Origin of the sequence: Parapusillimonas sp. JC17, from assembly GCF_052180245.1 — a bacterium.
Lineage (GTDB): Bacteria > Pseudomonadota > Gammaproteobacteria > Burkholderiales > Burkholderiaceae_B > Parapusillimonas.
The window spans coordinates 57,672-113,689 of record NZ_CP197474.1; the positions used below are offsets into that span (position 1 = coordinate 57,672).

A 56,018-nucleotide genomic window follows, 5' to 3' on the forward strand; every position below is an offset into this window, starting at 1 on the left:
CGATCCGGGGGCATGGGTATTGGATTGCAGCAACCTGGCAATGGCTTCGATGACCGAATCCGCCGGTGTCGGCGCGGGCCGTTGCGGCAGCTTCCGGACGCCGCCGGACGTGCTCGGGCCCCAGGCCGCGTCGGCCGGAAGAATGAGCGAGGCGATGCGGGCCGGAGTGCCGGAGGCGGCCTGGACGGCGGCCGCCGTGTCGTCCGGCGCGGTCATGGACGATGCGCAGGTACGCACCCAGTGCGATACGGGACGGGCAATGCCTTCGATGTCCGAGGTCAGCGGGGCGTCATTGGCGATGTGGTCATGCGCATGCTGCCCGATGATGTTCACGATGCCCGACTGGGCGCGTTTGGCGTTGTGCAGGTTGGCAAGCCCGTTGCCAAGGCCTGGCCCCAGGTGCAACAGCGTGGCGGCCGGTTTCTGAGCCATCCGGAAATACCCGTCTGCTGCACCGGTTACCACGCCCTCGAACAGGCCCAGCACGCAGCGCATCTGCGGCACCCGGTCAAGCGCCGAGACAAAGTGCATTTCCGACGTTCCAGGGTTGGCGAAACATACCGAGACTTCGTTGTTGAGCAGGGTATGCACCATGGATTCCGAACCGTTCATTCCTATGTTCCTTTATTGATGGTCATGCCGTGAAGCAGTGTGTCTTGCGCGGGGTCATGGTGTTTATTTGGCAGCATTTGCTTGACAGTGCCCATCCGGCGCAAATAACATACTATCCACATAGTATTCATCATGAAAAGGGAAGTCAAGATGTATTTGGAAGAATTGGTGAGCCGAGTCAGTGGGTACATCAGGGCCAATCCGAACGAGCGCGATTGCTGGCAGAAGGGCCCGGCGCTCACGGGCTTGCTGGTCTGGGATATGGAGGAATACCGGCCGGTGGCCAAAAAATGGATAGACCGCGCCGTGGCCACGCAGAAGTCCGACGGCAACCTCAGCTACGGCGATTGGCACACGTCCAGCGGGGGGCACATCCGCTCTTTCACGCCGCTTGCAAGCGAGACTTCCGCTGTCGGCGCGCCGATGCTCGATCTGTATGCGCGCAACGGCGACTGCCGCTACCTCGACAGCGCGGCCAGGCAGTACCAGGCGTTGCTCGACGCCCCCCGGACGTCCGAAGGAGGCATCTGGTCCAGGGGCGAGGGCCCCGAGCTCTGGATCGATTTCACCTATCTGATGTGTCCGTTCATGGCCAAGTACGGCAAGCTGGCCGGGGACCAGGGCGCGACGGACGAAGCGTTCAAGCAGTTCGAGGTGCATGTGCGCAGGCTCGTGGACGCCGAGTTCAAGCTGGCGCGACACGCCTGGTGCGAAAAACCCAATCATTTCCCGCAATCCACATTCTGGGCGCGTGGCAATGGCTGGCTGCTGGCGTGCTGCGCCGAGTTGCTGCGCATTGCACCGGACCACGCGGGGGCGGCCTTCGTGCGCAAGACCTACGCCGATACCCTGGGCGCCATGTCGGCCATGCAGGACGCGTCGGGATACTTCTTTCATGTCCTGGACGACCCGCTTTCCAATCTGGAGGCATCCTCGACCCTCATGTACGCCTATGCCGCGGAAGAAGCGGTGCAGCTGGGCATACAGGTGCAGGGCTATACGCATGCCGAGTTGCGCGACAAGGCGTTGCGCGCGTTCAAGGTGGTGGCGGGCGGCGTGGAGAATTCGGGCAAGGTGCCCGGCGTGGCCATGGTGCCCGGCGGCCCAGGCGTGCCGTTCGACTGGACCTTGTTCGGGCAGGGATTCTTCCTGCTGGCGGCCTACGTGCTTCGTCCCCACTTGACCGACCTGGAGGCCTGAACATGAGCGCTACGAAACCAGAAAGCAAAAACGCCGGGGCGCGCCGGCCTCTCGAAGGGATACGAGTCATCGATATGTCACGGCTCGCACCCGGCCCGTACTGCAGCATGCTGCTGGCGGATCTTGGTGCGGAGGTGATCGTGGTGGGCGGCGGCCGGGCCGGCAACCCCATCGCCACGTTTTCGCGTGGGAAGCATTTCATCAAGCTGGACCTCAAGGCGCCGGAGGGCCGCGAGGCGCTGCAGCGCTTGTGCCGCACCGCAGACGTATTTCTCGAAAGCTTCCGCCCGGGCGTGTCGGCGCGATTGGGCGCGGGGTATGAAACACTCAAGGAAATCAACCCTCGCCTCATCTATTGTTCCTTGACGGGATACGGCCAGGAGGGGCCCCTGGCGCAGGAAGCCGGGCATGACCTGAGCTACCTGGCCCTGACGGGCGTGATGGGCGCGGTCGGTCCGAAAGACGGCCCTCCCTCGGCGCCCTTGAACCTGCTGGCGGACTTCGCTTCCGGCAGCTTCATCGCGGCGCTCGGCATCGTGACGGCCTTGTTCGACAGGACCCGCACGGGGTCCGGTCAGTACATCGATACCGCCATGATTGACGGCTGCCTGTCATTGATGGCGATGCACTGGCCGGTCTGGAAGACGCCGATCCTGCCGGAGCGCGGCGATGGACTGCTGGCCGGCGGCGCCCCTTATTACCGCTGCTATCGCTGCGCGGACGGCAAGTACATTTCCGTGGGTGCGCTGGAGACCCAATTCTTCACGAATCTCTGGACCACCATGATGGGCACGCAGGTGCCGGACCACATGGACATGCGCATCTGGCCCGACATTCGCGAAGCATTCGAAAACGCCTTCGTACAGAAACCCCGGGACGAATGGACGAAGCTGTTCGAGGGCAAGGATGCTTGCGTCATGCCCGTACTGGCACCGGATGAGGTCTGGTCGCATCCGCATATCGCCCAGCGCCATGCCGATAGTTCTCCGGAGAGCGTGCCCGTCGTTCCTCGTTTCGGAGGCTCGTCTTTCCGGCCGCCGGCAACGAATACGGCCGACCGTTCCGATGAGATCCTGGCCGGCGCCGGATTGACGCCTGAGGAAATCGCGCTGGCAAGCCCGGAGTCGGAACGCAATCGGATTCCTTCCCGGACCTGGCCGCCCAAGATGACCTCGTTCTAAACCATGAATACTTGCTATCGGATTCTCAGGAGAAATGCGTGAAGATCACCCACTACGATGAAATGTACGGCTCGTTCCGGGACCAGGTGCGCCGGTTTGCGAAGGAGAAGGTCGCGCCCTTCGCGGCCAAGGTCGACGAAGAAGAGCGTCCTCCCATGGAGGCCTACGAAGCCAGTCTCGCGCTCGGCCTGCCGGGCCTGCCTTTTTCCGAGGAGTTCGGTGGCCAGGAAGGAGACGTACTGTCGCAGATCATCACGGTGGAAGAGCTGGCGCGGGTTTGCGCTTCGTCGGCAACGACCGTCTCCACCTGCTGGATCATGATGCTGGTGCAGCGCTTCGGTTCAGACGAACAGAAGCGCCGCATCATTCCTTCCGTGGTCCGCGGCGAGCAGCGCTCGGCCTGGGGGCTGACCGAGCCCAAGGGCGGTTCGGATCTCATGGGCGTGGTGACCTCTGCGAAGCGGACGGCCAACGGATGGCTGCTCAATGGTACGAAGCGCTTCATCACCAATGGCGGCTGGGCGGATTGGTACCTGATCTTCGCGCGCACCGAGGGTGACAAGTTCGGGATCTTCCTGGTCAACAGGCAGGACCCGGGGGTTTCTTTCGGCGCGCCGGAGCGCAAGATGGGCTTGCGCGGCAGCCCCACGTCGGACGTCATCCTGGACGATTGCCTGATTCCCCTGGACCGCGTGGTGGGCGATCCCGTGCGAGGCGGCGAATACATCCGGGCCGGGCTCCTGGCCTCCAGGCTGAAGTACGCGGCTCACGGGCTGGGCATCGCGCAAGGGGCGCTCGACGAGGCCGTCGCCTATACCAAGGGCCGGGAGCAGTTTGGCCGGCCGGTGTCCGACTTCCAGATGGTGAAAGGCATGGTGGCGGACATGGCCATGAAGGTGGAGGCGGGGCGGGCGTTGTTGATGCATGCCGCCACGCTCGTGATGAACGATGATCCGGGCGCCAAGAAATATGCGTCCATGGCCAAGGTCATGTGCACCGACGCCGCCATGTCGGTGGCGACGGATGCCGTCCAGCTGCATGGCGGCTATGGGTATCTCAAGGATTATCCGGTGGAACGCATGCTGCGCGATGCCAAGGTCACGCAGATCTGGGAGGGCACGAACCAGATCCAGCGCCTGATGATCGCCAAAGACGTCTATGCGGGTTGAACGGAGCGCGACATGTCATCGGTATTGGAAGGCATCAAGGTACTGGAGCTTTGCGAAGTGTTTCAAGGGCCGCTGGCCGGGCAGATATTGGGCGACTTCGGCGCCGATGTCGTCAAGATCGAGAAGCCGGGCAAGGGGGATTCCCTGCGCCACAGCGACACGGTTGCGGCCGCCCGGGGAAAAATGGGCGGATACTTCGCGGCCGTGAACCGCAACAAGCGCTCCATCTGCCTGAATCTGAAGGACGAGAACGATCGCGCGGCATTCATCGAGCTGGTGAAGGAGGCCGATGTCCTCATGCACAACTACCGGCCGGGTGTGCTGGAGAAACTGGGATTCGGCTACGACAGGCTGGAGGCCTTGAATCCGGGCCTGATCTATGCCGCAGCCAGCGGCTTCGGCGAGACGGGCCCCCTGTCCGGCATGGCGGGACAGGATTTCCTGATCCAGTCGATCAGCGGCCTGGGAAAGAAGACCACCGCCGGCGGTGACCATCCCACCTTCATCAACGTGCCGATCGCGGACTACACATCGGGCGTGCTGCTGGCGCAGGGCATATTGCTGGCGCTCCTGGAACGCGGCCGGTCGGGGCGCGGCCAGCAAGTGAATGTTTCATTGTTCAGCGCGCTGATCGCCATGCAGAGCCTTGAGGCGTCGACTCTCCTGAACTATGATTACGAAACTCGATGGTACGAGCGGGCCTTGAATTTCACGGCTGAGGCAAGCGACGGCTGGCTGAGCGTCATCGGATTCTTCCGCGACAATCCCTTGCAGCTGATCTGCCGAGCCCTGGGCATTGAAGACCTTTCCCTCAGGCCGGAATGGCAGGACAAGCATGCGCAGGCGCGTCACAAGGAAGAAATCGCAGCCGTGCTCAGACCGCTCTTTGGCGGCATGACGGTCGAGGAAAGCGTCAACCGGCTACAAGGCGAGGGGGTGCTCGCGGCGCCCATCCTCGGATTGGACGAAGCGCTGGCGCACGCACAGACCCACGAAAACGGCCTGGTCACGGCGGTTCCGGTCGAAGGACAGGAAGACATGCGCCTGGTGGCCAATCCCCTGAAGCTTTCCAGGACGCCGGCAACGATCCGGCGTGGGCCGCCCGCGCTCGGCGCTCATCGAGACGAGGTGCTCAATAGATAATACTTAATTGAACGGGCAGGGATCGACCAAGGTGCAGGACATGATTGCGATGAAGGAGCAGGGCGGCTCGACAGCCGGTACAGCGGCCCTGGCAGTGCCCGACAAGCTCGACTCGGCCTGGACGGTGCCGGGCATACTCAAGGACTCCGTGCGGCGGTATGGCTCCCGTCCTTCGCTCGAGGTCGTGGGCGGGGTGTCCGAGACCTATGACCAGACCTGGGAAAACGTTTCGTATCTGGCCAGATGCCTGTTCCAGCAGGGTGTGCGCCCGCAGCAGCGAGTGCTGATCATGCTGGCCAACACGCACCTGGCAGTGCACGGCTGGCTGGCGGTCAACCTGATCAATGCGGTGGACGTCAGCATCAACACGGGATACAAGGGCCAGAGTCTGGAGCATGCGGCCAATCTCAGCGCGGCGCAGATCCTGATGACCACTTCGGATCATCTGCCGGTGATCCTGCGTTCACAATCGCGGCTTGCGCATCTGCGCACCATCGTCCTGATGGACGACGCCGACCAGGCCGATTGGCCCACCGACGCGCCTTTCAGCATCCTGCGCTTTCGCGATCTGGAAGCTGCGCCGCCGGACTGCCTTGCCGCCCAGGCCGCCATGCCATGGGATATCGGATCCGTGATCTATACCTCCGGCACCAGCGGGCCCGCCAAGGGCGTCATGATGCCCCATGGCCAGATCGCTCTGCTTTCCAGGCTCTCGGCCGCCAAGACGAGCTTGCAGGCCGACGATATCTTTTTTTCCTTCTATCCCATGTATCACATGGCGGGCAAGTTCATGTCGGTGCTGGCCACCTTGTCGGTCGGTGGCAGGATCGTCCTCGATACGGGCTTCACGCCCGGCGAATGGCTGAATCGAATCCGGGCCTACGGCGCCACGATTACCGCGGCGCACGGCCCCATGCTCGAGATGGTATATGCCCAACCGCCTTCCGACTCCGACAAGGACCACCGGCTGCGCCTCATCCGCACGGCGCCTTTTCCCAAGCGCATTGCCGCGGCCTTCGAGGCCCGGTTCGGCGTTCGGGGGCAAGAAGTCTGGGGCATGACGGAAACCGGGGTGGCATGCTGGGTGGATCCCAATGAACCCTTGCGGGTGGGCTGTTGCGGCCGGGTGGACGAAAGCTGGTTCGACTTCGCGGTGGTCGATCCCGCCACGGACATGAAACTTCCCGCCGGAACGGTCGGCGAATTCCTGCTCCGGCCAAAAGTGCCCTGGACCATGATGCAGGGCTATCTGGGCATGCCGGAGAAAACGCTGGAAGCCTGGAGGAACTTCTGGTTCCATACGGGCGATTGCGGTTATGTCGATGCCGACGGCTATGTGTATTTCGTCGATCGCGCAAAAGAGCGGATCCGGCGCCGCGCCGAGAACATCTCCGCGGGCGACATCGAAGCCGCGGCGCTCGCGCATCCGCTGGTCAAGGAGGCGGCGGCGCTTGGGGTGCCCTCCGGGTTCGAAGGCGATGACGACATCTTGCTATGCTTGGTCATGAAGCCGGGGTTCGAGCTGGATCATGTGGATTTCTTGCGGTTCCTGATCGGCGAGCTGCCTCATTTCATGGTACCGCGCTACTTGTGCCGCATGGCTGTGCTTCCCCGGACGGCGACCGGCAAGCTGCAAAGGGCCATGCTGAAGGATGTTATGGCCCAGCCCGATGTCTGGGATAGAAAGCGCGCCGAGGTGGCGCTGCGTGACCTGACCGCCTGAGGAAAGGCATCATAAAAGGAATGGCATTGTCATGGCGAGCAAAAGAGGCGACAGTGAAGTAAGCATCGAAAAAATCGAAAGCGCGGCTTTGCAGCTTTTTGCAAAAAAGGGCTATTCGAACACCAGCCTGGAGCAGGTGGCAGCGGTGGCGGGCTTTACCAAAGGGGCCGTTTACTACTACTTCAAAACGAAAGAAACCCTGTTGCTGCACTTGCTGGCGCGGATCCAGGAACGTTCCATCGTGGCGACGGCCGCCCGCGTCCGCGCAATGCCGGACGGGGCGGTGCAGAAGCTGGAGGCCTTTGTGCAACTGCAAGCCCAGTGGGCCGCCACCTACCCCAATGATCTGGTGATCCTGGTGCTGACCAGCCTGGAATTCCACAATGAGGATACGCCGGTGCGCGAGGCCGTTCGTGATTATTACCGGCACATGGAGTCCTTGCTGACCGAGGTCTTTACTGCCGGCAAGGAGTCCGGGCAGATCAATCAGAAGGTGGATATCAGCGCCGCCGTGCTGGCCAACATTGCGCGCCATGACGGCAACATGCTGCTTTGGCACCGCAGCGGATGCGACCCGTCGGTTGGCCGCGTGCTCACGTCCGCTGCGCGCCACGCCGTCAGGCAGTTCGGCGTGGAGTCCGGGCAGGTGGTGGCGTAGGGTGTGGGGTCAGACCCCGTATGGCATAGAGTAGTTGGGGTCAGACCCCGTACGGGGTCTGACCCCTTGACCCCGACCCCTTGGTCTTAGCGCGCCAGCATGTCCAGCTCGAGCTTGACGAACTTCGTCGGAAATTCCAGCCGGGCGTAATAGATGATGATGCCGTCGGCGCAAGCGTAGCGGACGACTTCCGCCACGCTTTCGCCGGGCTGAAGAAGCAGGGCGTTGGCGGACTGGAAGCTGGCGTTGATGATCGTCAGCCGCTGGCGGGATTCCGATATGGTCAGCCCCGGGATGCGTGCGATGACGGACGCGGCCGCTTGTGCGAGGAAGGCTTTTCGGTGCTTGGTGAAAAGCTTGTCGGCGACGTAGACCTCGCTGTAGCAATAGGGCACGCCGTCGCTGCTATGCAGCCGGCAAAGATATTGATAGGAGGGCGCCGGCTTGCCGCTGCATGCCATGTTGAAGGCCGGCAGTTGCTTGGCGCTGCGCTCCGACTCCACGAATCGATGCGTACCCAGTACGTCGCTGAGCGCGACGGCTTCTTGCCAGCTGGTCGGCAAAGAAAGCGAATACGCCGCATTGCTTCGACGTTCGACGAAAGTCCCTTTTCCCCGGCGCCTGGAAATCAGGCCGTCTGCTTCCAGAACGCTGAGGGCATTGCGTAGCGTCATGCGCGACACCTGATAGGTCTGCATGAGCTCCAAGAGGGGCGGTATCTGGTGGCCGACGGGCCACACGCCGGAGTCCAGGCAACGCCTGAACTCTGTTGCCAGCTGCAGGTAGAGCGGCTGGCGGCTGCGGCTCATGGCCGCTTGGTTCGAGCTATGGTCGGACATGGTGTGCTTCTGAAATCGCAAGGCGGGATCCGCAGCCGGGAAGTCGTGTCAGGTGGTATTCAGCAGCCTGAGCGCCATCTCCTGGAGCTTGCCCCGCTGGATTTTATTCGAGTTGGCGCTCTCTACAACCGGAAAGGCGTCGACGACGCCCACCCTGAGGGGCACTTTGAAGCCGGCCAGCTGAGCCTTGCAGGCAGCGATGATGTCTTGTTCCCGCAGGACATCGCCGGGTTGGGCGATGACAAACGCAACGGGCACGGTCTTGTCTTCATGCGCCACGCCGACCACCTGGCAATTATTCACGCCGTCAAGGCTTTCGATGAAGTTTTCGATCTCCAGCGGATTGACCAGGAAGCCGCTGAGCCGCAGGAAGTCGCCGCGCCGGGCATGGAAAACGAAGCTGTGATCATCGACCGTATGGCCCAGGTCGCCGGTGCGAAAGTAGCCCTCGGCGTCGATGGCCTTGGCTGTGGCCGCTTCGTTGTCCAGATACCCTTTCATCAGGCTGGGCGCAAGGATTTCGATTTCACCCACTTCGCCGTGCGGCAGGATGTCGTTCGTTTCCACATCGCGTGCCCGGACGCGAGCGTCGGGCGCCACCAGGTGTCCGCCCGCGCGCTGGCGCTCGGACAAGGGGGCATCCACGGCTTGACCGGCAGTCAGCGCCTGCAGCTCGCTGGAACCATACAGGCCGACCAGCTTGATGCCTGCCTTTTCCATGCGTTCGGGCAAGTCTTCCAGCGAGGGGGCGAAGCTGGCGAAGCCCGCCACTCGCAGAGAGGGGAAAGGCCGGTCCTGGCCTTCGGCCGCGTCGAGGATGCGATCCAGCAGTTCGTTGTTGGCGAAGGTGTGCGTAACGCGTCTTTGCTGGATCTGCGTGGCGCATTCCGCCGGATTCAGGATGGGCGACGAAACCAGCGGCGCGCCGGCCGCCAGGCCGCCAAGTGCGGACGAGAATCCAAACGCCCCGCACAGCGGCGCGCCGAGCAGGACGGCGTCGTCCGGCCCAATGCCAAAGTAGCGCGCGACATTCTGCCCATGGCTGATGAGCGTTTGCTGGTCATGGACCACCAGCTTGGATTGCGACGTCGTGCCGGAGGTCGTGTAGACGAGGGCATACGCGTCGCCGGGCGCATGCGGGACCGCCTTCAGCGCATCAGGTGCAGCCGTATCCGAATAATGGAATGAAGCGGCGCCCGCTACGACCGGCTCATCGTTCGCTTCCCCCACGACCATGACCGCCTTCAGGCTTTTCAGTTGATCGGGCTCGACATCATTCAGAATCTGCCGGAACGGCAGGCCCTTGAAGGCGGGCCACATGACAAGCCAGCGGCATTGCCCCCGTGCAATCAGGTCGCCCACTTCGCGGCTGCGAAAGCGCGTGTTCATGGAGACGACGGTAACGCCGAGGCGGGCGCAGGCCAGAAAGGTCGCCAGCCAGGCGGTGCAATTGGGCAGCCATAGCGCCAGCCGGTCTCCCGGGCGGGCTCCCTGCGCATGCAGCAGGCCGGCGACACGGGCTGACTCGGCAAGCAGCTCGCCGTACCGGACCGGCCGGTCAATGTCGTAGAAGGCGATGGCCTCGGGGCGCCGAGCGGCGTGTTGTTCGAGTAGCGTTGCAAAGTTCATGGCGTGGCGATGCTTGATGGTGGCGGGTTCAAACGGTGGCGATGGGCGTGACGGGCGAACCCACGGCGCCGGGCAGGCGCAAGGGCGGAGCGGTCAACAGGAAGCGATTGCGTTGGTTGGCCTGCAGCCATTCGGCCAGGTCGCGCAAGTACCAGAGTTCCGCCAGGGGCAGCCCCAGCTTGAAAAGGCAATGGTGGTGCAGGGGCAGCAAGGATTTCTTGGCGCCTTCCGTGCGTGCGGGATAGGCTTCCACCGCATAGTTGTCGGCGCATATCGCGGCGATGCCGCTTTCGGTGATCCAGTTCAGCAGCTGGGTGTCCGCGCCGTCCAGCACGGCGCCTGCGTGGTGCAGTTTGTCGCCGTCGGGGTTGCCGGCCATTTCCAGGACGGTTTCCGCAAAACCCGTGCGCAGCACCAGCATGTCGCCTTTTTCGACCTGGATGCGGTCGGATTCCAGGATCGCGGCGAGTTCCTGGTAGCCGATCAATGTGCGCCCATGGCCGAAATGGCGCACGAAATCCACCATGACGCCCCGGCCCTGCATGCCTTTGACGGCGAAGTTGTCGACGCTCAGCTTCTTGGCGCCGAAGCCGGCCCCGTGATCGCAGCAGCCTTCGCCTTCTTCGTGCCCGGGGGCATCCAGGACGTCAGTGCCCGCCTGGTAGCCATTGTAGTAGACCTTGCGCGGCGTGCCGTTGCCGTCCACATCGAATTGAGCTCCGATGTGTGCCAGGGCGTCCCATTGCGTCGAGTACTGCAAGGAAAGCGTAACCTGGTCATCGCTGAGCACGTCGATGGATGCGGTATCGAGGTTCTCCATGGGAAAGTTCATGTATGGCACGCCGTCGCGCTCGGTGGCGGCCAGGCGTGGCGGCTTGCGGCGCGGATTCAGCACCATGCCGCCTGGTAGATCCAGAGGCAGCGACAGGCAAAATACCTTGCCCTCGCGCACCTCGCGCACCCCTTTAAGCACTTGTTCGTGGGTCAGCAGGTTGACGCGCCCGAGTTGATCGTCGGGCCCGAAGTCGCCCCAGTTCGAGCCCTCGGGGCGATTTGTCCAGCGTGTCATGCGTGTCTCCGTTGTCTTTGGATTGATGATGGGTAAAGTGTGCGGCCGTATTCAGGCTGCGCCTATGGTGATGCCGCCGCAGACGTAATGCGTCTGCCCGGTAACGTAGCCGCAGCGCTCGTCCATGAAATAGGCGACCGCGTGCGCGACGTCTTCGGGCTGTCCGATGCGGCCGACGGGAATGCCTGCGATCAGCTTCTGGGTCGCCTGGTTCTGCGCGTCGTTGGCGCCCTGGAAAAATTCGGTGGCGATGGGGCCCGGAGCGATGGCGTTGACGGTGATGCCGTCGCCGGCCAGTTCCAGTGCCCAGGTGCGTGTCATGCCGGTAATGCCCGCCTTCGTGGTGCTGTATAGCGTGCGGGCGGGCTTGCCCAGGGCAGCGCGCGAGCCGATATTGATGATGCGCCCGCGCCCCAGCGCGCGCATGCCTGGCAACAGCGCCTGTGCGCACAGGATGTTGACCTCGAGATTGAGTGCCACGGCTTTGTACAGCTCGGTCGTGTCCACGTCTTCAAGGCGGCCTGTGGGAACGAAGCCTACGTTGTTGACGAGGCCGTAGTAAGTCGACCCGGCGGTTATCTCCGCCAGGGTTTGCTTGACGGCATCGCGTTCGCCCAGGTCGACGGTATGAAATGGCATGCTATCGGGCCAGTCCGCGGGCCGCGTCCGGGCAAGGCCCGTAACGATGTATCCGTCGTCGGCCAGGCGTTCGCAGATACTGCGACCAATGCCCCGGCTGGCGCCGGTGACAAGCACATTCAATTGAGTTTCCATATAGCGCAGTTCAAGCGAGTTGTGAATGTCCCACACGACATCCAGGTTATAGGTCTACAAAGCTAGACTTTTAGTTTATTATAAGTTGCTGTATTGCTCAACGAATAGGAGACAAATAATGAAACACGCCAATTTCACTTTCGCCCGCAACTTGATGCTGGGCCTCATGGGCCTGGGCTTTTCCGTGGCGTCCGCCCAGGCAGCCACCCAGAACTTCCCCACACGGCCCATCCAGTTGGTCGTCGGATATGGCGCCGGCGGCGGCACGGACATGTGTTTCCGTGCCCTGGCGCTCACTGCCAGTAAAGAACTGGGGCAATCGGTCGTTGTCGAAAACAAGCCCGGTGCGGGCTCGTCACTTTCCATCGGCTACATTGCGCGGCAGAAGCCCGACGGCTATAGCATCGCGGCGCTTTCCACCGGCGCCGTGCTCAATCAGTTTCTGGTACCCACCATCGATTACGACGTCATGAAGGACCTGACGCCCATCGCCATGGTTGCGCAGTATCAGGTCGGCCTGCTGGTGCGTGCCGATTCGCCCTTGAAGTCGCTGGACGACGTCATCAAGAAAGCGAAGAGCGCACCCGACGCGGTGGCATTCAGCACGGCGGGCGTCGGCACGCCGCAGCACTTGACCATGGTGAAGCTGGGCGAGGAAACCGGGGTGAAATGGACCCACGTTGCATATAAGAGCGGTATCGAGGCCTCGACCGCGCTGGTGCGGGGAGACGTCGAAGTCATGGCGCAAACAGCCGAATGGGTTCCGTTTGTGCGAGATGGCCGCTTGCGTCTCTTGAACGTATTCACGGAAGCGCGCATGCCGGGCTTCGACGGCGCGCCGACGCTGGTGGAGGCCGGCCATGACCTGGTGGCGCCCAGCATCCTGGGCATTGTCGGACCCAAGGGCATGGATCCCGCGGTCGTCGCCAAAATAGACAAGGCGTTCAAGGTTGCCATCGACACGGAGCAATTTCGCAATTGCACGGACCAGTTCGGCCTGAAAACCGACTACAAGGATGCTGCAGCCTTCACTCAGCACATTCAGCAGACCATAGACAAATGGGCGCCCGTCATCAAGAACATGGACACCAAATAAGCGGTGGGGCGCAAATGACGAGCCGAGAATTCAACCATCTGGAATGGCCGTTCTTCGAGGACGCACACCGCGATCTGGCGCGTGATCTGGATCAGTGGTGCAGGGACCAGAACCTGTCTGCCCTGGACGACACGGACGTTTATGCGGCCTGCCGCGACCTCGTGCGCAGCCTGGGCAAGGGCGGGTGGCTGCGTCATTGCGTGCCCTCCGGCGAGGGCGGCCGGCTGGGGGGCCGCTCGCCCCAGCTCGATTCGCGGTCGCTCTGCCTCATCCGCGAAACGCTGGGCCGCTTCCATACTCTTGCCGATTTCGCATTCGCCATGCAGGGGTTGGGTTCGGGGGCGATATCGCTGGGCGGCAACGAGGCGCTCAAGCAGCGCTATCTGCCTTCGGTCGCCGCGGGCGAACGCATCGCGGCATTCGCGCTTTCGGAGCCCGATGCGGGGTCCGACGTGGCGGCGCTGTCCTGCTCGGCTCAGCCCAATGGCGATCACTTCGTCCTGAACGGCAGCAAGACGTGGATCTCGAATGGCGGCTTGGCGGACTTCTACTGCGTGTTCACCCGTACAGACGAGCACGCCGGGTCGCGGGGTATCACTGCTTTCGTGGTGGATGCCGATACGCCGGGGCTGGAAATCGAGGAAAGGATAGAGGTCATGTCGCCTCATCCCCTGGCCTTGCTGCGTTTCAACGATTGCCGCGTCCCGGCATCCAATATGCTGGGCGACCTGAACCAGGGATTCAAGCTGGCCATGCGCACGCTCGACGTCTTCCGCTGTTCGGTCGCGGCCGCTGCGCTGGGTTTCGCTCGGCGCGCATTGGACGAAGGCCTAGGGCATGCAAGCCGGCGCAAGATGTTCGGTCAGACGCTGGCGGACTTTCAACTGACGCAGGCGGCATTCGGCGACATTGCCGCGGAAATCGACCAAAGCGCTCTTCTCACCTATCGTGCCGCGTGGGTACGGGACGTCGCGGGACGGTCCTCGACATCGGAAACCGCCATGGCCAAGATGATCTCGACCGAATCGGCCCAATGGGTAATAGACCGTGTGCTGCAGATGTTCGGCGGCCAGGGCGTTGTGAAGAACAGTCCCATCGAGCGTCTGTATCGCGATATCCGGGCGCTGCGCATCTATGAGGGCGCGACGGAAGTGCAAAAGCTCATCATCGCGCGCGAGCTGTTGAAGGGGGTGTGAGGGAGGGGTCAGACCCCGCATGGGGCCTGACCCCAATGGCACTACGGGTCAGACCCCGGCCGCTGGGTCAGGCGCCGCCGCCTCGTTCGCGGCAGCTCTCGTACCATTCAGGATTCGGGGCGCCCTGTGCCGCGAACTGTTGTGCGCGCCGGGGTGAACGCCAGACTCCGCCGGCGACACCGAGCTGGGGCTCGACGGCGTACCAGAACCAGCGGCCATCCTCGTCCTGCGCCAGCCAGTTCCAGCCTTCGGGTGCGTCTGACCAGCTTGGAGGAGTGGAGGGGTTCGGCGTGGTGTCGTTCATGCCGGTATTTTAAGGGGTCAGACCCCATGCGGGGTCTGACCCCGACCTTCCGGTCTTAGAGGGTGTGACCCCGGATTCAGGATAGCGAGGGGTCGGACCCCGTACGGGGTCCGACCCCTATTCTTCCAGGCGCCAGAGGCGCTTGCGCAGCCTGCCGTTGGGCATTGCCAGGAACAAAGCGACCACCGCCGTACAGGCGGAGCCGCCGGCGATGAGGGCGCGGCCCGGGGACCATAAGGTGGCCAGCGCGCCGGCCTGCAGGCCGCCCAGGGCAGGTCCCATGTAGCCTTGGAGCAGCCAGAGCCCTGATACGCGGCCGCGCAGGGTGTCCGGCGTATGTATCTGCAGCAGGGCGCCGCGGATGATGTCCGACGCGGTATCCGCCATGCCCGAGACGGCGAGAAAGGCCAGCACCGCCCATGCGCCCCACGGCAGGCCATCCGTGAGGCCGCCTGCCGCCACGCCCGCCAGCGCAATGGCGATACCCCACAGCAGCGCACAGGCGATCACGAGGCGTCCCGGATGGGTCAGCCTGCGAGTCCAGCCGGACGTCAGGGCGACGACCAGCGCGCCGAAGGCGGGCGCCGCGTAAAGATAGCCGACCATTTCAGGCCCGCCCTGCAATACGGTCTGGCCGAGTTGCGGCATCAGGGCATGCACGCTGGCGAACAGCATCATGGCGAGGTCCAGGGCGAGCAGACAGGCAATGACGCCGTTATGCCGGACATGCTTGAACCCGTCCAGCCATTGCGCGAGCATCGAGGGCCGTGATGCCGGCTCCGGCTTGGCGCCGGCATCGGGCTGCAGCAGGTCCTTGGGCAGCCGGGCCAGCAGCAGGGGCACCAGCGCCGCGCCGATCAGCACCACGCCGTAGCAAAGGGCGATGCTGTAGTGGGCGAGCAGCGCGCCGGCAATCAGTGGACCGATGAGCCGGCTCAGCTCCATGGACAGCGCATTGAGCGCGCCCGCCGCCGCCAAGTGCCGAGGTGGGATCAGCTTGGGCATGGCCGCCATGAGGGCGGGTGCGCTGATGCCGCTGGTCAGGCCGCTGAGCAGCGTGGCCAGGTAGATCTCCGGCAAGCCGGGTTCCGCGCGCAGGCTGTTGGCCCACAAGATCGCCACCACGGCCACGTAAGCCGCGCGGCCCCGGATCATGATGCGCCGGCGATCGGCGCGATCCGCCAGAGTTCCGCCCCAGACGAGACCGACGAGCGATCCCAGCGCCAGGCCGATCCCGACGCCCGCCACGTGGATGGACGATGCGCTGATCCCATATACCTGCCAGGCCACCGCGACGGCCAGGATGGCGATGGACAGCATCGAAACGGAGCGCGCGAGATACAGGCTTCTGAAAGCCGCGCTCTGGCGCAAAGGATCTACATCGAGCGCAAGGCGTGTCCACCATCGCTGCTTGGCGGCAACGCCGGATCGCGTCTTTTCAGCTGTTTCGTAAGCTTGATCGGATCCCGGGCCGGGCTTCATGAAGACGCCTTCTCGGCCGCGTCGCCGGCGGCGCGGCGGGTTGCTCCGCTCTTCATCTGTGTCTCGTCCATGCCGTAGCGCCAGTACGCGACGACGAGCTGCTCTTTACCGCTGAGTCCGACGGTATCGCGCAGCCATGCTCGCACGCTTTGCGCGGTCGCGAACTCGGCTCCGACCCAGACATAGCGGTCGGGGCCGTCGGGAATGGCGCAGGCTTGTATGGCGTCTTTCAGAAGCGAGACGGTGCCCGCGGCGGCGGTCCCACGATGCAGCCAACGCAGCCTCATGCCGGGGGGCAGGCGCAGCTCGACCTGATCGGCAGGGGTCTGCACTTCGATCAGTACGATGCCTTGGGTTTCTGAGGGGAGAGACTCTCCGATGCGCGCGATGGCGGGCAGCGCGGTTTCGTCGCCGGCCAGCAGCATCCAATCCGCGGGCTGGGCGGTGCGCCCGCCCGGACCTGACAGACCTATCTGCTGGCCGCCGGCGGCTTGGGCCGCCCAGGCGGCGCCGGGGCCGGCATCGTCATGCAGCACGAAGTCCACATCCATCCAGCCTTGTACGGCGTCGATGCGCCGGATCGTATAAGTGCGGATGTCCAGACGTTTTTCGCCTGACGGAAACTGCGGCGTGCCATTGGATGCCAGCGTCGGCCATTCCGGATCGCGGACGCCGGGCTGGGGGAAGATGAGCTTGCAATGGATGTCTTCATCTTGGTGATACCGCGCTAGTTCCTCTGTACGGAATCTCACGCGGCGCATATGCGGGCCGACGTCGGAGACGGCTTCGACGGTAAGCAGGCGAAAGGCGGGAGGCCGGGCGAGCTGGATGCTGTCCCCTTGCCATTGGATGGCTTCGGGATCACACGAGCTGAACTCGACGATGTGATGGAAGACCAGCATTTTTGCATCGTACAGGGCTTCCTGCGTGGGCGCGGCGACGTGTGCGTGCAAGCTGTCGGACTTGGCCGAAAGGGAAATCCGCGCTCCGCTGTAATCGATGTCCCAGGCGTCTTCTCCAGGTACGGCGGCCAGGTCATGCTCGCGCAGGTGCTCGAGCATGGCGTCCAGTACCTTCTGCGCGTCTATGCCGCGCACGGCGGTGCTGAGTCGTAAGTGTGTCATTGCAAGTGTTCCTGTTATGAGGCGGCCGGGTTCTTGGCCAAAGCGTCTATGAGTACGAAGGCGCGGCCCCGTTCGCATGTCCGGACCCGTGCCTCCACGCCCCAGACTTCCCTGAGGGCGGCGTCGGTGATGGTGTCGTTGGGCGGGCCGAAAGAATGGATGCGCCGCTGGTGCAGGATGGCGACCCGATCGGCCCATTGCGCTGCAAGGGCGAGGTCGTGCAGCACGACGATGACGATCCGGCCTTCGTCCGCAAGGCGGCGCGCGACATGCATGACCTGCCACTGGTGTGCGAGGTCCAGGGCGCTGACGGGTTCGTCGAGCAACAAGACGGGGCTGCCGCGCACGACGGCTTGCGCCAGGGCGGCAAGTTGCCGTTGGCCCCCTGAAAGCTGGTACAGAGGACGCAAGGCGAGGTGGCCGATGCCCAGGCGTTCGATGACGCGCAATGCATCGAGCTCGTCTTTGCGCCGAGGCCCGATGCCGCCGCTTTGCAAGGCGGTGAGCGCGGCTTCGAGGACGTTCAGGTTATTGTCTTCGGGAATGGATTGCGGCATGAAGCCGATATGTTCGACACGCTGGCGTGCCGTCCAGCCCAGCCAATTGCTGTTTCCGTAGAAAACCTGGCCATTGGCCGGAACCAGCCCGGCGATTGCCTTGAGCAGCGTCGATTTGCCTGCCGCATTTGGTCCGGCAAGCGCGATGATCTCGCCGGGGCAGATACCGCATAGATCGACGCCGGCGAGCACTTCGTGGCGGCGGTAGTGCACGGTCAGGTTCTTGATGCTGAGCGATCGGGCGGCATTCATCCCCGTCCCCCCCGTTGACGCATCATCAGCCCCATGAAGACCGGCAGGCCGACCAGCGCCGTGACGATACCGATGGGCAGCATGACGCCGGGCACCAGCATCTTGCTGGCGACTGAAGCGAGCGCCATCATGGATGCACCGATCAGTATGCTGGCGGGCAGCAGGTGACGGTGCCCGTCGCCCACGATCATTCGTGCGACGTGCGGGCCCACCAGGCCGACGAATCCCACCGTGCCGACGAAGGCGACGGCGGTCGCCGCCAGCAGGCTGATGCGCACCAACGCCCAGCGCCTGAGGGACGGTACGTTGATGCCGAAGCTGCGGGCTCGGTCCTCGCCCAGCCGCAGCGCGGTGAGCTGGCCGGCGGCGCGCCAGGAGAACGGCACGGTAAGCGTCAATATCGCCGACAGGATGGCGACGCTTTCCCAGTCGGCACGGGCCAGGCTGCCCATGCTCCAGAAGACGAGTTGCTGCAGCGCATCCTCGCTTGCGATGAACTGCAGCAGCGAGAGGACCGCGCCCGCGGCGAAGCCGATGGCGATTCCGAAAAGCACCAGAGTCTGGGTCTGGGCGCCGCGCCATTGAGCCATGAGCTGTAGAAACAGCAACGAGGCCAGCGCGAAGACGAAGGCGTTGGCGGGCACGAGCCACGCGGCATCGCTGCCCAGCACGCCCCATCCCAGCACGATCGCCAGGGCGGCGCCGAGCGCGGCGGACGAGGAAACGCCCAGCGTGAACGGCTCGGCCAGAGGATTGTTCAATATGGTCTGCAGTTCGGCGCCGGCCAGCGCCAAGGCGGCCCCGACCAGCAAGGCCATCAGGGCGACCGGCATGCGGACCTGCCAGAGCACCACCCGCATGGGCACGGTGAGCGTGTCGGGATCCAACAGCCCCCCGATGATTTGTGCGGGCTGCAGCGAAGCGGGACCAGTGAACAAGTCGGCAAGGCCGGCGGCAATCGTCAGCACGGCCAGCGCTGCGACGATGAGCCATCGTCGCCTCACGATGCGCCGGTGCTGCGCCCAGCGCACCCGCAGAGACTCGCTGTCGGCGCGCGGATCGGGCGCAATACGGTAGTCGGCTTGCATAGGCTTATTTTTCCGCCGGGGCCAGCGAGGTCCAGAAAGTTCCAGTCAGGCTTTTCGCCATGAACCGCCGGTCGATCTCGGCAAGCGTGGCGGCTGGATCGATGTCTTTGAATGATTCGGGGTGCAGCCAGGTGGCGATCAGCTCCAGGTTCACGATGGAAAAGCCGCTATGCCATATGCCGTGAGCCCGCCCCTCCCGGACTGCGCGGGTTTGCGCCAGCCCCACGCGCTGCAGGACGCGTTTCAGGCTTGCGCGGCTCGCGGCCGCGTCGACGTCGGCGCCAAGGAGCAGGCCGCCACGAGCCTTCATGTGCTGCCCTCCCGTGCCGATGTAGACAGCGGGATCGCTTGCGATCACGTATTCCGCGCTGAGCTGGCCGGACATGTCTTCGATGATTTCGCTGCCGATCAGTTGCCCGCCGGCCAGCACCACCAGGTCGCCCATGCTTCTGCCTTCGCCCATGGAAAGACAACAGGGGCCGCTGCCCGCATGGGGCTCCATCAGGACTGTCGGCAGCTCCACACCGCTGGCTTTGATCTGTGCGACGCGCTGGGTGATCCGGCCCAGGTGTTCCTGAATGAACGCGCTTACTTCCTTGCCGCGCTCCTCGCGGCCGATCAGCACCGCCAGCTTTTCTATGCCCTCAGTCGGATGCCGAAGTCTCAGGTTGGCTTCGAGCGAGAGAATGGCCACCGGAATGCCGGCTTGTTCCAGTTGGGACACTGCCTGCTTTGCGCTGCCAAAGAAATGATCGAGCACGACCAGATCGGGGGCGTGCACGATGAGCGCTTCGGCATTCAGGTTATGGGGACCATCGATCGACATCTGAGTGATTCGATCGAAGGCTTCCGGGTCGATGCTGCGCCATTGGTTCACCGTGTGCTGGTCCAGGCGCCAGCGGTTCCATGCAACGATCCGGCTGGCCGGATTTTCGTCGAGCATGGCGAGCACGGTGAAGTCGCCCGGCTCCGAGAACATGATGCGGCGCGCCGGTTCGGCCAGGCGGACCGTCCGCCCGGCCTGATCGACGATCTCTATCTGCGCGGCGGCGGGCAGGCTGAGCAGCAACAGGCAGCACAGCCACACGGCCCGCAACCAAGGCTTTGCAATCACGTCGGCTGCCCGCATCAGAAGCTGAGGCTGGCGCCCAGCCAGAAGCGACGGCCTTCGTCGACCATCCAGTTGCCGTCCAGGCCGGCGTAGCGCGTGCGCAGGTCCAGCGGCGTCTTGTGGTCGGTAAGATTCAGCACGGCCAGGCGCAGGGACAGATGCTTGGTGACTTCATAGCTGCCGCCCAGGTCGAAGGTCGAGCCGCCGGGCCGGGTGCGCACGCTCATGGCGCCATTGCGATAGGCGGCGTAACGGGCCTTGCCGCTCAGATTCCAGCGCAGGTAGGTATTGAAGCGTTCGTTCACCTGCCAGTCCAGGCGCGTGTTCAGGACATGCTCGGGCGTCTTGTCCAGAGGCTCGCCATCCAGGGTGACGCCGTCGAACGACACTTCGCCGCCTCCCTTGCGCTTGGACTTCGTGTAGGTGTAGTTGGACGACAAGCTCACTGCATCGGTCAAGGGCAGCTTCAGCGCCAGCTCCAGCCCGTAGATCTGCACCTTGTCTATGTTGTCATACACATACAGATGATTATTCGTGCCCGGATTGAGCGGGTCCTGCATACCCGTGTCGTAGCTGGCCACCTTGTTTTTGAAGTTGGTGTTGAACAGCGTCGCGGAAACATTGCTGCCCGGCGCCCAGTCGTAGATCAGGCCCATTTCCTGGGTGACGCTGGTCTCGGGTTCCAGATTGGGATTGCCGCATAACGGCCCGCGGAATCCCGAGTTGCCGCCGGTGGACATGCAGTATCCCGGATTGCTTTGCCGGATCGTGGGCGCTTTGAAGCCGGTTGCCACGCCGCCCTTGAGCGTCAGCGTGTCGGTCAGGTGGTAGACGCCGTACAGGCGAGGAGACCAATGCTTGCCGAAACGCTCGTCATGATCCATGCGCACGCCCGCCGTCAAGGTGAAATCGTCCGTCAGGTAATAGTCGTCCTCGATGAAAAGCGCGTAGTTGGTCAGTGAAACGCTGTCCGTGTTGGTCGGGTAGTTGGCGAACTTGGCTTCGTTCTGGATTCCGTTCAGGCGGCTATGCAGATACTGGCCGCCGAAGCGCAGGGTGTGAGATGTGAACGGCATGCTGAAGCTTGCATCCAGCACGGTGTTCACCACGCGCCGGTTGTCCACGTACTCACCGGTCTTGGGCCAATTTTCCTGAACACTGTCCTCGCGGTACAGCGCAAGCTTGGACTCGCCCAGTCGCCAGCGTCCGGTATGGGTCAGGCCGTACGACGTGCGACGGAACTGGTCCTTGTTCCATTCGAAAGACGGGTCGATCGACTTTCCAGGCGTGGACTCGGTCGTGAGGCGCTGGGAAACCACATCCAGGACCAGGTCCTGGTTGTCGGCGGGACGGGCCGCCAGCTTCAGGCCCAGACTGCGGTTGTTGCGCGCATAGGGGCCGTCGGCGCTGGGGAAGTAGTTATTGCCTTCGCTCTGGTCGTCGTAAGAACCGTAAACCTGGATGCCCAGGACATCGTCCTTGATCGGACCGCCGATCCAAAACTGCGATTGCCGTGCGTTGCCGTAGTCATCGTCGGTCTGCAGCGTCACGGAGCTGTTCAGCGCCGCGGACCAGCGCTCGGGCACCTTCTTCGTGATCACGTTGACCACCCCGCCCATGGCTTCGGAACCATAGAGCGAAGACATGGGGCCGCGCACTACCTCGATCCGCTCGATTGCGGCCAATGGAGGCATGAATTCATACTGTACGCCGTTGGTGCCGCGGTTCATGGTTTCCCGCGTGTTCTGCCGTTTCCCATCCACCAGCAGCAGGGTGTATTCGCCGGGCAGGCCGCGGATGACGATGTCCTTGTTGTTGGGGTCGCCGCCGATGACCGCGACGCCTTCGACGTGGCTCACAGCCTCGGCCACTGTGGTGTAGCCGCTTTTCTTGATGTCTTCCTGCGTGATGACGGTCATCGATGCGGGCGCATCCTTGGCTTTCTGCTGAACGCCGCTGGCCGTGACGACCACGGTGTCCAGAGTCGTCGGCGTCTTGCTGTCCTGGGCATGGGCGACGCCCGCGCCGCACGCGCACAGCAAGGCCAGCGCAACGGGCGCAAGCGACAGGTTCTCGCGGGGCTTTCCGGCGACCCGTTCCCTTCCGGGCATATTCATCATTTTTTCCTCGTACTCAGTGCTGTAGGGGCCGTTTTTCGGGTACGGCCTGTCTCGCCCCCTTCGGCGGCAAGGCGGCAAAGCAACATTGAATCATTCTCATTTACGGAATTGGTTTGAAGAACGCGCAAACTTCTTTGCGTCTGAGTCAAGTCCGGCCGATAGGAAGTCAGACGTGGGAGCGCAGGCTCTTGGGGCTCATGCCGAACTGGCGCCGGAAAGCCGTGGCGAAATTGGCGGCGCTGGTGTAGCCCGCGCGATAGGAGGCCTCGGCGATGCTCGAGCCGTGCTCCAGGTCGGTGCGGGCCTGATGGAGCCGCATGAGGCGGCGATATTCATTGACCGAACTACCGAATGCATTCCGGAACTGCCTTTGCAGTGCACTTGCGCTCAGCCCGAATCGGCGTCCGAGCTCATCGATCTTGAGCGGTGGAATGAGCGGTTGCTGGACTTCGGCGTCAAGAAAATTGCGCAGGCGCAACATGCGATCCTGGTCTCGGGGCCGCATCGCGCCGGTCGGTGCGGCGTTCGGGGCGGTTTCTTTTCGCTGGCTTGCGAGCGCTTCGTACAGAAGCTCCATCGCCCGGCTGGCGAGGCGTATGCGCACCAGACCGGGGGCGGACTGATCGGACTGGCAAATCAGCTGTTCCGCAAGCGCGAGGGCATGCGGGGAGGGATGCCAAGGCGTGATGCAGAGCTCGTCGGGAAACTTCAGCGCGAGTGGCTCGGGTGCGCCGGTTTCATGGCGCCTTGACAGGGCCGTCAGTTCGCAGCTGTCGCGCAGCCACCCTTGGCTTTCCAGCCATTCGGGAGTCAGATGGAGGGAAAGCTTGCGTTCCCATTTGCCGCGTTCCCATAAGCGTTCGAACATCGCATCCTGCGGCATGCTGACGATGGCGGCGCTGGCGTGGTGAGCGTGATCGCCGGCGCGCAAATGCAATGGCTGGCCACCGATGCGCACATCCACCTCGCCGGCCAGGACGATGACGATGCGCAGGCCGGCGCTGAAATTCACGCGGGAAACCATACTGTGCAGGTCAACGACTTCGGCGCAGTGCATCCACAAGCCCGGTTGCAGCTGGATCTCGCGGATCCGGCCTTCCAGCACGGGCTCGTTGCCGACGAAAGGCGCGGAGACGAAGCGGTATCCCGGCGTGTCGAATTCCAGGCTGCGCACCATGCCCAATGCCCGCCACGGACGCTTTCCCGCGGTGGCGGGCGTCATGGGAAGCTGAACCGGACCGGTTGCGCGAGCAAGGCTGCGTGCCATAGGAAGAACGTAGGTATGCGATGAACAAGAAGGACAAGAAGGCGACGTGTCACCGCTATTTTATCCGAAATCGATAATGATTCTTATTTGAGAGCATAGGGGGGAAGAATGCAAGCCATTTCCACATAGGGAAAACTCAGCAGCTTTGGGGATGCTAGTGGGTTAGGATTTCGGCCACGTCAGAAACCCAACATGGCCGTGCTCGATGGTGGCGCGACAGAAGTGAGAAGGAATATGCTCGATCGGATTTTTCTTGATGCGCGTACGCAGAATGGATGGCGCGATGCGCCCGTCGGCGATGAGACGCTGCGGCAGTTGTACGATTTGTTGAAATGGGCGCCCACCAGCATGAATTGCGGGCCGGCGAGGTTCCTTTTCATTCGCTCGCCGGATGCCAAAGAAAGGCTGCTGCCGCTGATGAATGCGGGTAACCGCGAGAAAACGCGCCAGGCGCCGGTGACGGTCATCGTTGGCTACGACTTGAAGTTCTACGATCACTTGCCCAAGCTGTTTCCGCATCGGCCCGAGGCGCGCGACGCGTTTGCGACCCCAGGCAAGGAAACGCACGCGCACGATACCGCCTTTCGCAATAGCAGTCTGCAAGGCGCCTACTTGATACTTGCGGCCAGGGCGCTGGGCCTGGATTGCGGGCCGATGTCCGGCTTCGACGCGGCGGCGGTGGACGCCGAGTTCTGGGCGGATACGTCCGTGCGGACCAATTTCATCTGCAATATCGGGTATGGCGACCCTGCGTCCGTGCGCGAGCGCTTGCCGCGGCTGGATTTCGAAGAGGCATGCAGGCTGCTGTAGCGCTTGGGGTCAGACCCGGTATGGGGTCTGACCCCAAGCGCACACGCGATGGCGTCCAGTGTGTTTGGCTTGATGAAGTGCCAGGCCGGCTTGGTCCATCAGCTTTTCCAGTGTGCAGTCCTGATGGTCTGCCGACGAGATACCGATGGACGCGGCACAGCGGACGCGGGCTCCGCCGTCCAGCTCGATCTCCTGCGCATGGATGGCGGCGCCCAGGCGCTGCGCGACCTTGAGGGCGGCGTCCATATTGGTGGCGGGCAGCAGAATGGCAAACTCGTCGCCGCCCATGCGTCCGGTGATGTCGATCCAGCGCAAGGAGAGGCGCAGCATGTCGCCCAGCGCCGCCAGAACCTGATCACCGGCCTTGTATCCATGGGCGTCATTGATGGCCTTGAAATGGTCCAGATCCATAAGCAGCAAAGAGGTGCTCGACTTGAATCGCCTCGCGCGTTCGATTTCGATCTCGGCTTGTTCGAGGAAATGGCGGCGATTGGATAAACCGGTCAGGAAGTCCTGCCGTGCGAGCAACTCAAGATTGTTCGGTTGTGGCGCGTGATGGGTGACGTCGCGCCCAATGGCGACGACCTCTTGCATTTGTCCATCGGGGTCCAGCAGCCCCTGGAACAACCAGCAAAGCTGCCGCTGGCCTTTGCCGGTACGATGGCTGCGCCGGAAGCTGGCAGTGTGGGGTGGGCTGCCCAGCGCGGAGATCCCGGCAAGGGATTCCCCCTTTTCATTGACGGGCAGGATGTCCGCTACAGCGCTTCCCGTGATCTGTTCCCGGGTCTTGCCCAGCAATTCGCATAAAGCGGGATTGGCATAGACGATACAGCCGCTTGCATCCATGCGCATCACCAGATCGCTGGTATGTTCAACGACCAGGCTGTAGTCTTCCGCACTTGTGCGCAGATGGGCCTGGGCACTTGCGGCCGCAGCCGTACGCTCGGCTTGCCGTCGCCGGTGAGCACGAAGGCCGGCATAGGCGCACAGAGCGGCCATCAGAAAGACGCCCGCCTGCATCAAGGACGCAAGATACCAGGAGGCCAGAACCGCGTTCTTGCTTCGGCCCAACGCGACCGTCAAGGGTGCGCTCGAGGCCGGCCCGCCGGGCTTCAGTGTGAAGAACGCCATGATTTGCTCGCCGCGGATATGCTGAACCATGCCTTCGGCGGCGCTTTGCCGTTGTCCGCTGCGGCGATGCTGGCGAAATAGCTCGCCTGCCGCATCCGGCACGGCATGGGTCGAGACACCGGGCAGCTCGAGAAGAACGCCCCCATCGTCCTGGATCAACGCGCTCCAGGCGTCTGGCGCGTAGCGCAGGGATTCCAGCACGCCCAGGACGTAAGCGTCGTACTTGACCGCATGCGCCTGGTTGTGCTGCGTTTCCGATGCTTGACCGGCCTGTTCGTTGAAATGGGTGTCCAGGGCCTGGCCGGCAATGCGTGTCATGGCGGCCAGATGCCCGGCATGTTGCTGGATGATGGACCGATAGGCGGAATGCTGTTGATAGGCCAGGAGCAATGCAAGAAGGACAAGCGCGAGTCCCAGCGATGCCCGGGCGGGGAAATCGCCTTTCCGTGGGATGCCGCGTGACGCGTGAATGGGATTCTGGTGCATAGGTGTCTTTGGGATCGTCTTGGGCTTGGGGTCAGACCCCGTACGGGGTCTGACCCCTGCGGCCCGCCCCCTCGGCATGCGATCTTGTATTTAGATCGTGCGCGATTTAATATTGCGTTTATGAAGCAAAAAACCTTGCAAAACCCTGCGGCAAGCTTGTTGTTGGACGACCAGCTTTGCTTCGCGCTGTATTCCACCAGTCTTGCGATGAACAAAGTTTATCGCAAGTTGTTGCGTTCGCTGGGCATTACTTACCCGCAATACTTGGTCATGCTGGTACTGTGGGAAAGCGACGAATTGACCGTATCGGAAATCGGCCAGCGGCTCTTCCTGGACTCCGCCACCTTGACGCCCCTATTGAAACGACTGGAGCTTGCGGGACTGATACGGCGTGATCGCGCCCAGAACGACGAAAGGCAGGTCATCGTCTCCCTGACGACCGCCGGCCGGGCGTTGCACGCCAAAGCCATGGCGGTGCCGGTCGAGGTCACTTGCGCCACGCAATGCTCGGCCCAGGAGCTTGCCGCAACCAAATTGGCGCTGGAGAAACTGCGGGGCCGTTTTCTGGAACATGAGTAAAACCATGAGGGTCTCGCGCCGGTCATGTCATATAGATCGTGTACGATTTAATCGTGTAACAAAATCTGGCCTGAAAAGGCCGGTGTTCAGGTAGTCTGTCAATCACTTCATTTTTCAGGAGAGTCGTATGTCTATCGAAAAAGTTCTCTATCGCGCTCAGGCCACCGCCAACGGAGGGCGTGACGGCCGTGCGGTGTCATCGGACGGCGCGCTGGACGTCAAGCTGACAACGCCTACGGAGCTGGGTGGTTCCGGGGGATCGGGGACGAACCCCGAGCAGTTGTTCGCGGCCGGCTATTCGGCGTGCTTTCTGGGGGCGTTGAAGCTGGTCGCGTCTCGGGAAAAAGTCGAGCTTCCCGCGGATACGAACATACAGGGCACCGTGGGCATCGGCCCCATCCCGACAGGATTCGGCATCGAGGTCGAACTGAAGATATCGGTGCCGGGCCTGGACAAGGCCCAGGCCAAGGCCTTGGTCGACAAGGCTCACGTCGTTTGCCCATACTCCAACGCAACGCGAGGAAACATCGACGTCACCCTGACCGTCGTCTGAGCGGCGTCAGCTTGCTTCCGCCAGCATGCGATGGCGGAAGCAGTCGGTGGTGTGATCCATGAAACAGCCCACGGCCTGCAGATACGATTGGCAGATGGTGGGCCCTACGAAATTGAAGCCGGCTTTCTTCAGCGTCCGGCTCATCTGTTCAGCCTGGGGCGTCATCACGGGAACGCTGTCGTGGTCCGAGTAACGGCTGACGATCGGGCGACCGCCCGTGAATGACCAGACCAGGCCGACGGGGTCCTGCAACGCCAGCCAGGCTTGCGCATTCTGGCGCGCAGCATTCAGTTTGAGGCGATTGCGGATGATGCCGGGATCCTGCATCAGTTTCTCGATATCCGCATCGTCCATTGCCGCCAGCTTCTCCGCATCGAAGCCGTAGAGCACTTCTCGGTAGCGCGGACGTTTCTTCAGCACGGTGATCCATGACAACCCAGCCTGGAAGCCTTCGAGCAGCAGCATCTCGAAAAGATAATGCATGTCATGGCTGGGCACGCCCCATTCATGATCGTGGTAGGCAATGTAGTCGGGGTCGTCGCTGCACCAGCGGCATCGCTTGCATGGGGCGTTCATGGCGTCAATGTAGCACTTTTGAGGCCGGGGTCAGACCCCATATGGGGTCTGACCCCTTCCGGCTCCCGATGCAGGAAACCCAGGATGGCGGACCGGCAACTGCCATATCGAGCGTCGTCAAGCAGATCGAGGCGGCGGCGGGGACGGGGCAGTGGCACTGTCACGATATCGTGGATCGTGGATGCAGGGCCATCGCTAAGCAGCACGACGCGGTCGGAAAGAATCACCGCCTCGTCGACATCGTGCGTGGCAAGCACGATGGTGGTGCCGGTGGACGACGCCAGCGCCATCAATTCGTCCTGCAATTGGGCGCGGGTGGCGGTATCCAGCGCATTGAACGGCTCATCCATCAACAGCACGCTGGGCTCGATGGCCAGCGCCCGGGCAATGCCCACGCGCTGGCGCATGCCCGCGGACAATTCGCCGGGGTACTTGTCCAGCGCCTCCTGCAAGCCGACTTTCGACAAGGCATGCCGGGCCATCGCTTTCAGTTGCGCCGCAGGGCGGCGACGCGAGAACGCCCTTTCCACCGCCAGATACACATTCTGGAAACAACTGAGCCACGGCAGCAGATTGTGGTTCTGGAACACGATGGCGCGATCGCGTCCAGGGCAGGTGATTTCCTTCCCGGCGCAAAGCAAGACGCCTTGCGTAGGCTGTTCAAGCCCGGCGATAAGATGCAGGAGGGTGGATTTACCGCAGCCGGAGTGGCCGACCAGGCTGACGATTTCGCCCTTGTCGATCGTGAGATTGACGTCATGGAGAACGTGGCATGTTTCCTTGTCATTGCGGAATCGATGGCCCACATACTCCAGACGCAGATAGTTCCTGGCTTTCATATCTTTTGTCGATCCAATTTTCGTTTCAGCATCGTGGCGGGCAGGTCCAGCAGCAGCCCCAGTCCGCCGATCACCAGGATGGCAATGAGAATGTTCTGGCCGTTCAGGCTCACCAGTTCATGCCGCAGCCAGGAGCCCATGCCCCGCCCGCCCATGAACATTTCGGCGGCGATGGTGACGATCCAGGCCGAGCCCAGCGCCTGCCGGGCGCCGCTGACCATATTGGGCAGGGCGGACGGCAGCAGGATGCGTTTGAAGGCGCGCCATTCGCTCAAGCCCAGGACCTTGCCGACATTCATATAGTCACGGGGAACCTTGCGGATACCTTCGGCGGTGCTCAGCATGACGGGCCATAGCGAACAGACGAAAATCGCCCAGGTCGTTGCATGCTGCTGCGTCTGGAAGATCAATAGCCCGAACGGAAGCCAGGCCAGGGGCGACACCGGCCGGAAGAGGCTGATGACCGGCATGGAAACCGCGCTCAGCATGGGCAGCCGGCCCAGTGCGATACCCGCGGGCAGGCCCAGCATCAGCGCCGGCGTATAGCCTGCAAGCAGATGCCCCAGGGACGCGGCGATGTTCCAGGCGATGCCGATGTCATGGCCGCCATAATCATGGAAGGGATCCGAGAACAGCCTGAGTGCCGCGGACAGCGTTTGCTCCGGCGGCGGAACGCGCGGCATGGAGAGCGATCCGGTCTTCCACAAGCCAAGCAGCAGCGCGAAACCCACGACTGGACCCGCCAGCGCGATTGCCATGCGCTGCGCCGTCGTCCTCCGATCCTTGATCGGGGCAGGCGAAGTGCGGTGTGGGGCCCGGGCGTTCATGCGTCTTCCTTTTGCTGCGGCAGATGGCGTCGTGATGAATGACGCAAGTTCGATGCCAGTTTTGCTGCACTGCATGAATGCTGCGGAAGAGGAGCGGAGATGGTTCTATGCTGTATTTGCTTTGGTGCTGGCGCACCATTCTGGTGCGGAGAGGGGTCAGACCCCGTACGGGGTCTGACCCCTGCTCCATATTGATTGAGGGTCTGACCCCTATAATCCTGTTTCAATCATGGACATCGATCAACCACGCCGCATTGCGCATTTGGACATGGACGCTTTCTACGCGTCGGTGGAGCTGCTGCGGTATCCCGAATTGCGCGGCCTGCCGCTGGTCATCGGCGGTGGAAGAGCGTCGCAGCCGCGTACGCTGCCGGACGGCTCCCGCGAGTTTGCGCGCCTGGAATCCTATGCCGGGCGGGGAGTGGTGACCACCTCGACCTATGAAGCCCGCGCGCTGGGCGTGTTCTCGGCCATGGGCATGATGAAAGCCGCTCAGCTTGCGCCCGAGGCGGTCTTGCTGCCGGTGGACTTCACCGCCTACCGTCATTATTCGCGGCTGTTCAAGAGCGCTGTCGCCGATATCGCCGGCCACATCGAGAATCGCGGAATCGACGAAATCTACATTGATCTGAGCCAGCATCCCGAGGAAACTCTCGCGCTGGCGCAGCGGATCAAGCATGCAGTAAAGTCAGCCACCGGCCTTTCGTGTTCGATCGGCATTTCGCCCAATAAGCTCCTGTCCAAGATCGCATCCGACCTGGACAAGCCCGACGGCCTGACCATCATCGGGCCGGGCGATCTTGAAAAGCGCATATGGCCCCTGCCCGTCGGGAAGGTGAACGGCATCGGGCCCAAGGCGAATGCCCGGCTGGCGATGCTGGGCATCACAACCATCCATGACCTCGCACATGCGCCTCCGGACCTGTTGCAACAGCATTTCGGACTGTCCTACGCGCGCTGGCTGGTGGACGTGTCGCACGGCGTGGACCACCGGCCGGTCGTCACCCATTCCACTCCAAAATCCATCAGCCGCGAAACCACCTTCGAGCGCGACTTGCACGTCAAGCGCGATCGCGAGCAGCTGTCGCGTATTTTTCTCGAACTGTGTGAGGAACTGGCAGGCGACTTGCTGGCTAAGGGGTATGTGGGCCGGACGATTGGAATCAAGCTGCGTTTCGATGATTTCCGGACAGTGACGCGCGACACCACGCTGACGGCCCCCACGGGAGACGCAAAAGCAATACACCGGGCAGCAGGCCTGTGCCTGAAACGGGTACGCTTCGAACATCGGCTCCGCTTGCTGGGAGTCCGGGTCAGCGGGCTGTCGTCGATGACGGACGACAATGAAGCGGCGCTTCGGGCTCCGGTTCAGCTGAGTTTGTATTGACCCTCCAAGACTGTCGGTTGCCGGACGGTTATAACAAATAGTCCAAAATGTATATTCCTATATTTGTTTTGGTTATATATAAGTAAGTATCTATTCGTTATAAAACGCCGTCCAGATTGATAGTATGAACTGTCTCGTTTTTGAACCAGGAACAAACATGAAGTTCTCGCAATTTTTCCGCAGTGCGATCGCCGCGGGCGTGGTGGCGGCGGCGTCTTTGGGTGCGGCGGCCGCGGCACACGCCGCCGATTTGCTGGACACCGTCAAGGAACGCGGTACCTTGATCGTGGGCGTGGAAGGCACTTATCCGCCCTTTAACTTCGTCGACGCCAAAACGGGCGAGCTGGATGGCTTCGACATCGACGTATCCAAACTCGTCGCCGAGCGGCTGGGGGTCAAGGTCCAGTTCGTGAAGACCGAGTGGAGCGCCATATTGGCGGGCCTTACTTCCGGCAAGTTCGACGTGATCGTCAATCAGGTGGGGATCACGCCCGAGCGTCAGAAAACCTTCGATTTCTCGGTACCCTATGTTGCGTCCAGCCCCCAATTGATACTGCGCAAGAACGACGAAAGCGGCTATGCCAGTTTTGCCGACCTGAAGGGCAAGAAACTGGGCGTGTCGCAGGGCAGCAACTACGAAGCCCTGGCCAAGGCGCAGGAAGGGGTGGAAGTGAAAAGCTATCCGGGCGCGCCCGAGTATCTTTCCGACCTGGTCAGCCGCCGCGTCGACGCGGCGCTGAACGACCAGTTGATGACGGCGTATCTGGTCAAGACGTCCAATATTCCCATCAAGGGCGGAGCGATCGTGGGCGAACCGAAGTTCAATGGCATTCCTTTCCGCAAGGGCAACCCCCAGTTCGAGGCGGCAATCAACAAGGCGCTGCAAGACTCCTTTGCGGACGGCGAGTTTGCCAAGATCTCGAACAAGTGGTTTGGCATTGACGTCAGCCAGGTACGCAAGCCGGAGTAACAGGCCTAGGGCCTGTAAGCCAGGGGTCAGACCCCATATGGGGTTTGACCCCGCCCCCGGCGTCAACAGGCCCTAGCTTAGAACCATGAACTTTCTTGAACTCATGGCGTTGGCCGCGCCCATTCTTCTGAAGGGCACGGCCTACACGCTCATCTTCGCGTTTTCCGCCATGTTCGGCGGCCTGGTCGTGGGCTTCGCCATCGCGGTGGCGCGCATCATCCCCAGCCGATGGAGCCAGGTGCCCGCCACCGTATATGTCAGCATGATGCGTGGGACGCCGCTGCTGGTGCAGGTTTTCATCATCTATTACGGCCTGCCCAGCATCGGTATTTCATTCGAGCCATTGACGGCCGGCGTGCTCGCCCTGAGCCTGAACGCGGGGGCGTATATCTCCGAAAGCTTGCGCGGGGCGATTCTGGGCATCTCGCGCGGGCAATGGTCGGCGGGCTACAGCCTGGGCATGAATTACTGGCAGAACCTGCGGTATATCGTGGTGCCCCAGGCCTTGCGCCTGGCGGTGCCGTCCATGAGCAACAGCCTGATCAGCCTGATCAAGGACACTTCCCTGGTGTCGGTCATTACCGTGACGGAATTGCTGTTGGCCACCAAGGATGTCATTGCCACGACTTTCCAGCCATTGCCGCTGTATTTGGCCGCCGCTGCCATCTATTGGGTGCTCAGCCTGGGCCTGGAGCAGGTGCAACTGCGCCTGGAAAGGTACTTCGGCAAGGGCCAGGCCTCGCATGGGGGGTGATGAGGGGCCTGGGGTCAGACCCCGTACGGGGTCTGACCCTCGCTCCATCCGATCAGATCCCGTATTCCGGTACGACCTCTTCCCCGACCGACAGGTGAGAGCCCGGGTTGGCGCCGGCTACGACGGCGTTGACGCCAAACAGTACGCCTTCTTCGAACTGGCGGTGCTGCGCCAGCGTGAGGCCCGGCGCGGGTCGTGATTCCGCCGTGGCCTGGTCGATGTTGGGAATGGGGCAGCGCGCGCAGCGCTTCACCAAGGCCAGTGTCATGGGACCCGCCCGGACGGCGGACAGGTAGTCTTCTTCGTAGGGCTCCAGTCCCTGCAATACGATATTCGGCCGGAACCGATTCATGGGGACGGGCGGCTCGCCTTTGGCGGCCAGTTGCTGATTGAGCTCATCCAGCGAGGCCTGGTTCGCCAGCAGGAAGGGGAAGCCGTCGGCAAAGCCGAAGTGATGCCTTTCGGGAAATCCGGGCACGAGATCGTAGTTGTTCAGTCGCCAACGGTGGACATGATCCGGACTGGCGATGCGTGCAGCCAGAGGGTGTACCCGCAGCAGCCGGCAAGGCGTCCGCAGGAAGTCGCTGAGCCAGCCCGCCACGCCGTCGCCTTCGTCGAAACCCAAGGTGTCGCTGCGCCAGATCCGGACGGGCACCTGGGCGGGCTCATCGGTGTCTATCAGCCAGCGAACCGTCTGAGGGGACATGCCGGGCGCCGAGAGCACCAGGTCGTCGCCCGAGAATGCGGGCCGTATCAATGCCATGCGGGCGTGCTGTCGCTGGGTCATGAAGACGCCCTGGCCGTCGACAATGACCCATTGGCGATCGCGAAACAGGCCGCCCTGGCTGACGGAAGACTGGGTATGGTCGATGCCGGCGCAGGATTTGACCGGGTAGGAATGCAGGCTGAGTATCGTGACGGTCATGGCGGTCCGCGATGAGAGACACCGAAATTCCGGTGTATTTGGCGCATAATACCCGCTCCTTAAAACATACTGCAAAGGAAGTTTCATGCCCCTCAAGGATAGTCTGGCGGCGTTGGTGCTCATAACCGCCTGGGGCCTGAATTTCGTAGTAATCAAGCTTGGGCTGACCGAGATCCCGCCCTTGCTGCTCGGCGCGCTGCGCTTCGTCTTCGTGGCCTTTCCCGCCATATTTTTCATCAGGCGTCCCCAGCTGTCCTGGCGTCTCATTCTGGCGTATGGCCTGACGATCAGCCTGGGCCAGTTCGTATTCCTGTTCATCGCCCTGTATGTCGGCATGCCCGCCGGGCTGGCTTCGCTGGTGCTTCAGTCGCAGGCGTTCTTCACGGTCCTGCTTGCGGCCGTGTTCATGAAGGAAAGCGTACGTTGGAACAACATGCTGGGCTTGACGATCGCTGTTCTGGGGCTCGTGCTGATCGAACGGGGGGCTGAAAGCGGCGATATGCCGCTGCTGGGATTCCTTCTGACCTTGATGGCGGCGTTTTGCTGGGCCATGGGAAATATGGTCGCCAAGAAAGCCGGCAAGGCGGACGTGCTTGGCCTGGTGGCATGGGGTGCGCTGGTGCCGCCGATACCGTTTTTTGCCTTGTCGCTGGTATTCGAGGGGCCTGAAACCATCCGAAACAGTCTGGCCCATGTCAGCGGCGTCGGCATATCGGCCGTGCTGTACCTGTCCTTTGTGGCGACCATCGTGGGTTATGTGCTGTGGGGGCGCTTGCTGGCCCGGCATCCCGCTGGCAAGGTTGCGCCCCTGAGCCTGCTCGTCCCTCTGGTCGGGCTGATTTCCGCCTCCGTCTTCCTGGACGAGCGGCTGCGCGCCATCCAGTGGCTGGGTGGCGCGGTGGTCATGCTGGGTCTCATCGTCAACATATTCGGTCCTCGCATCGTGGGCGGTCTGGCGCGCCGTGGGCGGTCTGGCGCGCCGTGGGCGCGGGCCTTCAGGAACATGACTGCGTTAAAATTCCACGCGCAGGGTATGCTGCCATTACCGCTACTTTTGACTACAGGATGCAAAAATGAAATTTGATCGGTCGGGCGTGGACGCGCTCATGGAAATTACCTCGCGTCCCGAACTGGTTTTCGTGCGCGGACAAGGCTCGTGGCTGGAAGACCACAATGGCAAGCGATACCTCGATATCGTGCAGGGCTGGGCAGTGAACAGCCTGGGCCATTGCCCGCCCGAGTTGGTCAAAGCGGTGAACGAGCAGGCCGCCGTGTTGATCAATCCTTCGCCGGCGTTCTACAACCAGCCGTCCATGGAACTGGCCAAGCGCCTTACCGGGGCATCCTGCTTCGATCGCATCTTCTTCGCCAACAGCGGCGCCGAAGCCAACGAAGGCGCCATCAAGCTGGCGCGCAAGTGGGGGCAGCTCAAGCGCAATGGCGCCTACAAGATCATTACCTTCGACCACAGCTTCCACGGCCGCACGCTGGCCACCATGTCGGCGTCGGGCAAACCGGGCTGGGATCGCATTTTCGCACCGCAGGTCGAAGGCTTCCCCAAGGCGAAGCTCAATGATCTGGATTCGGTGCGCGCCTTGATCGACGACCAGACCGTGGCGATCATGCTGGAACCCGTACAGGGCGAGGCCGGTGTCATGCCCGCCACGCGCGACTTCATGCAGTCTTTGCGCAAACTGGCCGACGAACACGGCCTGCTGTTGATCGTGGACGAAGTTCAGACCGGCATGGGCCGCACGGGCAAGATGTTCGCCTATCAGCTCTCGGACATCACGCCGGACATCATGACCCTGGGCAAGGGCATAGGCGGCGGGGTTCCCCTGGCGGCACTATGCGCGCGCGAAGAGGTGTCGGTGTTTTCGCATGGCGATCAAGGCGGCACCTACAACGGAAATCCGTTGATGACGGCGGCGGGCGTGGCGGTATTCGATGCGCTGGCAGCGCCTGGCTTCATGGATAGCGTCAATGCCCGCGCCGCCCAGCTGTCGAAAGGCCTGAATGCGCTGTCCGACAAATGGGGCATGAAGGGCGAACGCGGCGAAGGCCTGCTGCGCGCCCTGATGCTCGATCGCGACGACGGCCCTGCCATCGTCGACGCGGCACGCGACTGGTCGCCGGAAGGCATGCTGCTCAATGCGCCGCGTCCCAGCCTGCTGCGCTTCATGCCGGCGCTGAACATCACCGAGCAGGAAGTCGATCTGATGCTGACCCGGCTGGACGAGGTCATCGCCAAGGTTCGCGCTTGATCTGACTGGAGCTGTTCGATGCAAGGGCCGCCTTCGGGCGGCCTTTTTCATGTGCGCCCAGCATGGGCGCACTCCTGCGGGTGCAAGTCCCGCCATGAGTTGATCACAGCGAATGAAGCGAAGCGCAACTGCGTAAGGGCGACCGAGCGTGGAAAGGAAGCGTGAAGCGTAAGCTGCGAGCCGATGGACAAGAACCGGATAGAAGGCGGTGCCAAGCATGGCAAGCGGGCATGAAACCGTGAAGCTCTCGTGATCAAGGCGAGGCGGCGTAAATCCGGCGGTTGTGCAGCGAAGGAGTGCGCTCTTACCTGGGGAGATCTCGCCTCGAACCTGAAAGGGTAACGGCGTCGAGCCGGAGCGAGAAGTCAGCAGAGGTCGTAGTAGCCACATGAGCGGGGCCGGTGAGGCTGGAGCGAGGTGGCGAAGGACCGAACGAGAAGGAGTATGACTCGACATGACGATGCAACTCGTATTGCCTCCGATGTCCACGCCAGTGGAGCGGGCAGGCGTAGCACGCGGTGAAGCCGCTGGCGATCCTGTCAGCGAGGAAACGAGTGGCCCGCGTCATGCAAATGAGCATACAGGGTCAGCGCTGCTGCAGGCGGCGCTGACAAGAGAGAACCTGCAAGTGGCACTTAAGCGGGTGCGCGCCAATAAGGGTGCTGCCGGGATGGACGGGATGGACATTGCCCAGACCGTCCGCCATCTGGTAACAGCCTGGCCGGGCATCCGTGCTGCGCTGCTGCAAGTGCTGCAACCGTTGGCGTGCGCTGGACGAGTGGCTGCGACATCGGGTGCGGGCCATCCAACTAAAACAGTGGAAGCGTGGCAAGACCATGTTCCGGGAACTACGCGCAATGGGCGCGAGCGTAAACACTGCACATCGGGTGGCGGCCAACAGCCGCTGCTGGTGGCGAAACAGCTCAAAGTTGCTCAATAGCGTGTTAACTCTGGCGTGGTTCGATCGCATGGGGCTGCCCCGACTCTCATAGCCCAACTTCTCGAACCGCCCGGTGCGGACCCGCATGCCGGGTGGTATGGGAGGGTCGCAGTCTACAATGACTGCCCCCTATCCCGATTTTTTGGTTTTGGCGTGCGCGCTTCAGCTTGTCATTCAATGAGCAGTGCATGTGGAAATCGGTCGGGAAGCTCGCACATGAAGTCATAGAAGGTTTGTGCAGCCTCAGACAGTGTCGCGCTGTTGTTCTTGTATATGGCTTGATCGCCAATGCGGGCGATAGCAGCGGCTCATTGGACATGAAGACCAGGGAATTGATCGCAATCGCAGTAGCGGTCACGACCCGATGCGACGGCTGCATCGCGATTCATGCTAAGGAAGCGCTCAAGCATGGCGCCAGCAAGCAGGAAATTGCCGATGCGCTGGGCGTTGCCATTTCGCTGAACGCCGGCGCCGCTCTTGTCTATTCAGCCCGCGCGCTGGACGCTATCGAGGCTGCGTGAGCGGTATATAAGGGCTCGCTGTGGCCGGCCGCGTTGCGAGGCCCGGTTTGATACCGGGCTCCATGTCGGCTTTCCGTCAGGGCTTTTGCGCAGCGCGCTCTATCAGCCTTTCGATTTTGTCGGCGTCGGCGATTTCCAGCATGGCCAGCAGGGCAAAGCGGCCGAGTATCTGCTGACTGGCGCTTTCCCCTTGTTCGCCCAGGGTGTGGCACAGCTTCGTGTAGACGCGGTCCAGGTCGAGTTCGGTCATGGTCGGTCTCCGTTCAGTGTGAGGGATGCAGGATGCGTTGCACGGCCTGGGTGATGGCGGCGGCACGCGGTGCTCGCCAGCGTCCGGCCACGTGGCCATCGGGCCGGACCAGATACGTGGCACCGGCGTCGGCGTCATACAGCCGGAACGCCGCGCCGGCCGGATCCATCAGGCAGGCACCCTGGGAGGCAGCCGTGGCGTCGCGTACCACCCGCAGCATATCGGCGTCGATGCCTTGGCGCTGCAGTTCGGCATGCGCGTCGATGAGATCGCTCGGTGTGCCGTGGCCCGCGTCGAAATGAAGGATCAGGAAGCGGCCGGGCAAAACGTGGTCGCATAGATGGCCATCGAGCGGCGAGCGTTGTGGCGCATGCCGGACGATGGGTGCATTGGGCAATACGGTGCCAGCCGGGGGGCCGGAGCGGAAGCTTGCATCCTCGCTGTCTACCGCATTGAGGCTCGAATCCGTATAGGAGATGGCGCTGGTCTGGCGAGGGTTGATCAAGCTGCGAACGCCCGGCGTATCGCCCGCCAGGCTGAGCACGGCTTCGCGCATGAGCTTGAAGGCAAAAGTGGGCGGCGCCATGAATTCGGTGCTCTTCATGCCGCTTTTCAGGTTCTCGTGGGCGGCAAAGACGCGCTCTTCGGAGTAGCTGTCCAACAGGCGGCGGTCGGCCTTTCCATGGACGACGGCGGCGAGCTTCCAGGCCATGTTGTCGATGTCGTCGATGGCGGAATTGGCGCCCCGCACGCCGAATATGGGCACGAGATGGGCGGCGTCGCCCGCGAAGAGCACGCTGCCGTGCACGTAGCGGTCGAGCGTCAGGGCATTGGCCTTGTAGATGGTGATCCATAGCGGCGACCATTCGCCTGTCTGGCCGATCATGTCCAGATGCGCCTTTACCCGCGGCAGGACGTTTTCGGGCTTCACGGCTTTGTCGGGGTCTTCGCCTTCCTGCAATTGGTAGTCGATACGCCAGACATTATCGGGCTGCTTGTGCATGAGTATGGTCGACCCCGGATTGGAGGGCGGGTCGAACCAGGCCAGGCGTTCGGTCGGCAGATCGGTTTCCAGTTCGATGTCCGCCACCACATAGCGGCCTTCGTAGGCAGTGCCTTTCAGTTGCAGCCCCAGGGACTCGCGCATGAAGCTGCGCCCGCCGTCGGCGGCGACGACCCAGTCTGCCTGGATCCGATAGCGGTCCGTGCCGCTTTCCACCTGCAGCAGCGCCCCGTTCTCGTCGTTGGACAGTACGGCCGTGACGCGTGAATTCCAGCGCAGGTCTATGGTTTCGGCCGCCTCTTCGCATGCCTGGGCGAGTGCTTCTTCCAGGTAGTACTGCTGCATGTTGACCATGGGAGGCAGCTTCTGGTTCTGGTCGTGAGGCATGGTGAAATGCAGGACCTCGCGGTCGTGATAGTACGAGCGGCCGCCCGTCCAGGGCAGGCCGACCGCCAGCAGCGGCGCGGCGACGCCCAGACGGTCGTAGATTTCCAGGCTGCGGCGCGATATGCAGATGGCGCGGCTGCCATAGCAAACGGTATCGTCGGCCTCGATGACGACGGTCTTTACGCCTTGCCTCGCCAGGGCCAGCGCGGCGGTCAGGCCGGCGACGCCGCCGCCGACGATCACGACGCGATGGAATTCCTGCGGGGCGCCGGCGCGTGGGCGGCCGGAGCGCTTCTTGAAATCGAAGGGATACGCTTTGAGCGCTGTATTCATGTCGTCCTCTATTGACGCGGGCAATTCAAAAATATGACTAATTTCTTGTTGTTCAATAATGAAGTCTAATTTCAAGCCTGATGTAAGTCAATTTTCTTTTTAAATGAGATAATTGCTGTTTTTAGGAGGGCGCCGCCATTTCCAAGGACAAATCAGTGATCGGCCGGGTGTCTGCCATTTTGCGCCTGTTCGGCCCGGATCGCGCGCTGATCAGTGTCGACGACATTGGCCAGGCGCTGGACATCAGTCCAGCGTCGGCATATCGCTACGCGGCGGACATGGTTGAGGCAGGCTTGTTGTCGCGGCTTTCAGGGCGCTACCGCCTGGGCATGAAAATCATCGAGCTGGAATACTTGATCAGTACCGGCGATCCCATCATTGCCGCTGCCAGCGATTTGATGGCGGAACTGGCGCAAGCCGCCGGCGGGGATGTCCTGCTGTGCAATATGTACGATCAGACGCTGGTGAACGTCGCGCATGTGTCGGCCGGCAAGCCCATCGTCCTGCGTTACAGCAAGGGGCTGCCCATGCCGCTCTTCAGGGGGTCTCAAGCCCATGTGGTCCTCGCCTTCATGGAGCGGCGGCGATTGAAGCGCTTGTACGAGGCGGCGCTTGAGAACCCGGCGAGGCGGCACGATGCCTTGGACATGGGGGCGGATTGGACGGAGTTTTCGCGCAAGCTGCGCCAAGTGCGCAAGCAAGGCCACTACATATCGCGCGGGGAGCTCGATCCGGGGATCACGGGGGTTGCCGCACCGGTGTTCAGCGACGACGAGATACTGGGGAGCCTGGTGATCGTGCACGATCAGGCGGACATGGCGAAGGCGGACGAGGCCGAGCTGGCACGGCTGACCATGGCCGCCGCGCAGCGTTTGTCTGATCGGGTGAGGGGAATCACGGCGGCATGAACTCAAGCGGCAACGACATGCTCATGGTCGCTGGCGGTGTTCTGGATCAAAGCATGGGCTATCTGGCTGGAATGCATCGTCCAGGCCGATTCAAGCCGGTTCAGGATACAAATTCCTTATTCTGGCATACAGACGGGTCATGCCAAAGAGCGCTTCGGTCCAAGGGGTGGCGACGCCCACCCGCTCGGCGATTTCGATGACCGCATTCACCAGGGCATCCAGCTCGAGCGGTCTGCCCGCTTCGGCATCCTGCAGCATGGAAGTGCGGAACGCACCCAGCTTGCGAGTGACGGCGTGGCGTTCTTCCGGTTGCGCTGTGATCGGAAGACCGATACGGGCACCGACGGCCGCGGCCTCCTCCATGATGCGGGACATGAAATTGCGTACATAGTCGTCATCCAGGATGCGGTCGCCGGTGGCGCCGGTAATGGCGGATATCGGGTTGACGGTCATGTTGCCCCACAGCTTGTACCAGATCTCGCGATGGATGTTGCCGGTGGTCTGGGTGTCGAAGCCAGCGGCCGTGAGCGCTTCGGCCAAGCGGTCGAGACGCCTGCTGGATACGCCGGTGGGCTCCCCGATGATGAGCGTGTTTCCGGCGATGGGCCGGACGGAGGCCGGCTCCAGAGTCGTCGCCGAGAGGTGCGTGACGCAGCCGATGACTCTGTCGGCGGGAATGGCTCGTATGATTTCCCCGGTAGGGTCGATGGACGTCAAAGTGACATCGCGGACCGCATTCGCGCTCAGGCCATGGCAGAACCACCAAGGGATTCCGTTCATCGCCGACAGCACGACGGTGTCCGGCCCGATGAGCGGCTGGATCGCAGGCGCGACGCTGTCCAGGGCAGTGGTCTTCACGGCGAGCACGACGACGTCCTGGGCGCCTAGGGCTGCCGGGTCGTCGTGGGCTTGAATGCGGAACGCCTGCGCCTCGCCGTCGCTTTCGGGGCTGGACAGGCGCAAGCCTCGCGTCCGAATCGCCTCGAGTGTCGCGCCGCGCGCCACAGCGCTGACGGAGTAGCCAGCCTTGGCCAGCCGGGCTCCGATCAATCCTCCTATGGCGCCCGCGCCATACACACATAGCTTCATGAGACCGTCCTTTGTGTTCGTGTATTTACTGCCGGTAATCCGTGGAGATCCGGTCGACCTGGCGGACGAGTGCGTCGAAGACATCCTGGCCGGCCCCGTACTTGGGGTCGAACTGGAGTGCATCGGCGCTGGCCTGGACTCGTATGGACTCCGGAATCGGGGCTGTCGCCCCCAATGCTGCGCCCATCACCTGGATTTCGCATGCCCGCTGCAGCGTCCACAAATAGGAAAACGCTTCGGCAATGGTCCCGCCCCAGGAGAGCAGGCCGTGGTTTCGGAGAATGACCGCCCGGGCATTGCCAATGGACTTGACGACCCGCGGGCCTTCTTCCTCGTGGACGGTGATGCCTTCGAACTCATGATAGGCCAGGCGCCCGTGCAACTGCGCGGAATAGAAGTTGTCGGTGGACAGGCCGCTTGCGCTGCAGGCCACGGCGCAGCCCGCCGTGGTGTGTGTGTGCATGATGCAATGCGCTTCAGGAATGCCTTCGTGTATGCAAGAGTGCAGCACGAAGCCGGCGGGGTTCGCCTTCCATCTGGATTCCCCTACGATGTGGCCGTGCAGGTCGATCTTGACCAGATTGCTGGCGGTGACTTCGGTATAGTTCAAGCCGAAGGGGTTGATCAGGAAATGGCGATCGGGGCCGGGAATGCGGACCGTAATATGGTTGTAGATCAATTCCGTCCAGCCAAGATAGGCGAAGATGCGATAGCAAGCCGCGAGCTGTATCCGAAGGCGCTGTTCCGCTGTCCGGCTGTCTTCCTGAATGGGCTGTACCAAGGGCGTAGCACACATAGTTGTCTCCTGTCGTGATGAGTGTTCCATTTGGCCGGCCTACGCGCTGAGCAGGCCGCGGATGCGCCCTATCAGCAGGCGGGTATCGGCCTGCTCCGCCACGTCCACGCAGCCGAGCACCTTGGCTTCGATTTGGTCGGGCAGCAGCGGAAGCTTTGCATGCCCGATCGCGTAGCGTATGGGCCCACTGTCGAGCACGGTCTGGTCCTTCAGCGTGACGAGCACGCGGTCGGTATAGGCGAAGCTGGGTTCTATCGGGCATTGGGTGTCCAGTTCCCGGACGTGTACTTTGGGCATCAATGCCTGCACGTTGGAATCACGCAGCGTGTCGGCGCTCAGGCGCTGCAAATCGACCTCCCCGAATTCCAGGGCGCAGGCACAGGCAAACGGCATGCTGAACTTGGCTTCCAGCGCGCTGGTGGGACGGTCGTACTTCAGCACCCTTGCGTTGGTGATGCTGACCTGGGCCTCGATCCGGTCGATGTCTTCCGCGCGCAAGCCATGCCGGTTCCTTAGCTGTATGACGCCGTCTATTACGCGGTGCGACGCATAGCAGACAGGATACTTTTTGACGCTGGGTCGCACGCTGCGCATGGCCAGCTCATTGGAATCGAGAAATGGGGTTTCCCGGTCGGGCGCTTGCGTAGAGGAAAGCGCCGTCAGCAGTCCTGTGGGGCCATCCAGTGCGTCCATGGACGCGGTCATGCCCGACTGCGCAAGCTCGACCGCGCTGATTCCCTGTTCGACCGCCCAGCCCGCATGCAAGGGCTTGGCCATGGAGCCAAAGTTCGCCACCAGTCCGGAGGCGCGGCTGGCGGCCAGGCCCAGCGCATGGGCGGTCACGGCGGGCGAGATGTTGCGTGCTGCGCACATGGCGGCGGCCACGCCCAGCGTGCCCAGGACGGCCGTCGGATGCCAGCCCTTTACATGCAACGGATCGGGCAGGCGCTGCAGCAAGTCGGCCCACACTTGATAGCCCTTGATGTAGGCGCTGACGAGCGCCGCGCCACGCACGCCGGTGTGGTCGGCTTCGGCCAGCAATGCCGGCACCAATACCACGCTGGGATGTCCTGCCAGCGCGACGTCGTCCAGGTCGAGCGCATGTCCCGAGACGGCGTTCAGCATGGCGGCTGCCGCCACGCTGTGCCGCTCGTCGGAGAAAAGCAGGTGCGCCGCCGAGTCGTTCTTGAAGCGCTGTTCCAGCCATGTATTCAACTGCCGGGTGACGGGTTCCGCGCGTCCCGACAGCACGCAGCCGACGGTATCCAGGAATGCGACAAGTATCGTGTTGTGCAGCTCAGGGTCTATGTCCGGGCTGATATCCGAGGCAATGAACCGCGCCATCTGTTGAGCAAGGGTCGCCATGGTCTGACCTAGAATGAACGGGGCATGCCCAACACGTGTTGGCCGATATACGACAGGATCAAGTTGGACGAAATGGGGGCGATCTGCATGACCCGGCATTCCCGCCATTTGCGCTCTACGTCGTATTCAGCCGCATAACCGAATCCTCCGTGGGTCTGCATGCATGCCTCCGCCGCGTGCCATGCGGCTTCTGAAGCAAGCAGCTTGGCGATGTTGGCGTCTTCGCCGCAATCCAGTCCGGCGGCGAAGCGCGCGGTGGCCTTGCGCACCATCATTTCCGCAGCCTCGGTCTCTGCATAGGCGCGCGCAATGGGGAACTGGACCCCCTGGTTCTGGCCTATGGGCCGGCCGAACACGATGCGCTCATTGCCATAGGCGGCGGCGGTCTTGATGAACCAGCGCGCATCGCCGATGGCTTCGGAGGCGCAGAGAATCCGCTCTGCATTCATTCCGTCGAGAATGTAGCGGAAGCCTTTGCCTTCCTGGCCCACGAGGTTGGCGGCGGGAACGATCAGGTTGTCGATAAAGACTTCCGTCGTATTGTGATTGATCATCGCCCGGATCGGCTGGATATTGACGCCGTTGCCTTGGGCCGCTCGAAGATCCACCAGGAATACCGAGATGCCTTCCGTTTTCTTCGATACCTGCTCGGCGGGAGTGGTGCGCGCGAGCAAAAGCATCAAATCGGAGTACCGGGCACGCGACGTCCAGACCTTCTGGCCATTGATGACATAGTGGTCACCCACGCGTTCGGCGCGGGTCTTGATTTGCGTTGTATCCGATCCGGTGGTGGGTTCAGTAATTCCGAATGCCTGCAGGCGCAGCTTGCCGGTGGCAATATCCGGCAGGTATTTCTTTTTTTGTTCTTCGCTGCCGTGGCGCAGCAGCGTTCCCATAATGTACATCTGCGCATGGCAGGCGCCAGCGTTGCAGCCCGCCGCATGTATCTCTTCCAGGATGACCGAGGCTGCGCGCAAGGGCAATCCGCTGCCGCCGTACTCCTCCGGAATCAGGGCGCCCAAATAGCCGGCCTCCGTCAAGGCTGCGACGAATTCCGACGGATAGCCCTGGCGCTCGTCCAGGTCGCGCCAGTACGCGCCAGGGAAATCGGCGCAGATCCGGCGCACGCTTTCGCGTATGTCGCTGTAGTCCATGCCCAGCTCGATGGATACGTCGTTCGGTGCTTCGATATGTGGTGTGCTCATGATGCTTCCTTATGTTGGGATCGCGCACGGCAAGCCGGCCCGGGACAAGGCGCCGTGCAGTGGTTCGTTGGGTAAAAGCTGCGCCAGCCATCGGCGGGCAGCGAGCAGTTTTTCCAGATCGATGCCGGTGTCGACACCGTATTCGTCAAGGAGAAAGCAAAGGTCTTCCGTGGCGATGTTGCCGGTGGCGCCCGGCGCGAAGGGGCAGCCGCCCAGGCCGCCCAACGAGGCATCGAAGCGGGTCACGCCGGCCTCGAGCGCAGCCAGCACGTTGGCCATGCCCATGCCCCGGGTGTCATGGAAGTGCGCGCCCAAAGGGATGTCACCCAGCTCATTGCGCAGCCGCGCGAACAGCTCGCCCACTTGGCGCGGTCCGGCAAAGCCCACCGTATCGCCTAGCGCCAAGTCGTCCACGCCCGCCGACGCCAGCCCTTCGGCCAGTTCCAGTACGGAGTCGGGTGCGATCCTGCCCTCGTAGGTGCATCCGAAAGCGGTCGCGATGGCGCCGGTGATCTTTGGCCGTACAGGTTGGACAAGCACGGACTCGATCAAGCGCCGGACGACGGCGAGCGCTTCATGCGGAGTGGTCCGGGCGTTCTTGGCCGAGTGCGTCGCGCTGGCGGAGATCACGAAGACAATGCTGTCGACGCCGGAGGCGAGGGCGCGTTGAGCGCCTTTGTCGTTGAGCACCAGGGCCGCCAGCGCCGCGCGGCAGCGTTGCTTGCCTTTGACGATGACATCTTCGGCATCGAAGAATTGAGGCAGGATGCGGGGTGGCACGAAAGAGGTCAGTTCGAAGGCGGGAACACCTGCCTCGGCTTCCAGCGCCAGCCAGGCGAGCTTGTCTTCCGTGCCGATCGTTGCGATTCCTTGTATGCCGTCGCGCAGTCCGACTTCGCGTACGAGGACTTCGGGTGTGTATGGAGTCACCCTCATGCGGTGGTCTCCTTGTGGAGCGTGTTCAAGACGGGCGGCGCCTTGCGTATTTCGGGGCGTATCTTGTCGAGTCGCAGCGGGATGCCCATGAACCTCATCGAACTGCCGGGCACATCCTGGAGCACACCCAACGCCTGCGCCTGTTCGCAGCCGAAGGCCTCCGCGGTGTTCTGGACCGGGGCGCAAGGCACATTGGCGGCGCGCAGTGCCCGGATCCAATGATCACGCGCTTGCAATGCGATCTCGGCCTGAATGAGCCGATCGATCTCCTCGCGATTGATGACCCGGGCCGGGTTGGAGTTGAAGCGCGGATCGTCGGCCCATTCCGGGTGGTTCAGCAATGCGGAAAGCTTGCGGAACAAGGAGTCGTTGCCCGCTGCAATGACCAAGTGGCCGTCGGATGCCAGGTAGGCGCTGTAGGGAACGATGGTTGCGGCGCCTGAACCATGTCGCCCCGGAACCTCGCCGCTGGATAGGTGCTGGGCGTTGGCGATCTGCATCCAGCTCAGCGCGGTCTCGAAGAGGGAAACCTCGACATGGGCCCCGTTCGGTGTGTTCTTGCGCCTGAGCAAGGCGGCGAGCACACCAATCGCAGCCCACATGCCTGTTCCGCAGTCTATGACGGAGTAGCCGGTGCGCACGGGCGCTTGCCCGGGTTCTCCGGTGACGCTCATGAGTCCGCCATAGGCTTGCATCAATGGGTCATAGCCCGGCAGATGGGATAGAGGGCCGCCCCGCCCGAACGCGCCCATGTCGCAATACACGAGTTCGGGCTTGCGCGCCTGCAAAGCTTCGGCGTCTAGACCGAGCGACTTCAGCACGCCGGGCCGGAAGTTCTGGATGACGACGTCGGCGCTGCGTATGATTTGCTCGCGCAGTTGCGCAACCTGTTCCGGATCCCGGAAGTTGCATACTTGCGAGGTCTTGTTGCGATTGAGCGTTTGGAACATGGCGGCGGCACCCTCCCAGTCGGGAGGTCCCCAGCGGCGCGCATCGTCGCCGGTGGGTTTTTCGACCTTGATGACGTCGGCGCCCAGGTCCGCCAGGATCTGGCTCGCAAACGGCGCCGCAACGTTCTGCCCTATTTCAAAGACCGTGTAGCCGGACAGCGGCAAATGTTGGGCCGGATTTTCGGACATGATGCTCTACCTTCCTTTGAAATTGGGCTTGCGTTTTTCATTGAAGGCAAGAATGCCCTCTTGGCGGTCTTCGCTCTTGACCATTCTTTGATAGGCCTCCAGCTCGAACATCATTCCCGAGTTCAGGTCCATTTGCAGCCCATAGTGGATGGAGTGCTTGGCTTGCCGTACCGACAGGGGCGCGTTGCTTGCGATACGCTGGGCGGCTTCCAGGGTCTTGGACAACACTTCGTCCGGCGCGAACAGCCGGTTGACGACACCCCAGTCCAACGCTTCCTGGGCGCTGAACGGCGCGGCGGTGAGAATCAGTTCCTTGGCGCGCCGTTCGCCGATTGCGCGCGGGAGGGATTGCGTACCGCCGCCGCCCGGCATGATGCCCAGTGAAACCTCGGTCAGCGCAAAACGCGCATGATGCGAGGCATAGGCGAAGTCGCATTGCAGAAGCAACTCCAGCCCCCCGCCGTATGCGACGCCATTGACCGCGGCCAGCACGGGGAGAGGGCAATTGAGGATGTGCCGAAAGCTGCGTTCGAAGAGTTCATGCTGAAGTACCCACTCTTCTTCCGTGAGCGTCTTGCGCTCTTTGAGATCGCCACCCGCGCAGAATGCCTTCTCGCCCGCGCCGGTGATGACGACGCAGCGGTATTTCCGATGCTCAAGCTCCAGCGGGTGGAATACGTTGAACAGATCCCTGCCTGTCTGCGTGTTGAATGCATTGGAAAACTCGGGGCGATTGATGGTGACCAGCAAGACGCCAGGAATGGGTTCGTCGACCAGCAGGGTTTCGAATTGACTCACGTTGCATACCTTTCTTGATGGCTATTTGAGGGCTGAGCGCAGACCCAGCATTTCGGCGGCGGAGGACCAGCGATTGAAGTCGGTTTCCACGAAACGGGCGAAATCCTTGGGGTCGTTCGAGCCTACGGCTTGCAGGCCGGACGCGGCGAAGCGCTCGATGACGTCCGGGCTCTTCAATGCCTTTTGCATTTCCTTGTGCAGGATGGCGATGACTTCCGGGGGCGTTCCCGCCGGCGCGAACGCGCCCATCCATCCTTGCGATTGGAAATTCTGGAGACCGGGAATATTGGTTTCCGCAATCGACGGGGTGTCGGGCATCAAGGGAGACCGTTTCGGAATGGTGACGGCAAGGCCTTTCACTGTTCCAGCTTCCATTTGCCGCATGGCGGAAGCGTTGCCGTCGAACAGAACCTGGATCTGGCCACCGATGAGATCGGTCAGGGCTTGTGCGCTGCCCTTATAGGGAATTTCGGTCAAATCGATGCCGGCGGCTGACTTGAACAGCTCGGTGGTCATTTGGCTGATGGTGCCGGGGCCGAGCGAACCATAGTTGAGCTTGCCCGGGTTTGCCTTGGCGTAGTCGATAAGCTCCTGCAGAGTGTTGAAGGGCGAGTTCTTGTCCACCACGACTACCATCGGACCTTGAGCCAGCAGGGAAATAGGCACCAATTGCTTGACTGGATCGTACGGGACTTTCTTGACGGCGGGTATCACGCTGATCGGGGATAGCGACGTGATGCTGATGGTGTATCCATCCGGCTTGGCGCGAGTCACGTATTCGATGCCGATGGTGCCGCCCGCGCCGCCTTTGTTGTCGACGATGAACGATTGGCCCAATGAATCCTGCAGTTTCTGTGTGATCGTGCGCCCGACGAGATCGGCGGAGTTGCCGGGCGGGAACGAAACGACAGTCGTTACGGGTCCGGTTGGATAGGCAGCGGCCGCGATCGAGATAGAGGCGCAGAAGCCGGCCATTCCGAACGCCACGCTGCTCCATGCTTGTATTTTCATCGTTGTCTCCTGTTGATGTGTGATGTGGTCTTACTGGTACCGGTGAGGTGTGTGTATTATCATGTCGAATATTGGACTTAAGTTAGATCAAACTCCACTATATGGACTCACATAAAAAAAAATCAGATACCGCAGGCACGCAAAGCATCGGACGTGCTGCTGCCGTGCTGCGTGCCGTTGCGGCAGCCGGCCAATCGGGTTACGGACTTGGCGAGGTGGCGGCGAACGTCCAGATCGAACGGCCTACTGCGCATCGGATATTGCGTCGTCTTGTGGACGAATCCCTGCTGGTACAAGACCCGGCAAGCCGGGTCTACCGGCTGGGCCCGCTGCTGTACGAGCTGGGTCTCGCTGCGCAGCCTTCCATCCCCGCAATGCAGTGGTGTTCCGAGGCCTTGCGCGAACTGTCGCGCATCACGGGAGACAGCGCTTTCCTTACGGTGCGCAGCGGCCGGGACGTCGTCTGCATAGATCGTCAGGAAGGGCACTTTCCCATCAAGGTGCTGGTTCTTGGCATAGGGCAGCGCCGCCCGTTGGGTTGCGGGGCGGGCAGCATTGCGCTGATGAGTTTGATGCCGGACGAACAGGTCGCCGAGCTGCTCGAACAGAACGCCGCAAGGCTGCAGGCGCGCGATGAGCCTTCCGTCTCGCAATTCATGGACATGGTGCAACGTGCCAGGGAAGACGGCTATTCGACCAAGGATGCACCGGATCTTCCCGTCCGCTCTCTGGGCGTCGCACTTAGCGACGCATATGGGCACGGCATCTGCGCGTTGAGCGTGACATCGTTGACGACGCGGGTGGAACAGCGCCTGGACCTGATGGTCGAAGCGTTGCGCGGCGTGGCCAAAGGGCTGAGCGCGCACGTGCGCGGCTCCTCGCTGCGTGAGCAATTCCTGGGGGAAAGGCATGCGCCGTGACCATTGGGCAAGCTATTGGAATGGGTTGGCCCAGGCATTCGGCGATCGGCCGGCCTTGCGGGCCGACGACCTGAACGGTCACCTTACTTATCGGGAGCTGGCGGAGCGCGCCGGCCAACTCGCCGCCGCGCTTGCGCGGCTGGGCGTGGGGCTGGAATCGCGCGTCATCACGCGTCTGCCGAACACCTCGATCGCTCCCCTGGTCCATATCGCCTTGCTCTTGACCGGCGCTTGCGAGATACCGGTGGCGCACGGCGCGAGCGAACAGGAACTGGGATGGATCGCCCAGCAGGCCGGCGCATCATTGGTGCTGGCCCGAATGCCCTCCGCTGCTTTGCCGGATGGCGTCCCGGTGGTCGATCCGGACATTCTTCCTCGCGGCTCGGCGCTGGTTCTTGGTGACGGCGACGCCGACATTGCCACGTTGCCGGGGCGAGCGTTGCCTTCGTCCGGCACCACAGGAATGCCCAAGGTGAGTGTGTATTCTCACCAAGCGCGGCTCGCCGCGCACAGGCTCCAGTGCGAGTTGATGCCTTGCGTGCCGGCTGCGGAATCGGAGCTATTGCTTGCAACGCCCTTCAGCCATGGGGCTTCTTTGCTGGCCTTGGCCTGGTGGCATTTCGGGGGGCAAGTGGTGTTGTTCGAAAGGGCGGATGCGCCCCGCCTGGTCCAGCATCTGCGGCGTGGCGCGGGCGCCATATTCGCCCCGCCTACCTTGTTGAACAAGCTGCTCGATGAGGCGGGTCCAGGCCCCTTGCATGCAAAAACGGTGTTTACCGGCACGCAGCAACTGGATGCCAGGCTATACCGCCGTGCCCGGGATGCGTTCGGGCCGGCCATACGCGTCACATATGGCAAGTCCGAGTGCATCAATCCCATCTGCTACACCCAGCCTGAAGATACGGACAGGGCGTATCGCGATCCCGATATGGAGTCCGCCTGCTGCGTCGGCGTACCGGCGCCCGGTGTTCATGTGGAAGTGCGTTCGGAGGATGGCGCGGTCCTGCCTGCCGGCGTGCATGGAACCGTCTGGATCAAGGCGGCGCACATGTCCGAGGGGACGTGGCATGAATCACGCTTGAAGGCATGGGAAGACGGTTGGCACCATACCGAGGACAGGGGATATCAGGACGACGCGGGAAGGCTGTGGCTATTGGGTCGGCAGGGCGATGCCATCAAGACGGGAGGCTACTTGGTGCAGCTGGATGCGGTCGATGCGATCGCCGGGGAAATCGACCGCAGCGTCGATTGCTGCGCCGTGGCCTTGCCGTCCGGCTACTGGGGAAGCGTGATAGCGTTGGCGGTGGTGGGGCCGGCTGCGGGCATACAGTTCGGGCTGGATTCGGCGTTCAGCGGACACGGCCGCCAGATGCGGCCCCGGCTGGTGTTAGAGGTAGAGGAAATACCGCGCAACCCGCAGGGAAAAATCATGCGGGCTGCGCTGGTAAAGCGGGTGCTGGCGCAGTATGAGCTCGTGGACGGCGCTTACCCCGCGCTCGCTACGCGCGAGCCTGCGCCTTGACCACTTGTCGCCACTGGTGCAGCAGCGGCTCGGTGTAGCCATTGGGCTGTTCCAGCCCCTTGAACACCAGGTCGCAGGCTGCCTTGAAGGCGGCAGAGGTTTCGAAGTTGCCCGCCATGGGCCGGTAGGCCGGATCGCCCGCGTTCTGGGCGTCGACCACGGCGGCCATGCGTTGCATGGTTTCCGTGACCTGTTCCTTGCTGACGACGTTGTGGCGCAGCCAGTTTGCCATGTGCTGGCTTGAGATCCGCAACGTTGCGCGGTCTTCCATGAGGCCGACGTTATGGATGTCGGGCACCTTGGAGCAGCCGATGCCTTGGTCGATCCAGCGCACGACATAGCCCAGGATGCCTTGGGCGTTGTTGTCGAGTTCTTCCTGGATTTCCTGGGCGGACCAGTTCGTGTCGGCGGCGACCGGAATGGTCAGGATCTTTTCCAGCAGGGGTTCGGATTTGCCTTCCATGCCCCGCTGGATTTCCTGGACATCGACCTGGTGATAGTGCAGCGCATGCAGCGTTGCCGCGGTGGGCGAGGGCACCCAGGCGGTATTGCCGCCGGCCTTCAGGTGGCCGATCTTCTGGACCAGCATGTCGGCCATCAGGTCGGGCATGGCCCACATGCCCTTGCCGATTTGCGCCTGGCCGCGCAGCCCGCACTCCAGGCCGGTCTGTACGTTGTTGCGCTCGTAGGCGTCGATCCAGACGCTGCGCTTCATGTCGCCTTTGCGCACCATGGCGCCGGCTTCCATGGAAGTGTGCATTTCGTCGCCGGTGCGGTCCAGGAAGCCCGTGTTGATGAAGGCCACGCGCTGGCTGGCCGCCGCGATGCAGGCCTTGAGGTTGGCACTGGTGCGGCGCTCTTCGTCCATGATGCCCATCTTGAGCGTGTTGGGCGCCAGGCCGAGCAAGGCTTCGGTGCGTGCGAACAGTTCGTTGGCGAAGGCGACTTCGGCGGGGCCGTGCATTTTCGGCTTGACGATGTAGATGGAGCCGCTGCGCGAGTTGCCCTTGCGCGCCAGGTCGTGCATGGCGATGAGCGAAGTGAAGACGGCGTCGAGTATGCCCTCGGGGACTTCCCGGCCGGCTTCGTCGAGTACCGCGGGGTTGGTCATGAGGTGGCCCACATTGCGGATGAACATCAGCGAGCGGCCGTGCAGGCTGCGCTTGTTGCCCTTCAGGTCGGTGTATTCGCGGTCGGGGTTCAGGGCGCGCGTGAAGGTCTTGCCGCCCTTGGAGACTTCCTCGGTGAGGCTGCCGTCCATGAGGCCCAGCCAGTTGCGGTACGCGGTCACCTTGTCTTCGGCGTCGACGGCTGCGATGGAGTCCTCGCAGTCCATGATGGTGGTGATGGCCGATTCCAGAAGCAGGTCTTTGATGCCTGCGGCGTCTTGCTGCCCGATGGGGTGGGAGGCATCGATCTGGACTTCGAAGTGCAGGCCGTGGTGCAGGAATACGAGGGCTTCGGGTGCGGAGGCCTGCCCGCGATAGCCGATGAGCAGCGCCGGGTCGGCCAGGGTTGTGCTTTGCCCGTCGCGCAGCGTGACCTGAAGCCGGCCATTGGCGACGGCGTATGCCGTGGCGTCGGCGTGGGAGCCTTGCGCCAGGGGAATGCTGTCGTCCATGAAGCGCCGTGCGTAGGCAATGACCTGGGCGCCGCGTACGGGGTTGTAGCCGCCCGCGCGGGTTGCGCCGTCGTCTTCGGAGATGGCGTCGGTGCCGTACAGGGCATCGTACAGGCTGCCCCAGCGGGCGTTGGCCGCATTCAGGGCATAGCGCGCATTGGTGATGGGCACGACCAGCTGGGGGCCTGCCTGTTGGGTGATTTCGGTGTCGACATGGCTGGTCTTGACGGCCACGTGGCCGGGGATGTCTTGCAAATAGCCGATTTTGCGCAGAAACGCCTGGTAGGCGGCCTGGTCCTGGATGGGGCCGGGGTTCTGGCGATGCCAGGCGTCGATTTCGGCTTGCAGGCGGTCGCGTTCGGCCAGGAGCTCGCGATTGCGCGGCGCGAGGTCATGGACGAGTTCGTCGAAACCGGACCAGAACGCTTCAGGCGCGACGCCTGTGCCGGGCAATGCTTCCCGCTCGACAAATTGATAAAGCTCGGTAGCAACTTGAAGCCGCTTGCATGAGGTTCTTTCCGTCATCACGCTTCCATGATAAGAGGTTGATAATACAAGGTAGTATGGACTGTAGGACGCAAGACCTCAACCGCGCTGCGGTCAAAGGACTTGCAACTTAAAGTTCCTACCGGAGCGGGGTCGGACCCCGTCGCACCAACGCCATCAAGGGGTCAGGCCCCGTACGGGGTCTGACCCCAGAAAAGGACACGGCAATGAAGAATCAGCTGAAATTGATTGGCGCGCCATCGGCCCTTCTGCTGCTTGAAGGATGGTCGGCCACCGAAGGGCGCGACGCCATACACAAAACGTTCATCTTCAAGAATTTCAATGAGGCATTCGGCTTCATGGCGCAGGTGGCGATGCACGCCGAGAAGCTGGACCACCATCCGGAATGGACGAATGTCTACAACCGGGTAAGCGTGACGCTGACCACGCACGACGCCAAGGGCGTGACCGAGCGCGACGTGGCGCTGGCCCTTTTCATGGATCAGCTGGCCTGAGAGCCGCCCAGCACCGCGACCAGCACCGATACCGTCGCCAGCGAGAGCACGGTGGAAATCAGTATGGCCCGCGAGGTGACGGCGGGTTCGCGCTGGTATAGCTGCGCCAGCATGAAGGGACCGGTGCCGACCGGCAGCGCCGCAAGCAGCACGGCGGTGCTGGCCCACAGGGGCGGCATGCTGAATACCCAGTACGCCAGGACGAACGTGACCAGCGGATGCAGGATGAGCTTCAGCCCGACGATGCGCCAGACGGCTCCGTGGCGGGCACGGGGCTGGTCCTGCGCCAGAAACAGGCCTATTGTGATCAATGCGCAGGGGCTGGCCGCCGCACCCAACAGCGTCGTGAACTGCTCCAGCCCATAGGGCAGCGGCCATTCCAGCGCCGCGACGATCAGGCCCAGCACGGGCGATACCACCAGCGGGTTGCGGCTCAGCGACCGGCTGACCTTGGCCAGGGTGTGGAGCAAGTGGGGCGAACCTTGCAGGTCGATTTCGATCAGGACGATGGCAAATGCGAACAGGACGCAGGCCGTCAGCAAAGTGGCGATGATGACGGCCGGAAGGCTGGCCTCGCCAAACAGCATCAGGCACAGCGGAATGCCCATGAATCCGGCATTGGAATACGAGGCGGCGAGGCCTTCGATGCTGGCATCGGCCAGGCGCCCCCGGCGTCGGCGGTCCATGAAGTACGAGACCGCGAAAACGATGGCGATGCCCAGGGCGGTAGCGGCCAGGTAGCCGGGCTGGTTGATCTGTTCCCAGCTGATCTTGGCCATTGCCTGGAACAGCAGCGCGGGCAGCGCCATCCAGACGACGAACTTGTTGAGCGTCTCGACCGCGGCGGGGCCGAGCAGACGGTTGCGTGCGCTGAGGTAGCCGAGCAGAATGAGCGCGAACAGCGGGAATACGGCGTTGAGGATTACGCTCAAGGTTCAGGGCCTTTTAGACTTTTCAGATTGACGGGCCTGGGCCCGTCGTTTCCTGATCGAGGTATTAAACCAATAACCGCGCATTTTGTCACAGTAGCTTTATATACTGTGCCCATTGGGCAGCCGATTTTTTCAGGTAATACATATGTTTGATTCACAGGACGCGGTCAACCCGATCACGCTTCCGCCCGTCATGCCGTTCACCAGTTTCACCGATGCCCGGGCGGCGGTGCAGCGCCTGGTGGATATCTATACCAGGAATACCGCCTTCATCCGCGAGGAATTCGCAGCCTACGTGAAGAACGGCATCCCGGGAAAGCGGCGCATCCGTGCCTGCTATCCGGCGATCCGGATCAAAGTAAATACGTATCAGGAAGTGGACAGCCGCCTGTCGTATGGGCACGTCGTCGAGCCAGGCGTCTATATGACGACCATCACGCAGCCGGCTCTGTATTTCGACTATCTGCTCGAACAGATCGGGCTGCTGATCAAGAATCATGGCGTGCCGGTCGAGGTGGGCGAGTCGGATATGCCCATCCCCCTGCATTTTTCATATGCAGATGGACAATACGTCGAAGGGGTGTATTCCGACTCCTTGCTGGGCGATGCGCTGCGCGACCATTTCGACGTTCCCGACCTGGCCGTGACGGATGACGCCATCGTGAACGGAACCTGGAAAGGCCGCCGCGAAGATCCCCTTCCATTGGCGCCGTTCACGGCGCCGCGAGTGGATTATTCCCTGCATCGCCTGCAGCACTACACGGCCACGGCGCCGGAGTACTTCCAGAATTTCGTGCTGTTCACCAACTACCAGTTTTATGTCGATGAGTTCTGCCAATGGGCCAAGGAAACGCTGGCGCAGGGCGAGGGCGGCTACACGGCGCTGGTCGAGCCGGGCAACATCATTACCCGGGCGGGTCCGGACGCGGAGCGCGAAGGCCAGCCGCTGATGCGCAATCCGCAGATGCCGTCCTATCATTTGCTGCGCGACAAGCACAACGGCATTACCCTGATCAACATCGGCGTGGGACCATCCAACGCCAAGACGATCACCGACCACGTCGCCGTCCTGCGCCCCTCCGCCTGGCTCATGCTGGGCCATTGCGCGGGGCTGCGCACCACGCAGCGGCTGGGCGACTACGTGCTGGCACACGGCTATGTGCGCCAGGACCATGTGCTCGACGACGATCTGCCGCTATGGGTTCCCGTTCCGCCGCTGGCCGAAATCCAGATCGCGCTGGAACAGGCCGTGGCCGATGTCTCCGGCCTGGATGGCTGGGATTTGAAACGCATCATGCGCACCGGCACAGTCGCGTCCATCGACAACCGCAACTGGGAGTTGCGCGATCATCACGAGCCCGTGCAGCGCCTGTCCCAGTCCCGGGCCATCGCATTGGACATGGAGTCCGCCACCATTGCGGCGAACGGCTTCCGTTTCCGGGTGCCGTACGGAACGCTGCTCTGCGTGTCCGACAAACCGCTGCACGGCGAGCTGAAACTGCCCGGCATGGCCAGTGACTTTTACCGTACCCAGGTCAACCGGCACCTGCATATCGGCATCCGGGCGCTGGAATTGCTGCGCGATATGCCGCGCGAGCGCCTGCATTCGCGCAAGCTGCGCAGCTTTATAGAAACCGCTTTCAAGT

General features: G+C 62.5%; 53 protein-coding genes (2 of these 53 cut by a window edge). 23 read left to right on the forward strand and 30 right to left on the reverse strand.

Annotation, left to right across the window (positions count from 1 at the left end; translation table 11 throughout):
• On the reverse strand, positions 1-612 hold the 5' portion of the coding sequence (locus ACSBPU_RS00270; RefSeq protein ID WP_442594507.1) for an acetolactate synthase large subunit. It extends 951 nt beyond the left edge of the window; the window shows 612 of its 1,563 coding nt (coding positions 1-612); its start codon is at positions 610-612; its stop codon lies beyond the left edge, outside the window.
• 168 nt (positions 613-780) lie between these two features.
• Here ACSBPU_RS00270 and ACSBPU_RS00275 point away from each other — a divergent pair, with 168 nt between their 5' ends.
• Genes ACSBPU_RS00275 through ACSBPU_RS00300 form a run of 6 tightly spaced genes read left to right on the forward strand, consistent with a single transcriptional unit; the run spans position 781 to position 7,686 of the window.
• The gene (locus ACSBPU_RS00275; protein WP_442594509.1) at positions 781-1,812 is read left to right on the forward strand and encodes a glycoside hydrolase family 88 protein; all 1,032 of its coding nucleotides are present in this window, start codon (positions 781-783) and stop codon (positions 1,810-1,812) included.
• A gap of 2 nt (positions 1,813-1,814) precedes the next feature.
• On the forward strand, positions 1,815-2,993 hold the full coding sequence (locus tag ACSBPU_RS00280; protein ID WP_442594511.1) for a CaiB/BaiF CoA transferase family protein: 1,179 nt from the start codon (positions 1,815-1,817) through the stop codon (positions 2,991-2,993).
• Positions 2,994-3,031: 38 nt separating this feature from the next.
• On the forward strand, positions 3,032-4,162 hold the full coding sequence (locus tag ACSBPU_RS00285; protein ID WP_442594513.1) for an acyl-CoA dehydrogenase family protein: 1,131 nt from the start codon (positions 3,032-3,034) through the stop codon (positions 4,160-4,162).
• Positions 4,163-4,174: 12 nt separating this feature from the next.
• Positions 4,175-5,305, forward strand: a complete 1,131-nt coding sequence (locus ACSBPU_RS00290) for a CaiB/BaiF CoA transferase family protein (protein WP_442594515.1) — start codon at positions 4,175-4,177, stop codon at positions 5,303-5,305.
• Positions 5,306-5,345: 40 nt separating this feature from the next.
• Positions 5,346-7,028 carry an AMP-binding protein gene (locus ACSBPU_RS00295; RefSeq protein ID WP_442594517.1) on the forward strand — a complete coding sequence of 561 codons (1,683 nt, stop codon included), beginning with the start codon at positions 5,346-5,348 and terminating at the stop codon, positions 7,026-7,028.
• Positions 7,029-7,059: 31 nt separating this feature from the next.
• Positions 7,060-7,686 carry a TetR family transcriptional regulator gene (locus ACSBPU_RS00300; protein ID WP_180071409.1) on the forward strand — a complete coding sequence of 209 codons (627 nt, stop codon included), beginning with the start codon at positions 7,060-7,062 and terminating at the stop codon, positions 7,684-7,686.
• An 86-nt stretch (positions 7,687-7,772) separates the two neighbouring features.
• Here the strand turns inward: ACSBPU_RS00300 and ACSBPU_RS00305 are convergent, their stop codons facing one another.
• Genes ACSBPU_RS00305 through ACSBPU_RS00320 form a run of 4 tightly spaced genes read right to left on the reverse strand, consistent with a single transcriptional unit; the run spans position 7,773 to position 11,997 of the window.
• Positions 7,773-8,525: a GntR family transcriptional regulator gene (locus ACSBPU_RS00305; protein WP_442594520.1), complete on the reverse strand. Its 753-nt coding sequence runs from the start codon at positions 8,523-8,525 to the stop codon at positions 7,773-7,775.
• Between the two features lie 48 nt (positions 8,526-8,573).
• On the reverse strand, positions 8,574-10,154 hold the full coding sequence (locus ACSBPU_RS00310; RefSeq protein ID WP_442594522.1) for an AMP-binding protein: 1,581 nt from the start codon (positions 10,152-10,154) through the stop codon (positions 8,574-8,576).
• Positions 10,155-10,182: 28 nt separating this feature from the next.
• Positions 10,183-11,223 (reverse strand): cyclase family protein, encoded by a 1,041-nt coding sequence (locus ACSBPU_RS00315; protein ID WP_442594524.1) that lies wholly within the window; start codon positions 11,221-11,223, stop codon positions 10,183-10,185.
• A 51-nt stretch (positions 11,224-11,274) separates the two neighbouring features.
• On the reverse strand, positions 11,275-11,997 hold the full coding sequence (locus ACSBPU_RS00320; protein WP_442594526.1) for an SDR family oxidoreductase: 723 nt from the start codon (positions 11,995-11,997) through the stop codon (positions 11,275-11,277).
• 118 nt (positions 11,998-12,115) lie between these two features.
• On the opposite strand from ACSBPU_RS00320, the gene ACSBPU_RS00325 reads away from it, so the two are divergent.
• Positions 12,116-13,093: a Bug family tripartite tricarboxylate transporter substrate binding protein gene (locus ACSBPU_RS00325; protein WP_442594528.1), complete on the forward strand. Its 978-nt coding sequence runs from the start codon at positions 12,116-12,118 to the stop codon at positions 13,091-13,093.
• Positions 13,094-13,107: 14 nt separating this feature from the next.
• Positions 13,108-14,289, forward strand: a complete 1,182-nt coding sequence (locus ACSBPU_RS00330; protein WP_442594530.1) for an acyl-CoA dehydrogenase family protein — start codon at positions 13,108-13,110, stop codon at positions 14,287-14,289.
• 67 nt (positions 14,290-14,356) lie between these two features.
• Here the strand turns inward: ACSBPU_RS00330 and ACSBPU_RS00335 are convergent, their stop codons facing one another.
• The 8 genes from ACSBPU_RS00335 to ACSBPU_RS00370 all read right to left on the reverse strand — a co-directional run bounded on the left by ACSBPU_RS00335 (position 14,357) and on the right by ACSBPU_RS00370 (position 23,594).
• Positions 14,357-14,593, reverse strand: a complete 237-nt coding sequence (locus tag ACSBPU_RS00335; protein ID WP_442594532.1) for a hypothetical protein — start codon at positions 14,591-14,593, stop codon at positions 14,357-14,359.
• A gap of 117 nt (positions 14,594-14,710) precedes the next feature.
• On the reverse strand, positions 14,711-16,075 hold the full coding sequence (locus ACSBPU_RS00340; RefSeq protein ID WP_442594534.1) for an MFS transporter: 1,365 nt from the start codon (positions 16,073-16,075) through the stop codon (positions 14,711-14,713).
• Positions 16,072-17,199, reverse strand: coding sequence for a DUF2218 domain-containing protein (locus tag ACSBPU_RS00345; protein ID WP_442594536.1), 1,128 nt, complete (start codon positions 17,197-17,199; stop codon positions 16,072-16,074). The genes ACSBPU_RS00340 and ACSBPU_RS00345 overlap by 4 nt, the downstream gene beginning before the upstream one ends.
• Positions 17,200-17,213: 14 nt before the next feature.
• A complete protein-coding gene (locus ACSBPU_RS00350) occupies positions 17,214-18,008 on the reverse strand; it encodes an ABC transporter ATP-binding protein (protein WP_442594538.1) in 795 nt (264 codons plus the stop codon).
• Positions 18,005-19,096, reverse strand: a complete 1,092-nt coding sequence (locus tag ACSBPU_RS00355; RefSeq protein ID WP_442594540.1) for a FecCD family ABC transporter permease — start codon at positions 19,094-19,096, stop codon at positions 18,005-18,007. The genes ACSBPU_RS00350 and ACSBPU_RS00355 overlap by 4 nt, the downstream gene beginning before the upstream one ends.
• 4 nt (positions 19,097-19,100) lie before the next feature.
• On the reverse strand, positions 19,101-20,210 hold the full coding sequence (locus ACSBPU_RS00360) for an ABC transporter substrate-binding protein (RefSeq protein WP_442594542.1): 1,110 nt from the start codon (positions 20,208-20,210) through the stop codon (positions 19,101-19,103).
• A gap of 14 nt (positions 20,211-20,224) precedes the next feature.
• Positions 20,225-22,327, reverse strand: a complete 2,103-nt coding sequence (locus ACSBPU_RS00365; RefSeq protein WP_442594544.1) for a TonB-dependent receptor domain-containing protein — start codon at positions 22,325-22,327, stop codon at positions 20,225-20,227.
• A 166-nt stretch (positions 22,328-22,493) separates the two neighbouring features.
• On the reverse strand, positions 22,494-23,594 hold the full coding sequence (locus tag ACSBPU_RS00370) for a helix-turn-helix domain-containing protein (protein WP_442594546.1): 1,101 nt from the start codon (positions 23,592-23,594) through the stop codon (positions 22,494-22,496).
• Positions 23,595-23,786: 192 nt separating this feature from the next.
• On the opposite strand from ACSBPU_RS00370, the gene ACSBPU_RS00375 reads away from it, so the two are divergent.
• Entirely contained in the window at positions 23,787-24,404 is a 618-nt protein-coding gene (locus ACSBPU_RS00375) for a malonic semialdehyde reductase (RefSeq protein ID WP_442594548.1), read from the forward strand.
• Positions 24,405-24,413: 9 nt separating this feature from the next.
• Here ACSBPU_RS00375 and ACSBPU_RS00380 read toward each other — a convergent pair whose 3' ends face one another.
• Positions 24,414-26,021, reverse strand: coding sequence for a diguanylate cyclase (locus ACSBPU_RS00380; protein ID WP_442594550.1), 1,608 nt, complete (start codon positions 26,019-26,021; stop codon positions 24,414-24,416).
• 120 nt (positions 26,022-26,141) lie between these two features.
• On the opposite strand from ACSBPU_RS00380, the gene ACSBPU_RS00385 reads away from it, so the two are divergent.
• Together ACSBPU_RS00385 and ACSBPU_RS00390 are read left to right on the forward strand one after the other, a co-directional pair.
• Positions 26,142-26,600, forward strand: a complete 459-nt coding sequence (locus ACSBPU_RS00385; protein ID WP_442594552.1) for a MarR family winged helix-turn-helix transcriptional regulator — start codon at positions 26,142-26,144, stop codon at positions 26,598-26,600.
• Positions 26,601-26,727: 127 nt separating this feature from the next.
• Positions 26,728-27,153, forward strand: coding sequence for an organic hydroperoxide resistance protein (locus ACSBPU_RS00390; RefSeq protein ID WP_442594554.1), 426 nt, complete (start codon positions 26,728-26,730; stop codon positions 27,151-27,153).
• 6 nt (positions 27,154-27,159) lie between these two features.
• Here the strand turns inward: ACSBPU_RS00390 and ACSBPU_RS00395 are convergent, their stop codons facing one another.
• Genes ACSBPU_RS00395 through ACSBPU_RS00405 form a run of 3 tightly spaced genes read right to left on the reverse strand, consistent with a single transcriptional unit; the run spans position 27,160 to position 29,395 of the window.
• Complete coding sequence (locus tag ACSBPU_RS00395; RefSeq protein ID WP_442594556.1) at positions 27,160-27,729, reverse strand: DNA-3-methyladenine glycosylase I; 570 nt, start codon at positions 27,727-27,729, stop codon at positions 27,160-27,162.
• A complete protein-coding gene (locus ACSBPU_RS00400; protein ID WP_442594558.1) occupies positions 27,726-28,568 on the reverse strand; it encodes an ABC transporter ATP-binding protein in 843 nt (280 codons plus the stop codon). The genes ACSBPU_RS00395 and ACSBPU_RS00400 overlap by 4 nt, the downstream gene beginning before the upstream one ends.
• Positions 28,565-29,395, reverse strand: coding sequence for an ABC transporter permease (locus ACSBPU_RS00405; RefSeq protein ID WP_442594560.1), 831 nt, complete (start codon positions 29,393-29,395; stop codon positions 28,565-28,567). Before ACSBPU_RS00405 ends, ACSBPU_RS00400 begins: the two co-directional genes overlap by 4 nt.
• A gap of 229 nt (positions 29,396-29,624) precedes the next feature.
• Between ACSBPU_RS00405 and dinB the strand changes: the two genes are divergently transcribed.
• From dinB to ACSBPU_RS00420, 3 genes are all read left to right on the forward strand, one after another.
• Positions 29,625-30,782, forward strand: a complete 1,158-nt coding sequence (gene dinB, locus ACSBPU_RS00410) for a DNA polymerase IV (RefSeq protein ID WP_442594562.1) — start codon at positions 29,625-29,627, stop codon at positions 30,780-30,782.
• A gap of 157 nt (positions 30,783-30,939) precedes the next feature.
• A complete protein-coding gene (locus tag ACSBPU_RS00415) occupies positions 30,940-31,752 on the forward strand; it encodes a cystine ABC transporter substrate-binding protein (RefSeq protein ID WP_442594564.1) in 813 nt (270 codons plus the stop codon).
• 85 nt (positions 31,753-31,837) lie between these two features.
• Positions 31,838-32,506 (forward strand): amino acid ABC transporter permease, encoded by a 669-nt coding sequence (locus tag ACSBPU_RS00420; protein ID WP_442594566.1) that lies wholly within the window; start codon positions 31,838-31,840, stop codon positions 32,504-32,506.
• A gap of 52 nt (positions 32,507-32,558) precedes the next feature.
• On the opposite strand, the gene ACSBPU_RS00425 is transcribed toward ACSBPU_RS00420, so the two are convergent.
• The gene (locus ACSBPU_RS00425) at positions 32,559-33,431 is read right to left on the reverse strand and encodes an MOSC domain-containing protein (protein ID WP_442594568.1); all 873 of its coding nucleotides are present in this window, start codon (positions 33,429-33,431) and stop codon (positions 32,559-32,561) included.
• Positions 33,432-33,516: 85 nt separating this feature from the next.
• On the opposite strand from ACSBPU_RS00425, the gene ACSBPU_RS00430 reads away from it, so the two are divergent.
• The 4 genes from ACSBPU_RS00430 (at position 33,517) to ACSBPU_RS00445 (ending at position 37,156) form a co-directional block, all read left to right on the forward strand.
• Positions 33,517-34,515, forward strand: coding sequence for an EamA family transporter (locus tag ACSBPU_RS00430; protein WP_442594570.1), 999 nt, complete (start codon positions 33,517-33,519; stop codon positions 34,513-34,515).
• On the forward strand, positions 34,505-35,695 hold the full coding sequence (locus ACSBPU_RS00435; RefSeq protein ID WP_442594572.1) for an acetylornithine transaminase: 1,191 nt from the start codon (positions 34,505-34,507) through the stop codon (positions 35,693-35,695). Before ACSBPU_RS00430 ends, ACSBPU_RS00435 begins: the two co-directional genes overlap by 11 nt.
• A gap of 454 nt (positions 35,696-36,149) precedes the next feature.
• Positions 36,150-36,635 (forward strand): hypothetical protein, encoded by a 486-nt coding sequence (locus ACSBPU_RS00440; RefSeq protein ID WP_442594574.1) that lies wholly within the window; start codon positions 36,150-36,152, stop codon positions 36,633-36,635.
• Between the two features lie 188 nt (positions 36,636-36,823).
• The gene (locus ACSBPU_RS00445) at positions 36,824-37,156 is read left to right on the forward strand and encodes a carboxymuconolactone decarboxylase family protein (RefSeq protein WP_442594576.1); all 333 of its coding nucleotides are present in this window, start codon (positions 36,824-36,826) and stop codon (positions 37,154-37,156) included.
• Positions 37,157-37,232: 76 nt separating this feature from the next.
• Here the strand turns inward: ACSBPU_RS00445 and ACSBPU_RS00450 are convergent, their stop codons facing one another.
• Together ACSBPU_RS00450 and ACSBPU_RS00455 are read right to left on the reverse strand one after the other, a co-directional pair.
• The gene (locus ACSBPU_RS00450; RefSeq protein WP_442594578.1) at positions 37,233-37,406 is read right to left on the reverse strand and encodes a hypothetical protein; all 174 of its coding nucleotides are present in this window, start codon (positions 37,404-37,406) and stop codon (positions 37,233-37,235) included.
• A gap of 13 nt (positions 37,407-37,419) precedes the next feature.
• Positions 37,420-39,129, reverse strand: coding sequence for an FAD-dependent oxidoreductase (locus ACSBPU_RS00455; protein ID WP_442594580.1), 1,710 nt, complete (start codon positions 39,127-39,129; stop codon positions 37,420-37,422).
• Between the two features lie 167 nt (positions 39,130-39,296).
• Between ACSBPU_RS00455 and ACSBPU_RS00460 the strand changes: the two genes are divergently transcribed.
• On the forward strand, positions 39,297-40,037 hold the full coding sequence (locus ACSBPU_RS00460; RefSeq protein WP_442594582.1) for an IclR family transcriptional regulator: 741 nt from the start codon (positions 39,297-39,299) through the stop codon (positions 40,035-40,037).
• 90 nt (positions 40,038-40,127) lie between these two features.
• On the opposite strand, the gene ACSBPU_RS00465 is transcribed toward ACSBPU_RS00460, so the two are convergent.
• The 8 genes from ACSBPU_RS00465 to ACSBPU_RS00500 are packed head-to-tail and all read right to left on the reverse strand — an operon-like array spanning position 40,128 to position 48,376.
• Positions 40,128-41,126 carry a 2-dehydropantoate 2-reductase gene (locus ACSBPU_RS00465; RefSeq protein WP_442594584.1) on the reverse strand — a complete coding sequence of 333 codons (999 nt, stop codon included), beginning with the start codon at positions 41,124-41,126 and terminating at the stop codon, positions 40,128-40,130.
• A 25-nt stretch (positions 41,127-41,151) separates the two neighbouring features.
• Entirely contained in the window at positions 41,152-41,922 is a 771-nt protein-coding gene (locus tag ACSBPU_RS00470; protein ID WP_442594586.1) for a class II aldolase/adducin family protein, read from the reverse strand.
• A gap of 39 nt (positions 41,923-41,961) precedes the next feature.
• Positions 41,962-43,287: an MmgE/PrpD family protein gene (locus tag ACSBPU_RS00475; protein ID WP_442594588.1), complete on the reverse strand. Its 1,326-nt coding sequence runs from the start codon at positions 43,285-43,287 to the stop codon at positions 41,962-41,964.
• Positions 43,288-43,295: 8 nt separating this feature from the next.
• Positions 43,296-44,492, reverse strand: coding sequence for an acyl-CoA dehydrogenase family protein (locus ACSBPU_RS00480; protein WP_442594590.1), 1,197 nt, complete (start codon positions 44,490-44,492; stop codon positions 43,296-43,298).
• A gap of 9 nt (positions 44,493-44,501) precedes the next feature.
• On the reverse strand, positions 44,502-45,428 hold the full coding sequence (locus ACSBPU_RS00485) for a hydroxymethylglutaryl-CoA lyase (RefSeq protein ID WP_442594592.1): 927 nt from the start codon (positions 45,426-45,428) through the stop codon (positions 44,502-44,504).
• Positions 45,425-46,567, reverse strand: a complete 1,143-nt coding sequence (locus ACSBPU_RS00490) for a CaiB/BaiF CoA transferase family protein (RefSeq protein WP_442594594.1) — start codon at positions 46,565-46,567, stop codon at positions 45,425-45,427. The genes ACSBPU_RS00485 and ACSBPU_RS00490 overlap by 4 nt, the downstream gene beginning before the upstream one ends.
• Before the next feature lie 6 nt (positions 46,568-46,573).
• Entirely contained in the window at positions 46,574-47,365 is a 792-nt protein-coding gene (locus tag ACSBPU_RS00495) for an enoyl-CoA hydratase/isomerase family protein (protein ID WP_442594596.1), read from the reverse strand.
• A gap of 21 nt (positions 47,366-47,386) precedes the next feature.
• The gene (locus ACSBPU_RS00500) at positions 47,387-48,376 is read right to left on the reverse strand and encodes a Bug family tripartite tricarboxylate transporter substrate binding protein (RefSeq protein ID WP_442594598.1); all 990 of its coding nucleotides are present in this window, start codon (positions 48,374-48,376) and stop codon (positions 47,387-47,389) included.
• Positions 48,377-48,477: 101 nt separating this feature from the next.
• Between ACSBPU_RS00500 and ACSBPU_RS00505 the strand changes: the two genes are divergently transcribed.
• Together ACSBPU_RS00505 and ACSBPU_RS00510 are read left to right on the forward strand one after the other, a co-directional pair.
• Positions 48,478-49,296 (forward strand): IclR family transcriptional regulator, encoded by an 819-nt coding sequence (locus ACSBPU_RS00505; RefSeq protein WP_442594600.1) that lies wholly within the window; start codon positions 48,478-48,480, stop codon positions 49,294-49,296.
• Complete coding sequence (locus tag ACSBPU_RS00510) at positions 49,286-50,818, forward strand: class I adenylate-forming enzyme family protein (protein ID WP_442594602.1); 1,533 nt, start codon at positions 49,286-49,288, stop codon at positions 50,816-50,818. Before ACSBPU_RS00505 ends, ACSBPU_RS00510 begins: the two co-directional genes overlap by 11 nt.
• On the opposite strand, the gene ACSBPU_RS00515 is transcribed toward ACSBPU_RS00510, so the two are convergent.
• Positions 50,796-52,964 carry a malate synthase G gene (locus tag ACSBPU_RS00515; protein WP_442594604.1) on the reverse strand — a complete coding sequence of 723 codons (2,169 nt, stop codon included), beginning with the start codon at positions 52,962-52,964 and terminating at the stop codon, positions 50,796-50,798. The two genes, ACSBPU_RS00510 and ACSBPU_RS00515, sit on opposite strands and share 23 nt — an antisense overlap.
• Positions 52,965-53,152: 188 nt before the next feature.
• Between ACSBPU_RS00515 and ACSBPU_RS00520 the strand changes: the two genes are divergently transcribed.
• Positions 53,153-53,440, forward strand: coding sequence for a 4a-hydroxytetrahydrobiopterin dehydratase (locus tag ACSBPU_RS00520; RefSeq protein ID WP_442594606.1), 288 nt, complete (start codon positions 53,153-53,155; stop codon positions 53,438-53,440).
• Here the strand turns inward: ACSBPU_RS00520 and ACSBPU_RS00525 are convergent.
• A complete protein-coding gene (locus tag ACSBPU_RS00525; protein WP_442594608.1) occupies positions 53,428-54,372 on the reverse strand; it encodes an AEC family transporter in 945 nt (314 codons plus the stop codon). The two genes, ACSBPU_RS00520 and ACSBPU_RS00525, sit on opposite strands and share 13 nt — an antisense overlap.
• A gap of 193 nt (positions 54,373-54,565) precedes the next feature.
• Between ACSBPU_RS00525 and ACSBPU_RS00530 the strand changes: the two genes are divergently transcribed.
• Positions 54,566-56,018 carry the 5' portion of an AMP nucleosidase gene (locus tag ACSBPU_RS00530; protein ID WP_442598495.1) on the forward strand. The gene runs 2 nt beyond the window's last position, so 1,453 of the gene's 1,455 nt are visible here — the first part of the coding sequence; it begins with the start codon at positions 54,566-54,568; the stop codon is cut by the window's right edge — 1 of its three bases falls inside, at position 56,018.

Coding starts and splice junctions, on each gene's coding strand:
- ACSBPU_RS00330 (WP_442594530.1), top strand. CDS start 13,108: ATGACGAGCCGAGAATTCAACCATCTGGAATGGCCGTTCTTCGAGGAC.
- ACSBPU_RS00325 (WP_442594528.1), top strand. CDS start 12,116: ATGAAACACGCCAATTTCACTTTCGCCCGCAACTTGATGCTGGGCCTC.
- ACSBPU_RS00465 (WP_442594584.1), bottom strand. CDS start 41,126: ATGAAGCTATGTGTGTATGGCGCGGGCGCCATAGGAGGATTGATCGGA.
- ACSBPU_RS00475 (WP_442594588.1), bottom strand. CDS start 43,287: ATGGCGACCCTTGCTCAACAGATGGCGCGGTTCATTGCCTCGGATATC.
- ACSBPU_RS00500 (WP_442594598.1), bottom strand. CDS start 48,376: ATGAAAATACAAGCATGGAGCAGCGTGGCGTTCGGAATGGCCGGCTTC.
- ACSBPU_RS00290 (WP_442594515.1), top strand. CDS start 4,175: ATGTCATCGGTATTGGAAGGCATCAAGGTACTGGAGCTTTGCGAAGTG.
- ACSBPU_RS00350 (WP_442594538.1), bottom strand. CDS start 18,008: ATGAATGCCGCCCGATCGCTCAGCATCAAGAACCTGACCGTGCACTAC.
- ACSBPU_RS00470 (WP_442594586.1), bottom strand. CDS start 41,922: ATGTGTGCTACGCCCTTGGTACAGCCCATTCAGGAAGACAGCCGGACA.
- ACSBPU_RS00280 (WP_442594511.1), top strand. CDS start 1,815: ATGAGCGCTACGAAACCAGAAAGCAAAAACGCCGGGGCGCGCCGGCCT.
- ACSBPU_RS00390 (WP_442594554.1), top strand. CDS start 26,728: ATGTCTATCGAAAAAGTTCTCTATCGCGCTCAGGCCACCGCCAACGGA.
- ACSBPU_RS00345 (WP_442594536.1), bottom strand. CDS start 17,199: ATGACACACTTACGACTCAGCACCGCCGTGCGCGGCATAGACGCGCAG.
- ACSBPU_RS00365 (WP_442594544.1), bottom strand. CDS start 22,327: ATGATGAATATGCCCGGAAGGGAACGGGTCGCCGGAAAGCCCCGCGAG.
- ACSBPU_RS00405 (WP_442594560.1), bottom strand. CDS start 29,395: ATGAACGCCCGGGCCCCACACCGCACTTCGCCTGCCCCGATCAAGGAT.
- ACSBPU_RS00370 (WP_442594546.1), bottom strand. CDS start 23,594: ATGGCACGCAGCCTTGCTCGCGCAACCGGTCCGGTTCAGCTTCCCATG.
- ACSBPU_RS00435 (WP_442594572.1), top strand. CDS start 34,505: ATGAAATTTGATCGGTCGGGCGTGGACGCGCTCATGGAAATTACCTCG.
- ACSBPU_RS00385 (WP_442594552.1), top strand. CDS start 26,142: ATGAAGCAAAAAACCTTGCAAAACCCTGCGGCAAGCTTGTTGTTGGAC.
- dinB (WP_442594562.1), top strand. CDS start 29,625: ATGGACATCGATCAACCACGCCGCATTGCGCATTTGGACATGGACGCT.
- ACSBPU_RS00480 (WP_442594590.1), bottom strand. CDS start 44,492: ATGAGCACACCACATATCGAAGCACCGAACGACGTATCCATCGAGCTG.
- ACSBPU_RS00400 (WP_442594558.1), bottom strand. CDS start 28,568: ATGAAAGCCAGGAACTATCTGCGTCTGGAGTATGTGGGCCATCGATTC.
- ACSBPU_RS00380 (WP_442594550.1), bottom strand. CDS start 26,021: ATGCACCAGAATCCCATTCACGCGTCACGCGGCATCCCACGGAAAGGC.
- ACSBPU_RS00445 (WP_442594576.1), top strand. CDS start 36,824: ATGTGGAAATCGGTCGGGAAGCTCGCACATGAAGTCATAGAAGGTTTG.
- ACSBPU_RS00335 (WP_442594532.1), bottom strand. CDS start 14,593: ATGAACGACACCACGCCGAACCCCTCCACTCCTCCAAGCTGGTCAGAC.
- ACSBPU_RS00485 (WP_442594592.1), bottom strand. CDS start 45,428: ATGAGGGTGACTCCATACACACCCGAAGTCCTCGTACGCGAAGTCGGA.
- ACSBPU_RS00515 (WP_442594604.1), bottom strand. CDS start 52,964: ATGACGGAAAGAACCTCATGCAAGCGGCTTCAAGTTGCTACCGAGCTT.
- ACSBPU_RS00340 (WP_442594534.1), bottom strand. CDS start 16,075: ATGAAGCCCGGCCCGGGATCCGATCAAGCTTACGAAACAGCTGAAAAG.
- ACSBPU_RS00305 (WP_442594520.1), bottom strand. CDS start 8,525: ATGTCCGACCATAGCTCGAACCAAGCGGCCATGAGCCGCAGCCGCCAG.
- ACSBPU_RS00295 (WP_442594517.1), top strand. CDS start 5,346: ATGATTGCGATGAAGGAGCAGGGCGGCTCGACAGCCGGTACAGCGGCC.
- ACSBPU_RS00490 (WP_442594594.1), bottom strand. CDS start 46,567: ATGTCCGAAAATCCGGCCCAACATTTGCCGCTGTCCGGCTACACGGTC.
- ACSBPU_RS00520 (WP_442594606.1), top strand. CDS start 53,153: ATGAAGAATCAGCTGAAATTGATTGGCGCGCCATCGGCCCTTCTGCTG.
- ACSBPU_RS00310 (WP_442594522.1), bottom strand. CDS start 10,154: ATGAACTTTGCAACGCTACTCGAACAACACGCCGCTCGGCGCCCCGAG.
- ACSBPU_RS00375 (WP_442594548.1), top strand. CDS start 23,787: ATGGCCGTGCTCGATGGTGGCGCGACAGAAGTGAGAAGGAATATGCTC.
- ACSBPU_RS00315 (WP_442594524.1), bottom strand. CDS start 11,223: ATGACACGCTGGACAAATCGCCCCGAGGGCTCGAACTGGGGCGACTTC.
- ACSBPU_RS00450 (WP_442594578.1), bottom strand. CDS start 37,406: ATGACCGAACTCGACCTGGACCGCGTCTACACGAAGCTGTGCCACACC.
- ACSBPU_RS00320 (WP_442594526.1), bottom strand. CDS start 11,997: ATGGAAACTCAATTGAATGTGCTTGTCACCGGCGCCAGCCGGGGCATT.
- ACSBPU_RS00395 (WP_442594556.1), bottom strand. CDS start 27,729: ATGAACGCCCCATGCAAGCGATGCCGCTGGTGCAGCGACGACCCCGAC.
- ACSBPU_RS00420 (WP_442594566.1), top strand. CDS start 31,838: ATGAACTTTCTTGAACTCATGGCGTTGGCCGCGCCCATTCTTCTGAAG.
- ACSBPU_RS00430 (WP_442594570.1), top strand. CDS start 33,517: ATGCCCCTCAAGGATAGTCTGGCGGCGTTGGTGCTCATAACCGCCTGG.
- ACSBPU_RS00455 (WP_442594580.1), bottom strand. CDS start 39,129: ATGAATACAGCGCTCAAAGCGTATCCCTTCGATTTCAAGAAGCGCTCC.
- ACSBPU_RS00355 (WP_442594540.1), bottom strand. CDS start 19,096: ATGCAAGCCGACTACCGTATTGCGCCCGATCCGCGCGCCGACAGCGAG.
- ACSBPU_RS00510 (WP_442594602.1), top strand. CDS start 49,286: ATGCGCCGTGACCATTGGGCAAGCTATTGGAATGGGTTGGCCCAGGCA.
- ACSBPU_RS00505 (WP_442594600.1), top strand. CDS start 48,478: ATGGACTCACATAAAAAAAAATCAGATACCGCAGGCACGCAAAGCATC.
- ACSBPU_RS00415 (WP_442594564.1), top strand. CDS start 30,940: ATGAAGTTCTCGCAATTTTTCCGCAGTGCGATCGCCGCGGGCGTGGTG.
- ACSBPU_RS00425 (WP_442594568.1), bottom strand. CDS start 33,431: ATGACCGTCACGATACTCAGCCTGCATTCCTACCCGGTCAAATCCTGC.
- ACSBPU_RS00440 (WP_442594574.1), top strand. CDS start 36,150: ATGACGATGCAACTCGTATTGCCTCCGATGTCCACGCCAGTGGAGCGG.
- ACSBPU_RS00300 (WP_180071409.1), top strand. CDS start 7,060: ATGGCGAGCAAAAGAGGCGACAGTGAAGTAAGCATCGAAAAAATCGAA.